We start from the raw sequence: 57,237 nt of genomic DNA, 5'->3' as shown, positions 1-57,237 counted from the left end.
CCCAGGGACCGGCAGCGAGCCCGGCCTCAAGCTGAGCTATGGCTATGGCACTGACCGTGGGCTTCGCCGCGAGCTCAACGAGGACTCCTACATTGCCTCGGATCCTGTGTTCGCCGTCGCGGACGGCATGGGCGGCCATGAAGCCGGCGAGGTGGCCAGCGGCATGTGCGTGCGGGCGCTGGCACAGCTGCCGCAGCTGGCCACGGGGGAGCGGACGGCCACCGCGGGGGTTGTGCAGCAGTACCTCGCCAGCGCCGACGAATCGATCCGTTCCGCCACCGGCTCGCGGGCAGGGACCACGCTCAGCGGCGTGGTGGTGGTGGAACAGATGGGTGTTCCCTACTGGCTGGTCATGAACATCGGGGATTCCCGGACGTACCGGCTGAGCCAGGGCCGGCTCAGCCAGGTCAGCGTGGACCACTCCGAGGTCCAGGAGCTCGTCGAGAGCGGCGAGATCACGGCCGAGGAGGCTGCGGTGCATCCCCGCCGGCACGTGGTGACACGCGCGCTGGGCGCGGGCGACGAGACCGAGGCCGACTACTGGCTCCTGCCCATAGAGGAAGGCGACCGGGTGATGGTGTGCTCGGACGGGCTCAACGGGGAACTGACGGACGGACAGATCCTGGACGTCCTCAGCACTGTCGAGGACCCGCAGGAGGCGGTGGACGCCCTGATCCAGGCCGCATTGCGGCGCGGAGGCCGGGACAACATCACAGTGATCGTGGTCGATGCCAGGAACGTGCTCAATGAGGCCGGTGTGGCCACGACCGCACCGCGGACGGCCGCCGACGCGGAACAGGAGGACACGCTGCCGCGTGCCGGAAGCGAGGATGCTGTCAATGGCCGCAGCTAGCTATGTCCCCGGCGGATGGCTAGGCCTCATCCGCTCGGGAACTGCGGTGATCCTCGACCCCGCCACCCCGGCGCCGCTGGTCAGCACAGTGTGGGAATTGCTGGAGAAAAGCCCCGACGCTGCCGAGGTCTTGCACGCCGTGACGGGAGGATTCGGTGCACCGCTGTCCGCCAGCCCGTGGTTCGGGATCATCGCGTTCAGCGACTCACTGCGGGTATTCCTGCGCGGCGACATCGACCTGACGGTCGAGCTTCCGTCGGGTCCCGTTAACCTCGACGGCAGGAACGTCACCACCTGGACCGAGCGGTGGCTGGACGCCCCCGAGTGGTTCAGCGTTTCGGCGCCGGCCGGGTCGGCTTCTCTACTGTCAGAGCTGCCCGTGGTGGAAGGGGCCGTCCTCTTGCAGTCACTGCGGGTCAGTGTTGCCGGATCGTGCGGTGCTCTGCCGGCCGTTGCCGAGCCGGCTGGCGCCCTGCCTGCCGGCACCCATACTGCCGCCGAGCTTCCCGCCGCTCCGAAGGCTGAGGCCGCCTACTCCGAAGTGTCGGCTGAGACCATGGTGGGACTCACCGAGGACGCTTCCGTCGAGGCAGAGGAACCGGAGGAACCGGAGGCTGCTGTGCCTGCGATCGAGGCACCGGCGGCCCAGGCGGATGAGCACGAGCCCGCCGCCGAACTCACCGGTTCAGCCACCGAATTCACCAGTTCGTACGACCATCTTTGGGACAAAACCGTGGTGCGCAGCATCGAGGACGCCGCCGTTCGGACCGGCGAGGACGACGACGGCGGTACGCCGGCCACTGCGGAGACCGCGGTTCCGGAGGTGGCAGTTCCGGAGACCGCGGTTCCGGAGATGGCAGTTCCGGGGACCGCGGGCCAGGAACCAGCAAACGAGGAAACCGGGACTCAGGAGGTGCCAGCCCCGGTGCCCCCGTCGGCCCCTTCGCAGGCAGGACTGATCGACTCGGTGCCGTGGGCAACCGGAGGCGACCGTGCCACGGGACCGGAGGTCCCGACGCAGTTCGCAGCTCCGGAGGTCCCAACGCGGTTCCGAGCACCGGATGTCTCGACGCCGTTCATCGTACGCCCGGTGCCGCCCTCATTCTCAGCGCCTGACGCCCCGGCGTCGTCCGCAGGGCCCCAGGTCCCGCCGTCGTTCACCTCCATGCCCGCATCCGAGCCGCACGGGGTGGCGGAGGGGGACCACGACGGTCAGACCATCCTCAAGAGCGAGCTCCCCGCCTCCGGAGCGCAGCAGGCGGGACAGGAAGGCGGCCGGGGCGCAGAACCCGGAAAGAGCGCAGTGGCAGGCAACGGGCCGCTCGTGCTGGCCCGGGTGTGCCCCGCCGGCCATGCCAACCCTCCCACCAGCAGCCAATGCTTCACCTGCGGGATGCAGCTACCGGACGTGGCCGTCCAGGTGCCGCGCCCCAGGCTCGGCCGGCTGCGGCTGTCCACGGGAGAACTGATCGACCTGGACGAGTCGATTGTGATCGGGCGGCAGCCGTCCGTGTCGCGGGTCCAGGGCGGCACCATGCCCCGGCTGGTCCAGGTGGCCAGCCCCGGCGGCGACATTTCGAGGTCGCACGTGGAGGTCCGGCTGGAGGGCTGGCACGTGATGCTGTGCGACCTGAAGGCTACCAACGGCACCGTGCTGGTCCGCGAAGGCCAGCCGCCGCGGCGCCTTGCCCAGAATGAAATGGCCATTGTCCTGGACGGCGACATCGCAGAGCTCGGCGATGACGTTTCCTTGCGCTTTGAGGAGATCCTGTGAGTTCCAAGCGGCCGGCGGCCCCACCGCCCCGCATCCCCGGTTTCAGCTATGTAAGCCTGCTCGGCTCGGGCGGCTTCTCTGACGTCTACCTCTACGAGCAGGACCGGCCGCGCCGCAAGGTGGCGGTTAAAGTGCTGCTGTCCGGCCTCAAGACGGAGGGCGCCCGGCGCCGGTTCGAGTCCGAGGCCAACCTGATGGCCCAGCTGTCCTCGCACCCCTTCATCGTCACCATTTTCGAGGCCGAGGTGACCGAGGACGGGCATTCGTACCTGGCCATGGAGTACTGCTCACGGCCCAGCCTGGACGTCCGGTACCGCCGGCAGCGGTTCAGCGTCGATGAGGTCCTGGCCGTCGGCATCCAGGTGGCGTCCGCCGTCGAGACGGCGCACCGGGCCGGCATTGCCCACCGGGACATCAAACCCGCCAACATCCTGGTCACGGACTACAACCGCCCGGCACTCACCGACTTCGGCATCTCCGGCACGCTGGCCGGCGATGTTGATGAGGACGCGGGGATGTCCATCCCGTGGTCCCCGCCCGAACAGTTCCGCGACGGCAACGTCGACGGCGTGATGGTGGACGTGTGGGCCCTCGGCGCCACGCTGTACACACTGCTCGCCGGACGGTCACCCTTCGTGCTGCCAGGGGCCGACAACTCCCAGCGCGAGCTCATTTCGCGCATCACCAGCATGCCCGTCCCGCGCCTGGGCCGCGCCGACGTGCCGGAATCCCTTGAACTGGCCCTGGCCACGGCAATGGCCAAGTCGCCCTCCTCACGCTATTCGTCGGCCCACGCTTTCGCCCTTGCGTTGCAGCGGATCCAGGCCGAGCTCAACCTGTCCGTGACGCCATTCGAGGTGCTCGAGGAACGCCAGGAGGACGTGGACCTGGACGACGGCGTCGAGGAAACGCGCGTCCGCAACGTCGCCTCCATCGACCCGGACCGGACCGGAAGCGCCCCGACGTTCCCGGCCCGCACCAAGCCGCTGGACGGCGGAGGAGCTGCCGCGGGCACCCTCCCGGGGCGGGCCCCGGGGACCGCTGCACCGACGCCGGGGCCGGGCCGCCTGGCGCCCCAGGCCACCTTTTCGGCGGCGGGTACCGCGCCGGCCAGGGAGCCTGCGCCGTTTACTTCACCTGCCGCGGACGATTGGGCAGGCGCCACGGTCCTGCGCAGCAACCGGCCCAAGGCCGCGGAGGACGATGTACAGGGTCAGGCGGCGGACCAGCCGGCCGATCACGGGAAACGCAACCTGTGGCTCGCCATCTCCGGCGGAACGCTCCTGGTGCTGGCCGTCATCGTGGGCATCGTGGTGGCATCAGCTGCGCCGCAGCCGCAGGCCCGGCCCACCGAGACGGTCAGCAAGCCGCCCGCCGACGCCGTCGACGACGGGTCCGTGCCCGACGTCGCCAAACTGGCCGGCAGCGCAGGCGCCCAGGGGAAGGTCCGCTTCACCTGGACCAACCCGCAGCCGAAGCCGGGGGACATGTACAAATGGCGGATCAAAACGGTCAAAGGCGGCGGAAGCTATCTGTCGACGTCGGCAACCCGGGTGGACGTCACCGCGAATCCGGCGGAACCAACCTGCGTCCAAGTCATCCTGGTCCGCAGCGACGGAACCGCATCACCGGCGGGCGAGGATTCCATCGCCTGCCTGTAGCCCGCCAGCCTTAACACCCCGGCAGCTTTAATACCGGCGCGGCAAGACGCGGAAGGCGTCAACAGCTGCCCGCCATCAAACAGCATCAACGACAAGACAGGGAAACATGGGAGACCTGGCCATAGACTTCTGCGGCGAGTGGTACGAGCCCACCGACGAGGACATCTTCAACATCGGCCGCGAGGGCGACCTGGAAGTCGACGACAACCCTTACCTGCACCGACGCTTCCTACAGATCGCCAGGTATGACGGCATCTGGTGGCTCAGCAACGTGGGCAGCCGCCTCTCCGCCACGGTGGCCGACGGATCCGGCGGCATGCAGGCCTGGCTCTCGCCCGGAGCCCGGCTGCCGCTCGTCTTCAGCCACACCAACATCATCTTCACGGCCGGACCCACCACCTATGAATTCGCCGTCCACCTCAAAACGCCGTCTTTCCGGCAGGAGGTGAGCAGCGAAACCAGCGGCGGTGACACCACCATCGGCCCGGTGGTCTTCACGGACTCGCAGAAAGCCCTCATCGTGTCGCTTGCTGAACCCATGCTCCGGCGCGAAGGCACCGGATTCACCGCGATTCCCTCCTCCGCAGAGGCGGCCCGGACCCTGGGCTGGGCCCTCACCCGGTTCAACCGGAAGCTCGACAACGTGTGCGACAAACTGGACCGTGCCGGAGTGGCAGGCCTCCGGGGAGGCGGCGGCAAGCTGGCCACCAACCGCCGGGCACGGCTCGTCGAGCACGCTGTCACCTCACACCTGGTCACAGCCAGCGACCTGCACCTCCTGGAAAAGATGCGCGGAGACAGCGAAGCATGAGAATCCGACTTACCCTGCGCCGGGATCCCGCCGAGGCTAAGGACCTGGCAGTCACCGTGGACGGCCGCGCTACCGTCGCGGACATCGCCACCGAGCTGTGGACGGCGGACCCCGCGCGGCGGCAGCAGCCTGCTCCGCCGAACCTCTCGCTCCGGATCGACGAGGCATTCGTTGCCGGCGGCATGCGCGGCATCGTCCTGGACCGGACGGACAACCTGCTCGAGTCGGGACTGCGGCCCGGGTCGGTCGTTTCGCTCACCCAGGTCAGCGACCAGTTCGGGAACCCCAACGACGCCGGCCCGGCCGCAGACCGCGGCCCCGCCGCGGCGACGCTGCGCATAGTCTCGGGGCCCGACGTCGGACGGGAATTTTCCCTGCCCTCCGGCACCAGCTACATCGGACGGGACCGGGACGTGGACGTCCGGCTTTCAGACCCCCTGACGTCGAAGCGGCACGCCCGCATCACCGTGGGGGAGAGCATCGAAATCGTCGACACGAACTCCGCCAACGGCCTCCAGATGGACGGCCTGCCGGTCACCCGTGCCACGCTGAACTCCTCGGACACCGTCACGCTGGGAGACACCGAGCTCACCGTGGTGCCGCTGGCGCGCAGCGGCGCGGCAGCTCCGACGTCGCCCCTGGTGGACTTCAACCGCTCCCCGCGCGTGATCCCCCGGTTCGCCCCGGCCAAGCGCGTGCCCCCGGCCGGACCCAAGCGGCAGGAGCACCACCCCTTCCCATACATCATGCTGATCGCCCCGCTGATGATGGGCGCGGTGCTGTTCACGGTGACCCAGAGCATGACGTCAGTACTGTTCATGCTGATGATGCCGCTCTTCCTTGTGGGCCACTACGTGGACCAGAGGCTGCGAAGCCAGCGCGAGCGCAAGGAACAGCTGAAGCAGTTCCGGGCGGCCATGGCAGCCTTCCGGCAGGACACCACCGAGCTGCAGCGCGTTGAGCGGGCGGTTCGGCTCCAGGAAGCGCCGTCCGTCAGTGACACTGTCGACTCCATCTACAAACTGGGTCCGCTGCTCTGGACCCACAGACCGGAGCACTCCGGGTTCCTGGCGCTCCGGTTCGGGCTCGGCACAGTGCCGTCCCGGATTCCGTTCGAGGAGCCGAATACCTCGGAAACCGAGACAGAGTACCGGCGCGAGATCGAGGGCTGCCTGGACCAGTTCCGGCAGATCGAGGGCGTGCCGGTGGTTTCACAGCTGCGATCCGCCGGCTCGTTCGGCCTCGCCGGGCCGCGCGGACTCGTCGATGACGTGGCGAGGGGAGTGGTGCTCCAGCTCGTGGGCCTGCATTCACCGGCGGAAGTAGCTGTTGCCGCCATCACCTCGGCCCGGTCCCGGGAACGCTGGAACTGGCTGCAGTGGCTGCCGCACGTCGGCTCGAGCCACAGCCCGGTCAGCGGCGACCACCTGGCTGCCGGCTCGGCAGGCGGCACCAGCCTGCTGTCCCGGCTCGAGGACCTCGTGGAACTCCGGGAAACTGCTATGCGTTCGCACGGCCCAGCGCAGGGTCCCGCGCACCGCCCGGGCATCCCCCAAGAAACCGCGGATGTTCCGGCGCCGGTGCTGCCGTCGGTCCTAGTCATCGTCGAGGACGACGCGCCGGTGGACCGCGGCCGGCTGACCCGGCTCGTGGAGCGCGGACCCGATACCGGGGTCCACGTCCTCTGGGTGGCCGCCGGCGTCGAATCCCTTCCGGCCGCCTGCCGTGACTTTCTTGCGGTGGACGGCGAGCACGGGAACACCACCGGCCAGGTCCGGCTGGGACGCCACACCTACCCCGTGAGCTGTGAAAGCCTCGACGCCGAACTGGCAGGCCAGCTGGCCCGCATGCTCTCGCCCGTGGTCGACGCCGGTAAACCGTTGGAGGACGACTCGAACCTGCCCCGCGCCGTCTCTTACGCGACTCTCATCGGCAAGGACTTCCTGGAAAATCCGCAGGCCGTGGCGGAACGCTGGCAGGAGAACAACTCCGTCCGCTCCACCGCCGTCGCCAACCGCAAGGACAACGGCTCGCTGCGTGCCCTGGTGGGTTCCAAGGGTGTGGAACCTCTCCACCTGGACCTCAAGAACGAGGGGCCGCACGCGCTGGTGGGCGGCACCACCGGCGCCGGCAAGTCCGAGTTCCTGCAGTCGTGGGTGATGGGCATGGCTACCGCGTACAGCCCGGACCGCGTCAGCTTCCTGTTTGTGGACTACAAGGGCGGCGCCGCTTTTGCCGACTGCGTCCACCTGCCGCACACCGTGGGCCTGGTCACCGACCTCTCGCCGCACCTGGTGCGCCGCGCACTGACGTCCCTGCGGGCTGAGCTCCACTACCGGGAACACCTGCTCAACAGGAAAAAAGCCAAGGACCTGCTCTCGCTCCAGCGCGAGGCGGATCCCGAGGCCCCGCCCTACCTGGTGATCGTGGTGGACGAATTCGCTGCTCTGGCCACCGAGGTGCCCGAGTTCGTGGACGGAGTCGTCGACATCGCCGCCCGCGGCCGGTCCCTCGGGCTGCACCTGATCCTCGCCACCCAGCGCCCCGCCGGCGTCATCAAGGAAAGCCTGCGCGCCAACACGAACCTTCGGGTGGCGCTGCGAATGGCCGACGAGGACGACGCGACGGACATCTTGGGCGTGCCGGACGCCGCCTACTTCGACCCCTCCATCCCGGGCCGCGGCGCGGCGAAGACCGGTCCGGGCCGCATCCAGGGTTTTCAGACCGGCTACGCCGGCGGCTGGACCACCGAACGCCCGCAGCGTCCGCAGATCGACATCGTGGAAATGGCCTTCGGGTCCGGTCCTGCCTGGGAAACACCGGCCGCCGACACTGCAGTGCAGGACGAACCGGCCGGGCCCAACGACATCGCCAGGATGACCGCCAACGTCATCGCCGCGGCGGACCTGCTGGCCATCGAACCGCCGCGGAAGCCGTGGCTGAACGAACTGGCCACCACCTACGACTTCTCGCTGCTGCCGAACCCGCGCACCGACGAACGGCTCCTGCTGGGCGTGGCGGACGACCCCGCCCGCCAGGACCAGCCCACCGTCTTCTACGAACCGGACAAAGACGGCAACATGGCCATCTACGGCACGGGCGGTTCAGGCAAGTCCGCGGCCCTGCGGGGCATCGCCATCGCCGCTGCCGTCACGCCCCGCGGCGGCCCCGTCCACGTTTACGGAATTGACTGCGGCTCCGCCGGGCTCAAAATGCTCGAAGAACTCCCGCACGTGGGCGGGATCATTGACGGCGACGACGTCGAACGCGTGGGCAGGCTGCTGCGCTGGCTCAGCGACCTCGCCGAGGACCGGGCGAACCGTTTCGCTGAGGTCCGGGCCTCCACCATCGGGGAGTACCGCACGCTTGCCGGCCTGCCGGACGAAAAGCGCATCTTCGTGCTGGTCGACGGCATGTCGGCCTTCCGCGAGGCCTATGAGTACAGCAAGCTCTCCGGTCTCTGGGACCTCTTCCTGCAGTTGGCCACCGACGGCCGTCCCCTGGGCATCCACCTCGTTGTTACCGGTGACCGCCCCAACTCCGTCCCGGCGTCGTTGCTTGCCTCCATCCAGCGGAGGCTGGTACTCCGGCTGTCCGCCGAGGACGACTACCTCACCATGGACGTGCCTAAGGACGTCCTGGGCAAGGCTTCGCCTCCCGGGCGCGGGCTGCTGGGCGGTCACGAGGTGCAGCTCGCCGTCCTGGGCGGCAACTCCAACCTGGCCCTGCAGGCGCGCGAAGTCCACAAACTAAGCGAGGCCATGCTCCGCCAGGGCGTGGAGAGGGCCCCGCGGATTGAACGGCTGCCCGAGCAGATCGACCTGGACATCCTGCCTGCCGGCCTGCCGGACCTTCCGGTGGTCGGCGTGGACGACGAAACGCTGCAGCCCGCCACACTCATGGCCAAGGGCCCGTTGCTGCTGTCCGGCCCGCCCGGCGCCGGCCGGACCGTTGCCCTGGTGACCCTGGCCTACGCGCTGCGCCGGTCCAACCCCGGCACCGAACTGGTGTACCTTGCCGCCAGGAAGTCCGCCGTGGCGTCCCTGCCCGTGTGGGACCGCTCGCTGGTGGGGGCCGACGACGTCGAGGAGGCGGTGGCAGCGCTCACGGACCACGCATCGGCCAACCCGGGCAAGGTTGCCATCTTCATCGAGGGTCTCACGGAGTTCACGGGAACCCTGGCCGAGTCAGGCATCGAAAGGCTCGTCGCGGCGTCCATCAAAGCCGACCAGTGGGTCGTGGGGGAATCCGAAACATCCACCTGGTCCTCAGCTTGGTCGCTGGCGCAGCCGTTCAAGTCGGGCAGGAGGGGACTGCTGATTAACCCCGGCGACATCGACGGCGACAGCCTCCTCAACACGTCACTCGGACGCGTCGGCGGCGGCTTCATTCCGGGCCGCGGCTACATCATCGGCAGGGGCAAGGTGCGCAAGCTCCAGATCGCGCTGCCGCCGGAAAACCGGCAGTAGTTGAGTATTGGTTAATTTGGTGCGCCGCGGGGGACTGTAGGAAGATACCCGGGACAAAACTCGGCGGGGGAGGGTCCCGCGCGGCTGCAAAGGTTACCCCATGATCCGTCTTCCTCTTCTGCGCGGCGCGCTAGTGCCCGGAACTGCCGCTGCCATGCTGGCTTTCACGGTGATGACCGGGGCCGCCGGAGCTGCCCAGGCAGCCTGTTTGCCGGAGGGACCGTGCCAGGAGTCGCCCGCGCCTGTGACTCCGCCGTCGTCCGGTTCCCCGGCGCCGACGACGGCGGCGCCCGTTCCGACGAATGCCCCTGCGCCGCCGCCGGCCCAGAAGGCGCCGGTCGCACCGGCTCCGGCGCCCGCGCAGCCGGTGCGACCGGCTGCGCCTGCGGCGCCGGTGCAGCCCGTGGCGCCCGCGATGCGCATGGCTCCTGGACCCGTCACACCCGTGCCTGCTCCCGCCGCCGTCCCGGCAGCGAATGCCGGGGTTGTGGCCGCGGTGCCCGCTGCAACACGGCCCGTGACCACCCCCTCTGCCAGCCCGGGCCCGTCGTCGTCCGAGTCTTCTGCGCCGTCTGTGTCTTCTGCAGAGTCCAGCTGGACCAAACCGATCGCCACCCCCGCCGCCAGCCAGGCCGCCGCCGTCGTAGTCGCGGACAAGGGGTCCGGCCTCGGCATCTTCGGCCTGTTCGCCGTCATGGGCGGCGTGCTACTGGTGGGCCTGGGCGGACTGGCCTTCGCCCTGTGGAGCCGGAACCGCCCCGGTCACTGGTAAAGGCTTTCGCCGGCGCCGGTTTAGATTGGCACCCGGCATACCCGGCATACCCGGCATACCCGGCATACGCGTCATACCCGGCATCCCCGTCACGGGAGGCCCGGCATACCCGGCATCCCCGTCACGGGAGGCCCGCGGCCGCGGCAAAATGTCGGGGCTGTAAGGCAAGATAGGTCTGTGAGCACACCATCAGGCCCCACAGAGCAGATATCCAGCACAGAGCAGACCTCCAGCACAGACAGCGCAGCCACCGCAACTGACCAGCTTGAGCCGGGAGCCACTCCCTCTGAGTCGGTACGGGATGAGTACCAGAACCTGGCGGACCTCGTCCGGAAGTACCGGTTCGCGTACTACCAGGAGGACGAGCCGCTCGTTTCGGATGCCGAGTTCGATGCTCTCTTTCGCCGGCTGGAGGAACTCGAGGCGCTGCATCCGGAGCTCGTTTCCAATGATTCGCCCACCCAGGAGGTTGGCGGGGAAGTGTCCGCGGCGTTTGCCGCCGTCGAACACCTCCAGCGCATGTACAGCCTCGAGGACGTGTTCTCCCTTGAGGAACTCCAGGCCTGGATCGCCAAGGCGGAGGCCGGGGTGGCCAAGTCCGGGAATCCGGAGGCTGCCTGGCTGACCGAGCTGAAAATAGACGGCCTCGCCGTGAACCTGCTCTACCGGGACGGCAAGCTGGTCCGCGCGGCCACCCGCGGCGACGGCACCACCGGCGAGGACATCACGCACAACGTGCTCACCATCAAGGAGATCCCGCAGCAGCTCAGCGGCAGCGGTTTTCCCGCCGAAATGGAAATCCGCGGCGAGGTGTTCATCCCGTCCAAGGCGTTCGCCGAATTTAATGAGGCACTGATTGAAGCGGGCAAGGCGCCGCTGGCCAACCCGCGGAATGCCGCGGCCGGTTCGCTCCGCCAGAAAGACCCGGCAGAAACCGCCAAGCGCCCGCTCCAGATGTTCGTCCACGGCATCGGCGCGCGCGAGGGCCTCCAGGCCGCCAGCCAGTCTGAGACCTACCGGCTACTGGCGGAGTGGGGGCTGCCGGTCAGTCCGTACTTCGAGGTTCTCGGGAGCCCGGCAGAGGTGCTGAAGTTCATCGAGAACTATGGGGACAAACGGCACAGCCTGCTCCACGAGATCGATGGCATCGTGGTAAAGATCGACGACTTCGCCACCCAGCGCGCCCTGGGCTACACCACGCGGGTTCCGCGCTGGGCCGTCGCCTACAAGTACCCGCCCGAGGAAGTGCACACCAAGCTCCTGGACATTGCCGTGAACGTCGGGCGCACCGGCCGGGTTACGCCGTTCGGAATCATGGAACCGGTCAAGGTGGCGGGCTCCACCGTGGGAATGGCCACCCTGCACAACCAGGACGTGGTCAAGGCCAAGGGCGTCAAGATCGGCGACATTGTGGTGCTCCGCAAAGCCGGCGACGTCATTCCGGAGATCGTCGGCCCGGTGCTGGCGCTGCGGGACCAGCAGGACCCGCCGGTGCGTGACTTCGTCATGCCCACGGAATGCCCGTCCTGCGGCACGCCGCTGGCGCCCGGGAAGGAAGGCGACGTGGACATCCGCTGCCCCAACGCCAAGTCCTGCCCGTCGCAGCTGCGTGAGCGCGTGTTCCACGTTGCCAGCCGGGGAGCATTCGACATCGAAGCGCTCGGCTGGGAGGCGGCGATCGCGCTGACCCAGCCGACGGAGCCTGAGGTCCCGCCGCTGGTCAGCGAGGCGGCCCTTTTTGACCTGACGCCGGAGGACCTTGAACCGGTGAAGATCCGGCGCGAGAAGCGGTCCAAGGGCGTTCCCACCGGAGAGTTCGAGCTGGTGCCGTACTTCTACAGCAAGGGCACGGCCAAGACGCCGTCCAAGCCGACAGCCACCACCGGGAAGCTCTTCACGGAACTCGAAAAGGCCAAGACCCAGCCTTTGTGGCGCGTTCTGGTGGCGCTGTCCATCCGGCACGTCGGCCCCCGCGCATCGCGCGCGCTGGCCAACCATTTCGGCACCATGGACGCCATCCAGCAGGCCTCCGAGGAAGAGCTCGCGGGTGTGGATGGGGTCGGCCCCACCATCGCCGCGGCCCTCAAGGAATGGTTCGCCGAGGACTGGCACATTGAAATCATCGACCGCTGGGCGGCAGCCGGGGTCCGGATGAAGGATGAACGTGACGAGTCCACGCCGCGCACCCTCGAGGGGCTGACCGTGGTGGTCACCGGGACCCTGGAAGGCTTCAGTCGCGACGAGGCCAAGGAGGCCATCCTGGTCCGCGGCGGCAAGGCAGCAGGGTCGGTGTCGAAGAAGACCAGCTATCTGGTGGCCGGCGACAACGCCGGCACCAAGCGGGACAAGGCCGAGCAGTTGGGTGTGCCCGTCCTGGACGAGGACGGTTTCCGGGAACTGCTGGCCAACGGGCCCGCCATGACTGACGGGGATGGCGCTGCTGCTGAAGCCGAAGCCGAAGATCCTGAGGCAACCCCTGCCCCGAGCGAAGAGGATTCCGAATGACGCTCGATACCGCAAGCCCGTTGGACGTACCCGGGCTCCTCGCCGTGGCCAAGGCCGCCGCGGCTGCCGGTGCCATGGTGCTTGGCGAACGAAGCAACGGCGCCCTGGACTCGGGGACGGTGGCCAACAAGGGCGAGGCCGGCGACTGGGTCACCGCCTTCGATGTTGCTGCCGAGGAAGCGGTGCGCACGGCAATCCGCAGCGCGCGCCCGGGCGACGCGATCACCGGCGAGGAGCACGGGACAACACGCCCCGAGCAGCCGACCGGGCTGCGGTGGTCCATCGATCCGCTCGACGGCACCACCAACTTCATCCGCAACATCGTCTACTACGCCACCTCAGTGGCGGTTGCCGATTCCGACGGCGTGTGGCTCGCCGGCGTCGTGCATGCCCCCGCGCTGGGCCGCGTGTACTACGCATCCAGGGGCCAGGGCGCCTGGCTGGAGCAGGACGGGAAGCGGGTCCAGCTCACTGGCCCGGTTCCCGGCCGCACCGGCCAGATCCTGTCCACAGGCTTCAGCTATGACCCAGAGGTGCGCGCGGAGCAGTTCGCGGCGCTCGGCAGCGTCGTGGACGGCTTCGCCGATGTCCGGCGGCTCGGCTCCGCCGCGTTGGATCTCTGCATGGTCGCGGACGGAACGGTCGATGCCTTCGGCGAGCGGGGCCTGAACGAGCACGACTTTGCCGCAGGCGCGCTGGTGGCCGAGGAAGCCGGCTGCTGGGTGCGGCGCCCCCGGCTCACCAGCCCGCTTGAAGGCGGGCCCTCCGCCGAGGAACGGCTGTCCGCCTGGACGTGCGCGGGGACCCTCGAGATGTCCGGCAGGTTCCCGCTGTAGGTCGCATCCGCCGCTGCCCGGGCCGAATGCAGCCCGGGGGTTCACATCCGCGGCGGGGTCAGGTTGTAGCGCGCAATGATGTCCGGCAGCCAGGGCGCTTCGGCGAAGCGGAGGCCGAAGTGGGCCGCGAGTTTCTCGACCGTCTCGGGGTCCGGCAGTCCGGCCTCGATGTGGTTGGCAACGCCCCAGAAGAAGTGCTCAAATCCTGCCGGGCTGATCACCTCAATCATGCGGGCGGGCACCTTTCCGGCGTTCCACATGGTGTGAAGTTCATTCCGTGGCTTCGTGATGTACCCGCCCGCGCCCAGGACTGCCTCGCGGTCTCCGGACCGGAACCCTATCTCGCCCTCGATGACGATCGAGTATTCGTCTTCGCGGGTGTGGATGTGCGGGGGCACCAGGGCGCCGACTGGGAACGGGTGCTCCACAATGGACAGTTGCTGGTTGGTGTCCTCGCCAAAGAGCTTGAACACTATGCCGATGCCGCCGAGCGTTGCCTCTCTGCCTTGTCCGGGCTGCACGACGGTAAGTCGCGGAGCCTCATCCTCGTTCATGGCCCTTCCCTTCATTCCGATGCGCCTTGAATGGTGCTGAACATGTGGTGCAGGAAGTATGGTCCTGCCGGCACTGCGGGTCTACACCCAAAAACAAAGCACTGGCCATCCTGCGTGCGTCTACGCGGGCCTGATAGATCAGTCACGGAAACAGCTGTTTCGCAGGGAGCATCGGCTGGACGGCACTACCATTGACGGGTGCAGCCGCAGATCACCGTCCGTCCCGCCGTCCCCGCCGACTTTGCGGCCATCGCCCGCATCACCAGGGACGCTTACCTGGCGGCCGGCTACTTCGACGACGCGGATCACCCGTACATGAAGCAGATCCAGGACGTGGCCGCCCGAGCGGAGAAAGCCACCATCTGGGTGGCGGAGCGCGCCGGCACGATCGTTGGTTCGGTAACGCTGGCGCTGGCCGGTGAGAAGTATGCCGATATCGCGCTGGACGACGAGCTTGAGTTTCGCATGCTGGTGGTGGATCCGGCCGTGCAGCGCAGCGGCGCCGGCTTAGCTATGGTCGAAGCGATTATTGCGCACGCCAGATCGCTGGACGGGATCCGTGCCGTGGCACTGACCACCGGCGGGGACTGGGAAAGCGCCCACGGGCTGTACCGGAAGACAGGCTTCCGCCGGGTGTCCGAGCGCGACTGGTATGTGCCCGGCACCGACATAAAGCTGCTGGTTTTCAGGCTGGACGTCCAGCCCGCCTAGAGTGGAGCCGACTTAAAACCCCTAGTGAAAGGCGCAGCAGCATGCGCAAGACGTTCGGCACCGGCTCGGTCTGGGAACAGAAGCTCGGCTACTCCCGCGCGGTCCAGGTGGACAACACGCTCTACATCTCTGCCACCTCTGCCAGCGGCGAGAACGGCATCGTCGGCAGCGACTTCTACGAGCAGACCCGGTTCATCCTGCAGAAGCTGGAAACCGTTCTGGCCGACGCCGGATTCGCGCTCGCCGACGTGGTGCAGTCCAAGCTGTACCTGACGGATATCAGCAAGTGGGAGGATGCCGGCCGTGCGCACGGCGAGGTCTTCGGCGAGATCCGTCCCACGCTGTCTTTGGTCCACGTGCTGCCGTTCCTGGACTCGGAAATGCTCGTGGAGATCGAGCTCGTCGCGCAGAAGAGCGCCAGCTAGAACTTCCCCGCCTGCAGCGCGAACTGGGAGCAGATGCCCTCAAATCCCGGTTTTGAGGGCGTTACCTGCCAGTTCGCGCTGTTTCGAGGGTTACTGCGGGGGGAGGCCGTAACGGTGTTCGGGCCGCCCGGTGGTGCCGTAGCGGAGCTGGATCTCGACGGCGCCATCATCCGCGAGCGAGGACAGGTACCGCTGCGCGGTGGCCCGGGACACGCCAACCCGCCGGGCGACGTCGGCCGCCGAGTACTGCTCGCCGGGCACCAGTGATTCCAGCACAGCAGCCTCCGTCGCGGATCTCGGCTTGGCGGACGGCGAGACGTCACCGGGAATGAGCGCCCGCTTCGCCCGCTCCACGGTGTCCTGGTCCAGGGAACCGGGCTGGCCGAGGATCCGCCGGTACCGGGCATACGAGCGCAGTTGCTGCGACAGGGATTCGGCCGTGAAGGGCTTGAGCAGGTACCCGAGTGCGCCGCGCCGGAACGCAGTCCGCAGCGACGCCGCATCCGACGCCGCACTGAGAATCATCGTGTCCACGTCCAACTGATGCAGGAGGTCAAGGCCCGAGGCGTCCGGCAGGTACACGTCCAGCAGCACGAGGTCCGGGCGCAGGCTGTGGATGGACTGCAGCGCCAGCGACGCCGAACCCGCCGGGGGCAGCGCCAGGAACCCGGCCACGGAGTCCACATAGGCGGCGTGGAGCTTGGCGACGTGGAAGTCGTCATCCACGATCAGCACCCTGAAATCCTCAGACATCCTCGTCCTTCCGTCCGGTATTCATCGTCCTTGCACGCCCATCAGTCTTTGCGCGCCGTGGTGGTGCCCGGCAGCGTGGCCATGAACACCGCACCGGGTCCACCACGGTTCCCGGGTTCGAGCACTGTAACGTCGCCACCGCGCCGCCGCGCCAGTTGCCGCGCCAACGCCAAGCCCAGGCCTTGGCCGCCGGCGCGGACCTGTCCCTGGAGGGCACTGCCGCCCGCCGTCGTGAACCCTTCGGCGAACACCGCCTCCGGGTCGCCGCCGTCTGGCAGCCCGTCGCCGGAATCGGCGACGACGACGTGCAGGGTGCCCCCGCCGTCGCCCTCCGCATCCAGCAGCTCAAGCTCTACCCAGCGATCGGCGGCCGTACCGGCCACCGCCGCGTTGACCGCGTTGTCGATCAGGTTTCCGAGGACTGTGGTGACGTCCTGCGGCTCCGTCACCTGGCCCCGGACCAGGGTTTCGGGCCCGATCCGCAACGATACCCCCCGCTCATCGGCTTCCACGCCCTTGGCCCCGATGAAGGCCTGCAAGTAGGGGTCCTGCAGCAGTTCGGCCTGGTCCACGGGGAACTTCAGCGGGCCTGTAGCGGCGAGCCTTTCGAGGTAATCGCGCGCCTGCTGATGCTGGCCGATGCTCATGAACCCGGCGATCGTGTGCAGCTGGTTGGCGAACTCGTGCCGCTGCGCCCGCAGTGCGGTGGACATGGTCCCCACGGCGTCGAGCTGCCGGGTCAGGTGCTGCAGCTCGGTGCGGTCGCGGAGCATGACCACCCAGCCCAGGTCTTCGCGGCGGTGCAGCGCCTTCCGGGCGCTGGCCACCAGAACCTGCTCCCCGGCCACCAGTTCCACGGCCTCGCCCTCACGGGCGTCGGGCAGGGTGAGGGCCTTGAGCCGGGCCGGTACCGGGGCGTCCTGCCAGAGCTGGCCGGAAAGGTCGGGCTGGCCAAGGAGGCGCTGGGCCGCGGCGTTGAACACGCTGATCCGGCCGTCAGCGGAGATGCCCACCACCCCCTCGTCCACGCCTTCCAGGACCGCCACCTGGTCGTGCACCAACGCCCCGATCTCCTCCGGCTCCAGGCCGAGCGTGAGCCGCTGCAGCCGGCGCCGGAGCAGGAAGGACGCCAGGACACCGGCGGCTAGCGAGCCGGCCGCTGTCAGCACGATCGGCACGATGTCCCGGGCGAGGCTCTGGCCGATGGACTCGGTGGAGTAGCCGACGCTGACCTCGCCCACCACGGAACCGGAACCGGGACCCGGTGCGAACACGGGGACCTTCGCCCCGGCCGACGGGCCCAGCGTGCCGGTGTTGCGGGTGGTCACCTCGCGGCCGGCAAGCGCTTCGGACGGGTCCGTACTTACGCGCTCGCCCAGCCGGTCGGCGTCGGGATGGGCCAGCCGCAGCCCTGTTTCGTCGGTGATCACCACGAACAGGGCTCCGGTGCTGGCCCGGGCGCCCTCGGCTACCGCCATGAGCGGCCCGGCCTTCAGTTCCGCGGGCGGGGGAGTGCCGGGCTGCCGACTGATGGCCTGCACGTTGGCACGGACGGTAGGGTCCGAGGCCACGGTCCGGGCCAGCGTCAGCGCTTGGTTTTCCGCCTCGCGGCCCAGCCGTTCGAACGTCAGCCACGCATGCACAGCGCCGCTAAGGAGCACGACGAGGAGCACCACGCCCAGCTGCAGGAGCAGCGTCTGGGTGGAGAACCTGAGCGGAAGCCTGCCGGCGGGCCTCGTCATGGCACTCCTTAATGGATCGGGCGGGCTGCAGGGCGGCTTGGGCCGGCAGCGGGGCGTGTGAGCAGAATGAGCAAAATGCTCCCAATAAGCAGTATGCCAATCAATTGAGCCAAAGGCACTGCCGTGATCGGGGCCACTCTAGTCTCTGTAGTACGCATCACACCGGGGTGGTGCTGTTCACTTAGAAGGAGCCGGCTGTGCTGGTATTACTTGGATTCGCCATGATCGCGGTTTTCATGGTGCTGATCATGACGAAGAAGTTGACGCCAGTGCTGGCGCTGATTATTGTCCCCACCGTTTTCGGTCTGTTCGCAGGCGCCGGCCTCGGCATCGGCGACATGGTTATGGACTCGATGAAGTCCATGACCTCCACCGCCGCGCTGCTGATGTTCGCCATCATCTACTTCGGCCTGATGATCGACGTCGGACTGTTCGATCCGCTGGTCCGGTTCATCCTGCGCAAGCTCGGCAATGACCCCGCCAAGGTGGTCCTGGGCACCGCGCTCCTGGCTGCTGCCGTGTCGCTCGATGGCGACGGCTCCACCACCTTCATCCTCACCACCGCGGCCATGCTGCCGATCTACCTTCGCCTGAAGATGAGCCCTGTGGTGCTCACCTGTGTGGCCGGCCTGGCCAACGGCACCATGAACATCGTGCCGTGGGGCGGCCCCACGGCCCGCGCCGCCAGTGCCCTGAAGATCGACGTCAACGAAGTCTTCGTCCCCATGATCCCGTCGCTGGTCGCCGGCCTCGCCGTCGTCCTGGTCTTCGCCTGGGTGCTTGGCCTGCAGGAGCGCAACCGCCTCCGCACCACGCAGCCGGAAATCTGGGGAACGCCGAACACGGCTGAGCAGTTCACCGCTGAAGGGTTCGACGGCGGAGCTCCCGCCGGCGGCGGCCGCACCGGTTCCGGCCACGGTGGTTCGGGCCGCGGCACCGCACCTGTTCCCGCTACGGGCGGCCCCGCCGGCGGTTCGTCGGTGGCTGTCCTGGAACGCACCGAGACCCTGGTGGACGACAGCGACACGGCCATGGCGGACACCGCGCTGGACCCCAACCGCAAGACCCTGCGCCCCAAGCTGCAGTGGTTCAACCTGGCCCTCACGGTCGCCGTCATGGGCATGCTCATCGCCGACCTCGTGCCGCTGCCGTACGTCTTCATGGTCGGCTCGGCCATCGCCCTGCTGGTGAACTTCCCGCACGTCAAGGATCAGGCCGCGCAGATCGTGGCCCACGCACCGTCGATCGTCGCCGTTGTGAGCATGGTCATGGCCGCCGCAGTCCTCACCGGCGTCCTGACCGGCACCGGCATGGTTGAAGCAATGTCCGCCTGGCTGGTCCAGATCATCCCGTCCAGCATGGGTCCGCTCATGGCAGTCATCACCGGCGTGCTCAGCATCCCCATGACGTTCTTCATGAGCAACGACGCCTTCTACTTCGGCGTACTGCCCGTCCTGAGCGAGACCGCCGCCCACTACGGCATCAGCGCCGCCGAGATGGCCCGTGCCTCCATCACCGGCCAGCCGTTCCACATGCAGAGCCCGCTGGTTCCCGCCATCCTGCTCCTGGTCTCCCTGGCCAAGGTAGACCTGGGCGACCACCACAAGAAGGTCCTCTGGAGGAGCGCAGTAGTAGCCCTGGTAATGCTCGGAGTAGGAATCCTGACAGGAGCAATCGGCATCCACTAAGGCTCGTCCTCCCGCCCGGTCCGGAGGCCGAGATGGCAGTTCGCGGCAGTGTTTGTGCAAAACACCGCCGTGAACTGCCATTTGGCGTTGAATAGCCGGAAAGCGGCAGGGCAACGTGACAGTAGACTAGTCCGGAAACCCATTCCGAACTTGCAGGGAGATCCATGGCTGCGATCAACCGTGACGACGTCGCGCACCTAGCGCGGCTTGCGCACATTGAGATGAGTGCTGAAGAGCTGGACAGGATGGCCGGCGAACTTGCCGTCATCGTAGACGCGGTGAAATCCGTGAGTGAGGCCGCAGGTGACGGTGTTCCCGCAACGTCGCACCCGATTCCGCTGAGCAACGTGTTCCGCGAGGACGAGGTGGGCCACACCTTCACCGCCGAGCAGGCACTCTCCGGCGCTCCGGACTCAGACGCAGACCGCTTCAAGGTCCCGGCAATCCTGGATGAGGACTAGACCATGACTGAAACCAACAGCACGGAACTCATCCGTCTCTCCGCAGCCCAGCTGGCCGCGAAGCTCGCCGCCCGCGAGGTCACCGCCGTCGAGGTCACCCAGGCGCACCTGGACCGGATCGCCGCCGTTGACGGGGGAGAACGCGGCGTCAACGCGTTCCTGCACGTCAACACCGAGGAGGCACTCGCCGTCGCCGCCGAGGTGGACGCCATCCGTGCCGCAGGCGGGCAGGCCGCCGAGGAGCTGCACGAACTCGCCGGCGTTCCGATCGCCGTCAAGGACCTCATTGTCACCATCGGCCAGCCCACCACGGCCGGTTCCAAGATCCTCGAAGGCTGGCACAGCCCGTACGACGCGACCGTCGTCAAGAAGCTGCGCGCCGCGAAGATGCCGATCCTGGGCAAGACCAACCTGGACGAGTTCGCCATGGGTTCCTCCACCGAGCACTCTGCCTTCGGCCCCACCCGCAACCCGTGGGACCTGGACCGCATCCCCGGCGGTTCGGGCGGCGGGTCGGCAGCCGCCGTCGCAGCCTTCGAAGCACCGCTGGCCCTCGGCACGGACACGGGCGGATCCATCCGCCAGCCTGGCGCCGTCACCGGCACCGTTGGCGTCAAGCCCACCTACGGCGGCGTGTCCCGCTACGGCGCCATCGCCATGGCGTCCTCGCTGGACCAGATCGGCCCCGTCTCCCGCACCGTCCTGGACTCGGCGCTGCTGCAGCAGGTCATCGGCGGCCACGACCCGCACGACTCCACCTCCCTGCCGGACCCGCTGGGCGACCTTGTGGCCGCTGCGCGCCTCGGCAACGTGGACGGCATGAAGATCGGCATCATCAAGGAGCTCCACGGCGAGGGTTACCAGGCCGGCGTCGAGAACCGCTTCAACGAATCCCTGGAGCTGCTGAAAGAAGCGGGTGCGGAGATCGTTGAGGTGTCCTGCCCCAACTTCCAGTACGCGCTGGGCGCCTACTACCTGATCATGCCGTCGGAGGCCTCCTCCAACCTGGCCAAGTTCGACGGCGTCCGCTACGGCCTGCGCGTGCTCCCCGAGGAGCCGCCGCTCACCATCGAGCGTGTCATGGGCGCCACCCGCGCCGCAGGATTCGGCGATGAGGTCAAGCGCCGCATCATCCTCGGCACGTACGCGCTGTCCGCCGGCTACTACGACGCCTACTACGGCTCCGCCCAGAAGGTGCGCACGCTCATCCAGCGCGACTTCGAGGCTGCCTTCGCCAAGGCCGACGTCCTGATTTCCCCCACGGCGCCCACCACGGCGTTCAAGCTGGGCGAGAAGCTGGATGACCCGCTGGCGATGTACCTCAACGACGTCGCCACCATTCCCGCCAACATGGCCGGCGTCCCCGGCCTGTCCCTGCCCGGCGGCCTGGCCGACGAGGACGGACTGCCCGTCGGCATCCAGCTGCTGGCACCGGCCCGCGAGGACGCCCGCCTCTACCGGGTGGGCGCTGTCCTGGAATCCCTGCTGGAAGCGAAATGGGGCGGCCCGCTGCTGGACAAGGCTCCGTCGTTGGCTGAGCTTGCCGAAACCCAGGAGGCAAAATAATGACCACCGATGCAACCCTCAGCTTCGAAGAAGCGATGGAGAAGTACGATCCCGTCCTCGGGTTCGAGGTCCACGTTGAACTCAACACGAAGACCAAGATGTTCTCCTCCGCGCCCAACGTGTTCGGTGACGAGCCCAACACCAACGTCAACGAGGTGGACCTGGGCATGCCCGGCGTCCTGCCGGTGGTGAACAAGACCGCGGTGGAGTCCTCCATCAAGATCGGCCTGGCGCTGAACTGCAAGATCGCCGAGTCCTGCCGCTTCGCCCGGAAGAACTACTTCTACCCGGACACCCCCAAGAACTTCCAGACGTCCCAGTACGACGAGCCGATCGCGTATGACGGCTACCTGGACATCGAGCTCGAGGACGGCACCGTGTTCCGCGTCGAGATCGAACGCGCCCACATGGAGGAGGACGCCGGGAAGCTGACACACCTCGGCGGCTCGGCCGGACGCATCCAGGGCGCCGAATACTCGCTGGTGGACTACAACCGTGCAGGCGTTCCGCTCGTCGAGATCGTCACCAAGCCGATCGAGGGAGCCGGTTCCCGCGCCCCCGAGCTCGCCAAGGCTTACGTTGCCGCCGTGCGGGAAATCGTCAAGAACCTCGGCGTCTCGGATGCCAAGATGGAACGCGGCAACGTCCGCTGCGACGCCAACGTCTCGCTGCGCCCGCACGGCCGCGAGCGCTTCGGCATCCGCTCCGAGACGAAGAACGTGAACTCGCTGCGCGCCGTCGAACACGCCGTCCGCTATGAGATCCAGCGCCACGCCGCCGTCCTGGACTCCGGCGAGCCGGTGATCCAGGAAACGCGCCACTGGCACGAGGACACGCGCACGACGACGTCGGGCCGGGAAAAGTCCGACGCCGACGACTACCGCTACTTCCCGGAGCCGGACCTGGTTCCCGTCGTTCCCTCCCGGGAGTGGGTGGAGGAGATCCGCGCGACCCTGCCTGAGCCGCCGGCCGAGCGCCGCAAGCGGCTGAAGCAGGACTGGGGCTACTCGGACCTGGAGTTCCGTGACGTCGTCAACGCCGGCGTGCTGGACGAGATCGAGGAAACCATTACCGCCGGCGCCACGGCTTCCGTGGCCCGCAAGTGGTGGATGGGCGAGATCGTGGGCCGCGCCAAGAACGCCGACGTCGACCCCGGCCAGCTGGGAATCACGCCGGCCACCATCGTGGAACTCAGCAAGATGGTGGAAGCGGGCAAGATCAACAACAAGATGGCCTCCGCGGTGCTGGATGGCGTGCTCGCCGGCGAAGGTACCCCGGCCGAGGTGGTCGAGAAGCGCGGCCTCGCCGTGGTGTCCGACGACGGCCCGCTCCTGGAAGCCATCGACGCAGCCCTGGCCGCTCAGCCCGACGTTGCGGAGAAGATCCGCGGCGGCAAGGTGCAGGCCATCGGCGCCATCGTCGGCGGCGTCATGAAGGCCACCCGCGGCCAGGCCGACGCCGGCCGCGTGCGCGAGCTGATCCTGGAGAAGCTCGGCGTCACCGCCTGAGTACTCCACCCAACTGGGTCGCAGTTAACGTCGTTTTGAGTGCTCAAAACGACAACAACTGCGACCCAGTTGGGTTTAAACCAGTTGGGTTTAAGCGTGGCTGAGCCGGGCCATGATGTCCTGCAGCGCTTCGCACACCACCCGCACCGACGCGCGCTTGAGGTTTTCCGGGCGGGCCAGGATATCAATCCGGCGCCGGGTGCTGATTCCGTGCAGCGGCCGCAGCACAATGTCCGGGTTCAGTACGGGCCGCGCCGTATACCGCGGCAGCAGGCCGATCACGCTTCCCGAGGCCACCAGCGCCGCCACTGTGGAGTAGTCATTGATGCGGTGCACGATGTTCAGCTCCCGGCTGGACACCGCGGCGACGGCGGACAGCACGTCCGCGGGGGAGTAGCCGGCGCGGCTGGTCACCCAGGGTTCCCCGACGACGTCGGACGCCGTCAGCGTCGCCTGCCCGGCCAGGCGGTGGCCGGCCGGCAGCGCCACGTCCAGCGGCTCATGCGCCAGCGGTATCACCGCCACCCGTTCCTCCGGCCACTTGGGGCTGTGGTCCATCCGGTGCGCCAGCACGAGGTCGTACCTCGCCGTCAGCGCGGGAAAATCCTGCTGGGCCACGTCCTCGTCGGAGAGCAGCACCTTCGGCTTGTCGGGGCCGTCCAGGAGCCGGGCCAGCGGCGCAAACAGCGCCTGCCCCGCGCTGTGGAACCCGCTCACCGTCACCGGCGCCACCGTGGAGCCGTGGTACGCGCCGATAGCCATCCGCGCGTCGGCCATGGCGCTGACGACCGCGGCACCCGCATCAGCGAGCACTTGGCCTGCCTCCGTGAGGACCAGGTTCCGGCCCTCCTTGCGGGTCAGCGGCACGTCAACGCTTTTCTGCAGCTGGGCAAGCTGCTGGGACACGGCGGAGGGCGTAACGAGCAGGGTGTCGGCTACGGCCTTGACGCTTCCGAGCGCGCCAAGCTCGCGCAGCATTTCGAGCTGGTGGATCTCCATGCGCTCATCCTATTCCTTAGCGATTCCTTAATCGTCAATTGAGAAAATTGCCCTTGTGCTAACGGGTCGAAGGTCGCTCTAATGAAGGGAGAATTCCCCGCATGCCACGCATGCCGAACGTAAGGAAGCCAATGAAGGCCCTCTATAAGGCCGGCGCCCACGCCGGATTTGAACTGACAGACCGCCCGGAACCCGAGGCGGGACCCGGCGAGGTCAAGATCCGTGTGCATACAACCGGCATCTGCGGCACGGACCTGCATATCCAGTCCTGGGACGCCTGGGCGCAGGGCATCATCGAGGCCCCGCTGATCGCCGGCCACGAGTTCTACGGCGAGGTGGTGGCCACAGGCGAGGACGTGCGCTACGTCAAAGTGGGCGACCGGGTGTCCGGGGAAGGCCACATCGTCTGCGGCATTTGCCGCAACTGCCGCGCCGGCCGCCGGCAGATGTGCATCCACACGGTCAGCGTGGGCGTGCAGCGGGACGGCGCGTTCGCGGAATACGTTGTCATCCCGGAGACGAACGTCTGGGTGCACCAGGACCCGTCCGTCACGCCGGAACTTGGTGCCATCTTCGACCCCTTCGGCAACGCCGTGCACACCGCCCTGAGTTTCCCGCTGGTGGGGGAGGACGTGCTGATCACCGGAGCCGGGCCGATCGGCCTCATGGCCATCGCCGTGGCCCGCCACGCCGGCGCCCGCAAGATCGCCATCACCGATGTCTCGGCCCCGCGCCTGGAGCTGGCCCGGCAGCTCGGCGTGGATCTGGCCATTGACGTCTCCAAGACACGGGTCCGGGAAGCGCAGCGGGAGCTGGGCATGCGCGAGGGCTTCGACGTCGGACTGGAGATGTCCGGCCACCCCACGGCGCTGCCGGAGATGATTGACAACATGAACCACGGCGGACGCATCGCCATGCTGGGCCTTCCGAGCCAGTCCATCGACATCGACTGGGGCAAGGTTGTAACGCACATGCTCACCCTGAAGGGCATCTACGGCCGCGAGATGTTCGAGACCTGGTACGCCATGAGCGCCATGCTGTCCTCCAGCCCCGCCGTGCACGCCAGCATCTCCGCCGTCGTCACGGACGTCCTGCCGGCCACCCAGTGGGAGAAGGGCTTCGAAATCGCGAAGGCTGGCGTCGGCGGCAAAGTGGTGCTCGACTGGTCGGAAATCTGACCTGAAATCCGGGCCCCAAAATTGGGTCCCCGCCCTTCCACACCCGTTTTTGACAGTTTCCCAGCCGAGGAGAACCCGCCATGTACTCAGCCATCAAAAACCAGCTCCGCGCAGAGCTTGACGACATCCGCACCGCAGGCCTTTACAAGACGGAGCGCCACATCGACTCCGCCCAGGCCAGCCACATCACCGCCGGGCAGATCGGTGAATCAGGTTCGCCGGTCCTGAACTTCTGCGCCAACAACTACCTGGGCCTGGCCGACCACCCCGAAATCGTCGCGGCGGCCAAGTCCGCCATGGATGAGCGCGGCTTCGGCATGGCCAGCGTCCGGTTCATCTGCGGCACCCAGGACCTCCACCTCGAACTCGAAGCCAGGGTCTCAAAGTTCCTGGGCACGGAGGACACCATCCTGTTCTCCAGCTGCTTCGACGCGAACGGCGGCGTTTTCGAATCCCTCTTCGGGCCCGAGGACGCCATCATCTCCGACGCCCTGAACCACGCGTCCATCATCGACGGCATCCGGCTGTGCAAGGCGCAGCGGTTCCGCTACGCCAACCAGGACATGGCCGACCTGGAGGCGAAACTCGTGGAAGCGAAGGATGCCCGGCGGAAGATCATCGTCACCGACGGCGTCTTCTCCATGGACGGCTACCTCGCCCCGCTGGAGGCCATCTGCGACCTCGCTGAAAAGCACGACGCCCTGGTGATGGTGGACGACTCCCACGCCGTGGGCTTCATGGGACCCACCGGGGCCGGGACGCCCGAGCATGCCGGCGTCTCCCACCGCGTGGACATCTTCACGGGCACCTTCGGGAAGGCGCTGGGCGGCGCCTCGGGCGGCTACGTGTCCGGCCGCGCCGAAGTGGTGGCCATGCTCCGGCAGAAGGCCCGCCCGTACCTCTTCTCGAACTCCCTCGCGCCCGCCATCGTGGCGGCCACCATCAAAGCCCTGAAACTCGTGCAGACCTCCGGCGAGCTGCGGGCCACGCTGTTCCGGAACGCGGAGCTGTTCCGCCGCCGGATGACGGAGGAAGGCTTCGAACTGCTGGACGGCGAGCACGCCATCGTGCCGGTCATGTTCGGCGACGCCGTCCTGGCAGCGCAGGTGGCCGACCAGATGCTCCAGCACGGGGTCTACGTGACCGCCTTCAGCTTTCCCGTGGTGCCGCGCGGTGCCGCCCGGATCCGCGTCCAGCTGTCCGCCGCGCACAGCGCAGACGACGTCGAAACCTGCGTCCAGGCGTTCATCAAGAGCAGGGACGCGGTGGCTGCGTAGGTCCCGGTCACCTGTAAAGTCAGGCCATCTGTAAGGATTGTGCCCATGGCATCAACGTATGACGTAGTCATTGTGGGCGGCGGGATTGCCGGACTGTCCCTTGCCTCCGCGCTGGCCGGCAAATGCACCGTGGCCCTCGTGGAGGCGGAGCAGCAGCTGGCGTACCACACGTCCTCGCGTTCGGCCCGGCAGCTGATACCCAGTTACGGCCCGCCGGTGGTGCAGGAACTGACCGTCCGCACCCTGGAACTGATCGCGGCGGACGACGCCGGACAGTCCCGGCCCGTGCTGTCGCCGCGGAGCTTTCTGCTCATCGGAGACGACGAAACGGTGCGCGCCGAGGCCAGCGGCGAGATGCGCCTGATCAGCCATGACGAAGCGCTCGGGTTGTGCCCGGCTTTGAAGCCCGAATCCTTCTCCGCCGCCGGCCTGGACACCGGGTCCTTCGGGTGCGACGCCCCGGTGCTGCTGGAAAGGCACCGGGCGCGTGCCGAGGCGGCCGGCGTGGACATCATCACCGGCGCCCGCGTCCACTCGGCCCAGCGGCTGGGATCGGGCTGGGAGATCGGCGCCGGGCAGGAAGGCTTCTCCGCCGGCGTGCTGGTCAACGCGGCCGGCGCCTGGGCCGACGAGCTTGCGGTGCTGAGCGGCGTCGAGAAGATCGGCCTGCAGCCCTACCGGCGCACGGCAGCGATTGTCGGCGTCGGCCGTCCGCTGCCGGAAGGCAGCCCCATGGTGGCCGCCGCAGACGACTCCTTCTACTTCCGCAAGGAAGGCGGCGACGTGCTGATCTCGCCGTCGGAACACGTGGCCAGCCCGGCGGAGGACGCACGTCCCCGTCCCGGGGACGTGGAGCGGCTCATCTCCCGGCTCAACACCCTGACGACGCTGGGGATCGGAACCGTCCGGACGGCCTGGACCGGCCTGCGCACCGAGGCGGCCGACGGCGTGCCTGTCGTGGGGTTCGACGCCGAGGCCCGCGGGTTCTTCTGGCTCGCCGGCCAGGGCGGCTACGGTTTCCAGACCTCGTCCGGAATCGCGGAACTGGCCGCGGCCCAGATTCTGGCGGGCCCGAACGGCCGTGACGGACAGAGTGCCGGACACGCGGGGCAGGACACTGGCAGCCGTCCGGTATCCCGGACGGCGGATGCGCTTGCTGCGACGCGCTGGTCCATCCGGCGCTGAAGAATGGATCCATGAGCACGCTGATCACCAACATCGCCGAACTGATGACCCAGGACGCGGAGCACCGTGTCCTCAAGAATGCGGCAGTGGTGATCGAGGGTGAACGGATCTCGTGGATCGGCCAGGCCTCCGCCGCCCCCGCGGCCGACGAAGCCGTCGACGCGGGCGGCCGGGCCGTGCTCCCCGGCTGGGTGGACTCCCACACGCACCTCATTTTCGCGGGCGACCGGACGGCGGAGTTCGAGGCCCGGATGGCAGGGGAGGAGTACAGCGCCGGCGGCATCGCCGTCACCACTGAAGCCACCCGGAACACCGGCGACTACGACCTTACGCGGCTGGCGCAGGGCCGGGTCGCCGAAGCAGTGTCGCAGGGCACGACGTACCTCGAGACGAAAACCGGCTACGGCCTCGATGTCGAGCAGGAAGCCCGGAGCGCGCGGATCGCCTCGACGGTGGCGGACGAGGTCACCTATTTGGGCGCCCACCTGGTGCCGGCCGGGGCGGATGCGGATGACTACACCAAGCTCGTCTGCGGCCCGATGCTGGATGCGGTCCGCCCTTACGTCCGCTGGGCCGACGTGTTCTGCGAACGGGGCGCCTTCTCGGAGGAACAGTCACGTGCCGTGCTGCAGGCCTGCCGCGACGCCGGCCTGGGGCTGCGGGTGCACGGCAACCAGCTGGGCTACGGCGCCGGCGTCGGCCTCGCGGTGGAGTTCGGCGCGGCAAGCGTGGACCACGTCAACTATCTTTCGGAGCAGGACATCGCAGACCTCGCCGCCGGCTGGTCGGGCTGGGATGCCGCCGCGGGAACGGGCGGGCGGGGAACGGTGGCCACCTGCCTGCCGGCCTGCGACCTCTCCACCCGCCAGCCGCTGGCTCCCGGCCGCCAGCTCCTGGACGCCGGCGTGCCCGTGGCGCTCGCGTCCAACTGCAACCCGGGCACGTCCTACACGAGCTCCATGGCGTTCTGCGTCACCACCGCCGTCCTCCAGATGGGACTGAGTGTCCATGAGGCCGTCCGGGCGGCGACGTACGGCGGCGCCTTGGCGCTGCAGCGCGAGTCCGGTAACGACGTCGACGGCGGACGCGCCGTGGGCTCACTCGCCGTCGGACACCGGGCGGACCTGCACGTCCTTAACGCCCCGTCCGCCACCCACCTCGCCTACCGCCCCGGCATGCCGCTGACCCACGCGGTGTGGCGTGCAGGGGTGCGGGCACGGTAGTGTCAGGCGGTGCCATTCCCCCCGGGAGTGACGCAAGATGATCGCTCAGGGTCTGATACAATCACAAAGCGTCATTTCCTTGTGGCGTTTTTGGATCTTGAAAGGCCCTGCATGACACGCACCGACCGACTGACGGCCATCCTTGATCTCCTTGCCGAGGCCGGCCAGGTGGAAGTCGAGGAAATCGTCACCCGGCTCGGCGTGTCACCGGCCACCGCCCGGCGGGACCTGGACAGCCTGGCCAAGCGGCGGCTGCTGACCCGGACCCGCGGCGGCGCCACCACCGGCGCCCTCGCCTACGACCTTCCCGGCAGGTACAACCGGGACGACCACGCCGTGGCCAAGCAGGAGATCGCCCTGGCCGCCTCGGCGCTCATCAGCCCGGGAATGGTCATCGGCCTATGCGGCGGCACCACGAGCACCGCCCTCGCGCAGATCCTGGCCACCCGGGAGGACCTTAACTCGCCGTCGAACCAGCCCACCCTGACCGTGGTCACCAATGCGATCAATATCGCCTCCCAGCTTGCCGTCCGGCCCAACATCAAGGTGATGGTGACCGGCGGCATCCTCAATCCGCGGTCCTATGAACTCGTGGGCCCGTACACGGACATCATCATGCAGAAGGTGGTGCTGGACATCGCCTTCATCGGGGTCAACGGCGTCGACCCGGAGGTGGGGCCCACCAACACCGGCGAGGCCGAGGCTACGGTCAACGCCCTGCTGGCCAGCCGCGCCAGCGAGTCCTACGTGATCGCAGACTCCTCGAAGGTGGGCCGCCGGGCGTTTGCCACCATGGACGGCTACAACTTCACCCGGCTCATCACCGACTCCGGCATTTCCGCGGCCGACAAGGCCGCCTTCGAAGCCCGCGGCACCGAAGTGCTCGTGGCCGGCGCCTAGAAAAGAAGACGGCTCAGAAAATCACCGGCGGGGCGTCCAGCACGGTTTCGTCCACCCTCCGGTCCACCCACTGTGTGAACGGTGTGTCGAGTTCGTACTTGCCCAGGCTGTTGCGCACCAGCATGCGGACCTCGGCGTTTTCGGGGTTGTTCAGCGACTCGAAATACTCCACGGACCAGTGGAACCAGCGCATGCAGAACAGGCGCATGGTCAGCCCGTGCGTGACCAGCAGGGCGTTCGGGGAGTAGTCGGGCTTGGACCAGTGCCGGTACAGGGTCTCCATGAACGAGGAGATCCGGTCGTAGACGTCGGAGCCGGACTCGCCCTCCCGGAAGCGATAAAAGAAGTGGCCATAGGCGTTGCGGAGTTCCTTCTGGTCCTCGATGTCGCCGGAAATCTGGAAGTTGGCCCAGTCCTGTTCGCGCAGCCGCGGTTCCTCGATCACCCGCTCCGTCAGCGGGCCCAGATCCAGTGCCTCAAGGGTCTGGTAGGCGCGCAGGTACGGTGAGACGTAGACGCTCACCTGCCGGCCGTCCAGCTCGCGCCGGATGCGTTCCCCGGCGGCTTTCGCCTGCTCCAGGCCAAGCTCTGTCAGCGGAATCCGGTAGTCGGGCACCCTGTTGTAAATGGAGGTATCCGCGTTGGCCGCCGACTGGCCGTGCCGGATCATGATGATTTTCCCGGGAGCGCTCATAGTTCCCCAGCATAGGGTCAGCCCGCGGCCGGACAGGAACCGACTGGCTGACAGGAAAGTACCAGCCGGTGCAGGCAAGATAGGAACATGTTGGTTCCCTCCCGCCGTCGGCTGCGGTTCGAAGTCTGGATCGTCCTTGGGCTGTCGCTCGGCCAGTCCGCCGTCTACTCCGTGGTGCAGCTGCTGGACAAAATGACCCGGGCACCGCTGGCGCAGGGGACGTCCACGCTGAACAGGTCGCAAAGCACGCGCGAGTACTTCGACCTCACCTACCAGCTGCTGGACATCATCTTCGCCCTGGTGCCGGTCCTGCTGGTGATCTACTTTTTGACAGACCAGCGCCAAGCGAAGGCCGGAGGCGGGCACGACGCCGGCTCGGCGTTCCGGAAGCTGGGATTCAACTTTGCCCGGCCGGGCAGGGACCTGCTGCAGGGGCTGGGGCTGGCCGCCCTGATCGGGATCCCGTCGCTGGGCCTTTACGCCGCGGGGCGGGCCCTGGGCGTTACGACGGCGATCATCCCCAGCGGTCTGGACGCCTACTGGTGGACGGTGCCCGTGCTGATACTGTCCGCACTGCGCCACGCGGTCGTGGAGGAGGTCATTGTGGTGGGCTACCTGCTGGACCGGTTCGGCAAGTTCGGCTGGTCCGTGCCGCTGGCGATCTTTGTGTCCGCAATGCTCCGCGGCAGCTACCACCTGTACCAGGGGTTCGGACCATTCATTGGAAACGCCATCATGGGCGTGGTCTTCGCCTGGATCTACACCAGGACCCGGAGGGTGATGCCGCTCGTCATCGCGCACGCCATGCTGGACATCGTCGCGTTCGTCGGGTTCAGCCTGTTCGGCAAAGCGGTCGGCCTGGGCTAGGAAGCGCCCGGCCCTTAAAAGTGATTCGGCCGCCATCGGCGGGTGACGTCATTGGCACCCGCTGATGGCGGCCGAAGTGAAGGGCGGAGAGTGCGTCAGATGGTGACGGCGCCCGCTGCGGTTTCGAACGTGACCGAGAGAATGCCCGGCGTTCCGTGCGGGGCGACCCAGTTCACGGCGACATCCTCCAGCGGCCTTTCGACGGGCTCGCCGAGCCACTCGGTCACGCGCTCGGCAGAGCCCGCGATCGTGAGGCTGGACATCTTCACATTGCTGTCATAGGCGTTGGACGGGTGCAGCTCCGCATCGCCCTCCCACTTCAGCATGTAGGGGACCTGCGGGTCCGCGATCAGGCCCAGGATGCCGATCTGCTTCCAGACAAGCTCCCGGCCGTCGGGGAACTTGCGGTTGCCGTTGACCGCGGAGCGGCCCAGGCGTTCCTCGAATGGGGCGAGGTCGTCAACTTCGACGCACCAGCCCATCCAGCCGCCGCCCGCCGCGGACCGGGCCCGGACGGCCTGGCCGAACGGTGCCTTGTCCGACGCCGGGTGGTCCAGTACCTCAACAACCTCGAGGTACTTGTGGCCGGCCAGGGGAATGATCATGTTCCGGGTCCCAAACCGGGGGTGCACCCCGCCCTTTACGGCTTCGACGCCGAGGGCAGAGGAGATACGTTCGGTGGTGGCCGCCAGGCCATCGTGTTCACAGGCGTAAGAGACGTGATCCATGCGCATGACCTCATCTTGGCACTTTGTGAGGTGGCTCTCAGCTTAGGTCCACCTAACCTCGCGAAAAGTCCATACTTTGACGAAGTTCTTCACAAAGCTGTGCGCGTAACAGTCCCATTCCTACACTGATCGCAGGTCATGAGTGCCAGCGAAGAGAGCCCCGGCTCGCTGGCCGGCAACCCTCCAACCGCGGCGGGGTGCCCCGGGTGAAGACCTGGCTGCGTGGCGCCCGCCGTGTGGCAAGCGCGGGCCTGTGCCGGGACCAGCACACGCCCAACAGCTGAGGAGCCTCATGTCCAACGCATGGTCATTCGAAACCCGCCAGATCCATGCCGGCCAGGCGCCGGACGGCGCCACCGGCGCCCGGGCACTGCCGATCTACCAGACGACGTCGTTCGTCTTCCCCAGCGCCGAAAGTGCAGCGGACCGCTTTGCGCTGGCCGAGATCGCACCTATCTACACCCGGATCGGCAACCCTACCCAGGATGCCGTTGAACAGCGCATCGCCAGTCTGGAAGGAGGGCTTGCGGCACTGCTCCTGAGCTCCGGCCAGGCCGCCGAAACGTACGCCATCCTTAACATCGCCGAGGCCGGTGACCACATTGTTGCCAGCCCCAGCCTCTACGGCGGCACCTACAACCTGCTGGCACACACCCTGAAGAAGTTCGGAGTCTCCGTCACCTTCGTGGCAGACCCGGACAACCTGGAGCAGTGGCGCGACGCCGTGCGGCCGAACACCAAGCTCTTCTTTGCCGAGGTGGTGTCGAACCCCCGGCAGGACGTGCTGGACATCGAAGGCGTTGCCCGGACAGCGCACGAGGCCGGCGTGCCGCTGATCGTGGACAACACCCTGTCCACGCCCTACCTCATCCGCCCGCTCGAGTGGGGTGCGGACATCGTGGTGCACTCGGCCACCAAATACCTCGGCGGTCACGGTGCCGCCATTGCCGGCGTCATCGTGGATTCAGGCAACTTCGACTTCGGCAAGGACCAGGTGCGTTTCCCCGGCTTCAATACGCCGGACCCCACCTACAACGGGCTGGTTTATGCCCGGGACCTTGGCGCAGGCGGCGCCCTGGGAGCCAACCTGTCCTACATCCTCAAGGCCCGCGTCCAGCTGCTCCGCGACCTGGGCTCCGCGGTGTCCCCGTTCAATGCCTTCCTCATCGCGCAGAGCCTGGAAACCCTGAGCCTTCGGGTGGAGCGCCACGTGGCCAACGCGGCAGCCGTGGCCGGCTGGCTGGAAGCCCGGGACGACGTGGAGTCCGTGGCCTACGCCGGGCTGCCGTCCAGCCCCTGGTACGAGCGCGGCCTGAAGTACGGGCCCAAGGGCACCGGCGCGGTGGTGGCCTTTACGCTGGCCGGCGGCGCCGAGGCCGGAAAGCGCTTCGTGGATGCCCTGGAACTGCACTCCCATGTGGCAAACATTGGTGACGTCCGCTCCCTCGTCATCCACCCGGCGTCGACCACGCACAGCCAGCTCACGCCGGAGCAGCAGGCCGTGGCGGGGGTTGCCCCCGGCCTGGTCCGGCTGTCGGTGGGCCTGGAGCACATCGATGACATCCTGGCCGACCTCGACGCCGGATTCCGCGCGGCAAAGGGCGCCTGACTTCGCGTGCTACCGGTGTGGCTTCCGGCCCGTGAGGGGCCGGGAGTCACACAGCCGTCACATTCTTAGCGCAGATGTCCGCCTGTTTCGTAAACTGGGCAACAGGTCATGAGTGCCAGCGACAGCCCCGGCTTGCTGGCCGGCAACCCTCCTTCCGCGGTGGGGTGCCCCGGGTGAAGACCTGGCCTGCCGGACAGCTGCCGGCGGGCAAGCGCGTAGAAGAGGTTTACCTATGACGATTTCTGTCAGCACTGATGTACCCGCCGCCGTAGTACCGAACGGCAAGGCTCCGCAAGGCACGGCTGGGAGCAGCACTGTTCCGAATGGCACCGTCCCCAATGGCACTGTTCCCAACTGCACCGTCCCCAACGGCACTGTCCAATACGTCAACGTCGGCAGCCTGGAACTCGAGGCCGGGGGATTCCTGCCGGACGTGACCCTGGCCTACGAAACCTGGGGAACGCTCAACGAGGACGGCTCCAACGCCATCCTCGTTCAGCATGCCCTCACCGGGGACACGCACGTGACCCGGGGCGGCGCGGGAACTGAAGAGGGCTGGTGGGAACAGCTCGCCGGGCCCGGTGCGCCGGCGGACACCGACAGGTTCTTCGTCATTTCCATTAACATCCTCGGTGGCTGTTACGGGTCCACCGGGCCGTCGTCGACAGCTCCGGACGGCAAGCCCTGGGGTTCACGCTTTCCGCTGGTGACGCTGAGGGATTCCACGGCGGCCGAGGCGCGGCTGGCTGACCGGCTCGGCATCAGCAGCTGGCATGCTGTGGTGGGCGGCTCCATGGGCGGGGCGCGCGCCCTCGAATGGGCAGTAACTTTCCCGGGACGGGTGCGGCGCTGCGGTGTCATCTCCGTCGGTGCCAGGAGCACGGCCGAACAGATCGCGTTCGCGCAGGCACAGACGCTTGCCATTCGGCAGGACCGCCACTTCAACGGCGGCGACTACTACGGCGGACCGGAACCCGCGGATGGCCTGGCGCTCGCTCGGCGGATTGCCCACATCACATACCGGTCTGCCTACGAACTCGATTTCCGGTTCGGCAGGAACGCCCAGGCCGCTGAACAGCCGCTGCAGGCCGATGCCCTGGCGGGCCGCGGCCGTTACCAGGTGGAGAGCTACCTCGACCACCAGGGCAACAAACTGGTCCGGCGCTTCGACGCCAACAGCTACATCGCCCTGACGGAAGCGCTCATGAGCCACGACGTCACCCGCGGGCGGGGAACGCTCAAGGAGACCCTCGCCCGGACCACCGCCGACTTCTTCGTGGCCGCCGTGGAGTCGGACCGTCTGTACTTTCCCGCCCAGTCGCAGGAACTGGCCGAGTCCCTGCCTGGAACAGTGGATGTCCATATGATCGATTCCCCGATCGGCCACGACGGCTTCCTCACGGAGATCGGCCAGCTGAACGCCCAGCTCAGGGCGCACCTCCTCAACTGACCTCAGGCCCGCTCCACGCGGCCGGGGCCGGCCGTGCCGTGACAACGCCAACGCAGCTTGTGTGCATAAATGCAGATGGGCCCTGCACTATTTGGCGTTGAGCTTGCTTCATCGGCAGACCATACTCGTTGAATCCGGCGTTCGTGGTGTGCATCACACACCCGTCGCCATCGACCGGTCCCCGTGGCGTCGAGGAAGACGCCGAAGGAGTTTGCAATGAGTACGGAAAGCTCCGCCGCAAGGCGTGTAGAGGAAACCGACGTCAAGGCCTCAGGCCTCAAGAAAGTTGTCACGGCATCCATGGCCGGCACCGTCGTGGAGTGGTATGAGTTCTTCCTCTACGCTTCGGCTGCCACCCTGGTCTTCGGCAAGACCTTCTTCCCCAACGCCGGCACCGAGCTGGACGGCATCATCGCCGCCTTCCTCACGTACGCCGTCGGATTCGTTGCCCGCCCGATCGGCGGCATCGTCTTCGGCCACTTCGGGGACAAGTTCGGCCGCAAGCAGCTGCTGCAGCTGAGCATCATCCTGGTGGGCGTCTCCACCTTCCTGATGGGCTGCCTGCCGACGTTCCAGCAGATCGGTTACTGGGCGCCCGCACTCCTGGTGTTCCTGCGGTTCGCGCAGGGCTTCGCCGTCGGCGGCGAATGGGGCGGCGCGGTTCTCCTCGTCGCCGAGCACAGCCCCAGCAAGTCCCGCGGCTTCTGGGCCAGCTGGCCGCAGTCGGCCGTACCCATGGGCAACCTGCTCGCCACGGCGGTGCTGTTCATCCTGTCCTCGACGCTGACCCAGGAAGCCTTCCTTGGCTGGGGCTGGCGCGTAGCGTTCTGGCTCTCCGCGGTGATCGTCCTGATCGGCTACTACATCCGCACCAAGGTCAATGACGCCCCGATCTTCCTCGAAGCCCGCAAAGAGGTCGAGGCCGGGCACAAGGGCTACGGCGTTGCCGAGGTCTTCAAGCGCTACCCGCGTGGCGTCTTCACCGCCATGGGCCTGCGCTTTGCGGAAAACATCCTCTACTACCTCGTGGTGACGTTCTCCATCACCTACCTCAAGACCGTGGTCCAGGCCGACACGACGCGGATCCTGCTGCTGCTGCTGGTGGCCCACGCCGTGCACTTCGTTGCCGTTCCGCTGGTGGGCAAGCTGTCGGACCGCTTCGGCCGCAAGCCCGTCTACATGGCCGGCGCAATCCTGGGCGCCACCTGGGGCTTCTTCGCCTTCCCGATGATGGACACCGGGAACGACATGATTATCCTGGCGTCCATCATGATCGGCCTGCTGTTCCACGCGCTCATGTACGCCGGCCAGCCGGCGATCATGGCCGAAATGTTCCCCACCCGGATGCGTTACTCCGGCGTCTCCCTGGGCTACCAGGTGACCTCCATCGTCGCCGGTTCGCTGGCCCCGATCATCGCCGCATCGCTCCTTTCCACCTACAAGTCCTCCGTTCCGGTGGCCATCTACCTGCTCATCGCCTGCGCCATCACCGCCGTCGCCGTGTTCTTCCTGAAGGAGACCCGTGGCGTCTCGCTCCACGACGTGGACGCGGCCGACGCCCAGGGCACTGCCGACCTGCTCGCGGCGAGCAAGAAGTAGACCGGTTCCCCACCCAGTAACCAGCAGCTGCCCGGACCCCCATGCGGGGCCGGGCAGCTGCCCGTTCACCGACACCAAGGATTTCCATGAAAGCAGCAGTCCTCTACTCAACCGTCGCCAAGGCCGATACTGCACCGCAGCAGCCCAGCTACACGGACGCCCGGCCCCTGGTGGTGCAGGAGCTGGATCGGCCGGAACCGCGCGCCGGTGAGCTGGGCGTTGCCATCACCTACTCAAGCCTGTGCCATTCCGACCTTTCCGTGGTGGACGGTTCGCGGGTCCGGCCCCTTCCCATGGCGCTGGGCCACGAGGCGGTGGGGCGCGTCGTGTCCGTCGGCGCCGGAGTCTCTGACGTGTCGGCCGGAGACCACGTGGTGCTGGTCTTCGTCCCGAGCTGCGGGGACTGCCGTGCGTGCCGCGCCGGCCGACCTGCGCTCTGCCACCGGGCGGCGGAGGTCAACAACTCCGGCGATCTGCTGCACGGCGATGCCCTGCTGCGGACGCCGTCGGGGGAGCGGATCAACCACCACCTGGGCGTCTCGGCCTTCGCCGACTACGCCGTGGTGGCCCGGGAATCGGTGGTGGTGATTGACGACGACGTCCCGGACACCGTCGCGGCGATGTTCGGTTGCGCTGTGCTCACCGGCATGGGGGCGGTGCTGAATACGGCCGCTGTCACGGCCGGCCAATCGGTGGCCGTCTTTGGGCTCGGGGCGGTAGGCCTTTCCGCTGTCATGGCCGCCTCCCTCGCCGGGGCCGGCAGCGTGATCTCCATCGATCCCAACCCGGGCAAGCACCAGCTCGCCCTCGACTGCGGCGCCACGGCGGTGGGGACGCCCGACGACGCGGCCGGGCTCATCAAGGAGGCCGCCGGCGACGGCGTCGACGTCGCCATCGAAGCGGTTGGCTCGGCCGGCGTGATCGCCGCCTGCCTCGGGCACGTGACGCGGGGCGGAGCTGTGGTTTCGGTCGGCCTGCCCCATCCTTCGGCTGAGCTGACGGTGCCGGCGCTGCAGTTCGCGGGAGCCGGCAAACGGCTCCTCGGATCCTACATGGGCGACGCCGTTCCCGGACGGGACATCCCGCTCTACCTGGGTTACTGGCGCGAGGGCAGGCTGCCGGTGGAGCTGCTGCACACCGACACCAGGCCGCTCACCGAGATCAATGAGGGGCTGGACGCACTGGCATCAGGGCAGGTGGTACGGCGCCTGTTCCAGGCCTGACGGGGCTCCTGAACTGCGCCGAGGCCTGACGGCAGGGGTGCCGGCGCCCGCGTCAGCCCGCCAGCACTCCTGCCCGTGCCTTCACTTCCTCCTTGAGTGACGCAACGACCGCCTGCACCGCGGCCGAGCGGAGGGATTCCGGCCGTGCCACCGCCCAGATGGGGAGCTGGCGCTCGAAGTCATCGGCGAGCACCGGAACGAAGCCCGGCTGCCCCGCCACCATGAAGTTCGGCAGCAGCCCGATGCCTGCGCCCTGCCGCACTGCCTCCATCTGGGCGAACACACTCGTGGCCTGGAAGCTCGAAGAGGGCATGGGCAGCTGTGAGGACCAGCGGTGCCCCAGCTCCGCCACCTGGAGCGCAGACTCAACGTAAGAGACAAAGCCGTGCTGCCCGACGTCGTCGAGCGTTTCCGGCAGACCGTGCTCCGCGGCGTAGCCGGGGCTGGCGTAGAGGCGCAGGTAATAGTTGCTCAGGAAGATGGTCTGGGCGTTGCTGACGTCGGTCCGGCCCACCACGATCTCCAGGTCCACGCCGGATCTGTTCTGGCTGACCTTCCGCGTGGCGCTCAGCATCTCGATGTTCAGCTGCGGGTTCTGCTGCTGCAGCCGCACCAGCGCGGGCGTGACCAACACGGCTCCGACGCCGTCCGTCGTCGCCACGCGCACCAGCCCTGACAGGGCGCTTTGGTCCTGGCTGATCAGGCCGGAGAGCGATCCGAGCGTGCTCTCGATGGCCTCCGCCGCCTCCACTGCCGACGCGCCGAGCTGGGTCAGTTCCCAGCCGTGGGGGCTACGTTCGAGAGTTCGCCCGCCCAGCTGCCTGTCCAGGGCGAGGATCCGGCGGGAGATCGTGGTGTGGGTGGTGCCCAGCGTTTCCGCCACCGCGTTGAACCTGCCCAGGCGCGCCACTGTCAGCAGGATCAGCAGGTCGTCCGGGCTGGGAAGCCGCCTCTGGTCCACGGCAAGCCTTTCATCAGTGTGCATCGGTGTGCATCGGTGCACATACCGTCTGTAATTTTTCCCCTTGATTGCACTCTAGCAGGGTGTGATGGTGGACACAGACCTTCCGGCCCGCACGGCCGGATCCAAAGCAAAGGAGCTTGCAAAATGGCAGTAATCGGTTGGATCGGCCTCGGAAACATGGGCGGTTTCATGTCCGCTAACCTGGCGAAGGCCGGGCACGATGTCCGCGGCTTCGACCTCAACCCCGCGGCGCTCGCCGCGGCCGAGGAAGCCGGCGTGAAGCCGGCCGGCAGCATTGCCGAGGCCGTAGCCGGCGCCGACGTGGTGTTCACCATGCTGCCCAAGGGTGAGCACGCCCGCGCGGTCTACCTGGGCGAGGACGGCGTCCTCGGCCATGCTGACACCCGCACGCTGCTGGTGGACTCCTCCACCATCGATATCGCGTCGGCCCAGGAACTGCACGACGCCGCTGCTGCCGCCGGCTTCCGCTTTGTGGACGCCCCGGTGTCCGGCGGCATGAGCGGGGCCAAGGCAGGGACGCTGACCTTCATGGTGGGCGGGGAGGAGGGTGCCGTCGCAGACGCAACGGGCTACATCCGCCCGATGGCAGCCAACATCATCCCCACCGGCGGCGCCACCACCGGGCAAGCGGCCAAAATCTGCAACAACCTGATGCTCTTCATCAACCTGGCGTCCACCGCCGAAGGTGCCGTCCTGGCTGACAGGCTGGGCCTGGACAAGCAGGTCTTCTGGGACATCGCGTCCGTTTCCTCGGGCGACTCCTGGGCCCTGCGGACCTGGTACCCCGTGCCGGGGGTGGTCCCCACCGCCGCCTCCAACAACGACTTTGCGCCCACCTTCACCACTGAACTGGCGAACAAGGACATCGGCCTTGCCATCAGCGCCGCCGAGGACACCGGCACACCGCTCGAGATCGGCAAGCACGTCCAGCAGCTGTTCCAGCAGCTCATCGACGCCGGCGAAGCGGGCAAGGACTGCTCCATGATCATCAAGCTCGCCGACGGCTCGCTGGACTCCGCCAAGTAGCCTGCCACCAACTCTTCCCCCCTCTGAAACACGAAAAGAGACGTCCCTTGGAAACGATTCCGCATTTCATCAACGGCAACCGCGTCAGCGACGCCGAACGCTTCGGTCCCGTCTTCAACCCCGCCACCGGCGAGCAGGAGAAGCAGGTTGCCCTCGCATCGGCGGCGCGGACCGAGGAGGCCATCGCGGCCGCCCGTGCCGCGCTGCCGGCGTGGCGGGCCACCAGCCTGGCCAAGCGCACCAACATTTTCTTCCGGGTCCGCGAGATCCTGAACCAGCGCAAGCCTGAGCTCGCGGCGATTCTTACCAGCGAGCACGGCAAGGTCCTCTCCGACGCCGCGGGTGAAATTTCCCGCGGCCTGGAAAACATCGAGTTCGCCACCGGCCTGTCCCACATGCTCAAAGGTGAGCGCTCCGAGCAGGTCTCCAGCGGCGTCGACGTCCACTCCGTGCGCCAGCCGGTGGGCGTCGTGGCCTGCATTACCCCGTTCAACTTCCCGGCCATGGTGCCGCTCTGGATGATCGGCAGCGCGCTGGCCTGCGGCAACACCGTACTGCTGAAGCCCAGCGAGAAGGATCCATCGGCCGCCATCTTCATTGCCGAGGCCTTTGCCGAAGCGGGACTGCCTGCCGGTGTGCTGAACGTGGTGCAGGGGGACAAGGAAGCCGTTGACGTCCTGCTCGAGCACCCCGACGTGAAAGCTGTGAGCTTCGTGGGCTCGACGCCCATCGCGCAGTCGATCTACAAGCGGGCGGCCGACCACGGCAAGCGGGTCCAGGCCCTGGGCGGCGCGAAGAACCACATGGTGGTGCTGCCCGACGCCGACCTGGACATGGCGGCAGACGCTGCCGTTTCCGCGGCCTACGGTTCGGCGGGTGAACGCTGCATGGCCGTCAGCGTCCTGGTGGCGGTGGGCAACATCGCCGACGACCTGGTGCAGGCGATCTCCAGCCGGATGGCGGGCCTGAAGATCGGCCCGGGAACCGATCCGGCCTCCCAGATGGGTCCGCTGATTACCGGGGAGCACCGGGACCGTGTGGCCTCCTACGTTGCGGGAGCGGAAAACGAAGGTGCCACCGTGGTCGTTGACGGGCGCTCGCAGGAGTTCGATTCGAACGGCTTCTTCATCGGCGTCAGCCTGGTGGACCATGTGAAGCCGGGCATGAAGGTGTACGACGACGAGATCTTCGGCCCGGTCCTGTCAGTCGTCCGCGTCGACACGTACAGCGACGCCGTCCGGCTGGTCAACGAGAACGAGTTCGGTAACGGCACGGCCATCTTCACCCGCGACGGCGGTGCCGCACGGCAGTTCGAGTTCGACGTCGACGCCGGCATGGTGGGCGTCAACGTGCCCATTCCGGTCCCGGTGGGCACCTTCTCGTTCGGCGGCTGGAAGAACTCCCTGTTCGGCGACACCCACATGTACGGCCCGGACAGCATCCGGTTCTACACCCGTGGAAAGGTGGTCACCACGCGCTGGCCTGACCCGTCCACCTCGGTCATTGACCTCGGCTTCCCGCAGATCGACTAGACTCGATTCTCGGTTTACATCAAAACTTGAATTCGGGCCGGTCAAGACCGCCCCGGGCCTCAGCCCGCGTCCCGCAGCCACAAGCAGCGGGCCGCGGGCTGTACCTTTTCCAGCGCGAACGGTAGCTTGAGAGCCCAAAACGAGCACCGCCGTCGTACTCCCTGCCCCTAATAACTGGAGTTTTTGTCCAGATAATGGCCTCAGGCGGGGCGTTAGCGGCCATTATCTGGACAAAAACTCCGGCTCAGCGGGAGCTATCCCTCGGCCTACCCGTTCATGATGTCGTTGCGCCGGGCCATGTACTCCTCCATGGAGAGCTGGCCTTCGCTGTACTGCTGGTCCAGTTCCGCCAGTTTCCGTGCACGGAACCCCTGGGGAGCCGACGGCGGCGGGGGAGTCGAGGGTGCAGGTCCGGTGGCAGGAGACGGATTTTGCTGTGGCTGGGGCGGGTTGGCATGGTATTCCGGGCTGTCCTCATAGGGAACCTGTCCCTGCTGCCAGGACGGCGCGCCGGTGCCGCCAGGGCCGGGCTGGTTGGGATACGGCTGGTTGGGATACGGCTGGTTCGGGTACTGCGGGTTCTGCTGATCCGGGTAAGGCTGGTTCAGGGGCGGAAGTTCGTCCCTGCCACCGCGCTGGGGGAATCCCAAGCCGCCGCCGAAGTAGTCCTGCTGCGTGTAGCCGTCCCGCGGCCGGTTGTCCGGACGGCCCTGGAACGGGCCTCCGAACGGGCTGCCCGGCTGGTTGCCGAACTGGTCGGGTCCCTGACCGGGAAACTGGCCCGGGTACTGTCCGGGCAGGCCGGGCCCCTGGTTGCGCTGTTGGACTGACCGCCGGTACATCCGCATGCCCATGGGAATCAGGACGGCCAGAATGATGATCCAGAAAAACAAGTCGAACACGGTGAAGCCTCCCGGTGAGTGTCCATTCCAGCTTAGTCCTGTCAGGAAACCCGCCAGGATTCCGGGACCGCCCGGCTGTACCGGAAGGCCGCGCTGGAGCTCAGGAACCCGCCGGAACCCGGACAGTCGGCACTTCGAGGAAGTCCGCGTACCGGGCTACAGCAGTCTCCACGGCCTGCTCGGCAGCGTCTCCCAGCGGCCGGGAGAGGCGGATGTCGAGTTCGCAGCCCTGCGCGGCGGACCCGCGCCGGACCAGCGAGTGCCGCCAGGAGCCGGCCAGCATGCCGTCCGCCAGGACTACATGCATGGGAGTGTCGCCAAAGGGATAGGCGGGCGCGGTTCCGCCGAAGTAATGCCGTGAGACTGAGTAGCCCATGATGTATTCGTCGTAGCACTGGACCAGATCGATCTGCGGCCGCCCATTCCCGGCCCCCTCCGGTTCCGAGCCCCGCCCCGGTCCGCCACCGTGCAATGTCTCCCCTGCGGAATCCGGCGGCCGAAGGTAGAAGTCCGCCCCGTCGAAGCTGGCCGCAACGATGGCGCCCGGAGCGATCTCCTCCGCCAGCGCCAGCCCCTTGCGCACATCAGTCATCGTGAGTCCGGACCAGTCCGCGCAGTCCCGCACTGTGGCGGGCCCGCGGCTCCCGAAATACCTCAGCGCCAGGGCCGCCAACGACTCCTCCCGGGAGGGCATGGCAGCCGGTGCGGCCCCGGCGACGCGCTCGTCGTACGCCGCATACGTCTGCCGCAGCGCGCCGCCGGGACTTCTCACGGGCGCGCCGCTCGCCAGCACCCCGCTGATTTCGGCATGCATGATCAGGTACGCGAGGAGGAGTCCCCTCGCGGCGAAGCCGGCACCCTGAAGCCTGGCGGCCAGTTGCTCACGCGTGAGATGCACCCCGCCGGCCACCGCTTCCGCGAGCACGTCGGCGCTCCTGGACGCCGCCTCATTGTCGATCCCGGTGCTGCGGTAGGTGCCGCCATTCGCCTGGTGCAGCCGGGGTGCGGACAGGGCCCGCAGCCAGGGCAGGTCATCGCGGTGCACAAAATGCCAGGTGGGCCGGAGGATGTGGGTCCGGAGAATGCGGCCGTCGGCAAGTGCCTGCTCCACATCGGCGGCCGTCGCTCCACCGGTCCGCTGGGCCAGGGACCATCGCGCATAGGGGAACTCCTGCGCCTGGACGGCCAGCAGGTTCTTCACGGCTTCCTCCGCCGTGGCCGCCCGCGGCTCCCTCAGCTGTTGGCCGGCCAGCCGCGTCCGCAGCACCTCATGGGGTTCCATGCCGGACGCCGCTCCTCACCGTTGTCAGTTCGGTCACCTTCGGAGTTCCATCCTGTACCGCCAGCGCCCGGCCACGCCACCGTAGGTTGCTACCAGTGGGTAGCTGTAAGAATGGAGCCATGACTTTAGCCGACTCCTTTCCTGCCCCCGTTGTTCTGTGGTCCAAGCCTGAGGAAGCCAGGGCCGGCAAGCCACTGCTCGTCCTGCTGCACGGCTACGGCGCGAACGAGCAGGACCTCCTCAGCCTGGCTGACATGCTCCCGGACGATTTCGCGGTTGCATCGGTCCGCGCCCCCATCGCCATGGGCCCGGGTTTTTCCTGGTTCCCGCTGACCGGCTCGATCGAATACTCCGTCGACGCCGTCAAGGACGCGTCGGCGTACGTGCTGGACTGGCTGGACACGGTCAAGGCCAACCACCCGTCCGTAACCCTTCTCGGCTTTTCGATGGGCATGGCCATGGCCACCACGCTGCTCCGGCAGCGGCCCGCTGACTTTGCCGCCGTCGTCGGACTTTCAGGTTTTGTGGTTAACGCGGAGTCCGACGGCGAGTTCCGCGACGCCGAGCTGGACGGAACAGTGCCGCTGTTCTGGGGCCGGGACCAGCAGGATCCGGTCATCACGCCGGACAAGATCGACTACACGATGGGCTGGGTGCGCAAGCACGTGAAGCTGACCAAGGTCCTCTACACCGGCATGTGGCACGGCATCAACGCCCAGGAGATCGGGCACGTGTCCGAGTTCCTCACCCACGAGGTGCTGAACAAGTAAGCCCCTTTTAGCGAAGCAAGCTTTACGTCTGGGGGGCGCTGACCCGGACAGTCTGACCGTTCACGGTCACGGTGTCGCCGTTGTGAAGCTGCCGGCCGCGACGGTCGTCGATCTCGCCGTTGACCTTGACCAGGCCGTTCTTGATCAGCTCCGTTGCCTCCACGCCGTCCTCCACGAGGTTGGCGAGCTTCAGGAGCTGGCCCAGGCGGATCATGGTGTCGCGGATGGTGATCTCTTCGATTTCCGGGTTGCTCATACCAGTAATGATGCCTGACGTAAGGTGAAACGAATGACCCATGCACCCCGGCTGCCGCTTGCCGTCGGCCTCCCGATGGCCGTGGCCTCCGGCCTTGCCATTCCCGTCCAGGGACGGATCAACGGGGCACTTGGTGCACGCCTCGGTGACGGCATTGCCGCCGCCGTCGTCAGTTTCAGCACCGGGCTGATCGTGATGGTCGTCGTGTCCCTGCTGGCTCCCCGCGGGCGGGCCGGCCTCGCCCGGATCCTGCCGTCGCTGCGGGAACGCCGCTTCCCGCCGTACTACGCGCTCGCAGGCGGCATTGGTGCATTCTTTGTCTTCGCGCAGTCCTTCACCGTGGGGCTGCTGGGCATCGCCCTCTTCACCGTGGCAACCGTCACCGGACAGACACTCAGCGGACTCCTTGTGGACCGCCTGGGCATCGGTCCGGCGGGCAAGAAGTCGGTGACCGGCATCCGGGTCATCGGCTGCATCCTCACCATCGCCGCCGTCGCCTGGGCGGTGTCACCCCGCTTCGCCGGAGGCGCGGCGGCCGACCCCGCAGCGCTGCTGCTTCCGATCATCCTGCCGGTCCTTGCCGGTTTCCTCATGAGCTTCCAGCAGGCCATGAATGGCACCGCCACCGTGCACTACGGCACCCCGATCGCGGCCACGCTGGTGAACTTCATCGCGGGCACCTGCGTGCTGTGGGTGGCCTGGTCCGTCAAGGTGGCCGTCGCCGGGCCGGCCAATCCGCTGCCGGCGGAATGGTGGTACTACCTCGGCGGGCCCATGGGGTGCGTGTTCATCGGCCTCGGCGCGCTGCTGGTGCGCAGCCTCGGGGTGCTGGTGACGGGCCTCGGCATGATCGCCGGCCAGCTGCTGGGGTCGCTCGGCCTGGACCTGCTGGCGCCGACGCCGGGTACCGTGGTGGAGGCTGCCACGATCCTGGGGACCCTGTTGACCCTCGCTTCCATCGTCGTGGCCACCCTGCCCTGGCCCCGGGGCGCGTTCCGAAGGTGACGGGGTGCGTTCCGAAGGTGACGGGGCGCCTGTCGGAAGTGATCCGGCGCTTTCCGCAGATGAGGGCGCCTTCCGGAGGCAGCTCCCGGTAGGCTAGGTCTCGCAGCTTCCTGCACTGTTTTCCCTTTCCCACGCCCCCGCCCGGCATCCAGCCGCGGTCCAGGGCCACAGACACCGCGGACCGCACCCAGCGGCCCTGTAGAAATTGGAGTTCCCATGGCAGCAAAATCCGTCCTCGACCAGGTCATTTCCCTTTCCAAGCGGAGAGGCTTCGTTTTCCAGGCCGGCGAGATCTACGGAGGCTCGCGTTCCGCATGGGACTACGGACCCCTCGGTGCCGAGCTGAAGGAAAACATCAAGCGCCAGTGGTGGCAGTCCGTGGTGCGGGGCCGCGAGGACGTGGTGGGCCTGGACTCCTCCGTGATCCTGCCCCGCCAGGTCTGGGAAGCCTCGGGCCACGTGGACGTCTTCTCCGACCCGCTCGTTGAGTGCCTCTCCTGCCACAAGCGCTACCGTGCCGACCACCTCGAAGAGGAATACGAGGAGAAGAAGGGCCGCCCGGCCGAGAACGGCCTCAAGGACATCGCCTGCGCCAACTGCGGAACCCGCGGTGAATGGACCGAGCCGCAGGAATTCTCCGGCCTCCTGAAGACCTTCCTGGGCCCGGTGGCCAGCGAGGAAGGCCTGCACTACCTGCGCCCCGAAACCGCGCAGGGCATCTTCGTGAACTTCAACAACGTGCTCACCACCTCCCGGAAGAAGCCGCCGTTCGGCATCGGCCAGATCGGCAAGTCCTTCCGCAACGAGATCACGCCCGGAAACTTCATCTTCCGCACCCGTGAGTTCGAGCAGATGGAAATGGAATTCTTCGTGGAGCCGGGCACGGACGAAGAGTGGCACCAGTACTGGATGAAGGAGCGCATGTCCTGGTACACCGGCCTGGGCATCCGCGAGGAGAACCTGCGCTTCTTCGAGCACCCGCTGGAAAAGCTCAGCCACTACTCCAAGGGCACCACGGACATCGAGTACCGCTTCGGCTTCCAGGGCTCCGAGTGGGGCGAGCTGGAAGGCATCGCCAACCGCACCGACTTCGACCTCTCCACGCACGCCAAGGCCTCCGGGACGGACCTCAGCTACTTCAACCAGGCCACCAACGAGCGGTTCACCCCGTACGTGATCGAGCCGGCCGCCGGCCTGACCAGGTCCTTCATGGCGTTCCTCATCGACGCCTACACCGAGGACGAGGCACCCAACGCCAAGGGCGGCGTGGACGTCCGCACCGTGCTCAAGCTTGACCCGCGGCTCGCCCCGGTCAAGGCTGCTGTGCTGCCGCTCAGCCGCAACGAGGACCTCTCCCCGAAGGCCAAGGACCTGGGCACCCAGCTGCGCAAGAACTGGAACATCGACTTCGACGACGCCGGAGCCATCGGCCGCCGCTACCGCCGCCAGGACGAGATCGGCACCCCGTTCTGCATCACCGTGGACTTCGACACGCTCGAGGACCAGGCGGTCACCATCCGCGAACGCGACACCATGAGCCAGGAACGCGTGTCCCTGGACAAGGTGGAGGGCTACCTGGCCGCACGGCTGATCGGCGCCTAGCCGTGGCGATCCAATACCGTGAATGGCGCGAGGGCGACGACCTCGCGCTGCTGGAGGTCTGGGGCGACCCCGAAACCGATCAGGCGGGCCAGTTCCGCGGCACCCTCGCGCCCTCGGGCAACGCGCCGTGGCGGCGCTGCATCGTGGCCGAGGACGTTGTCGACGGCGTGGCCATCCCGGTCGCCGCCGGCGTGGTCCACGAGGCCAGCCTGCACCCGGAGCGGCTGTGGGTGTACGTCGAAGTGGCCCGGGACCACCGCCGGTCGGGCATCGGTTCCACGCTGCTCATGATGCTGCGCCGCGAGGCGGAAGGGTCGCCGTCGGGCGTCACCCGGCTGCGCTGCAAGGTGGAGCCGGGCACCACCGGTGCCGCCTTCGCGGAAGCTGCGGGGCTCACGCCGATCCAGCACACCCGACTCGTCGTGGTGGAGCCGGCGGCCCTGAAGCTGCCGGTCTTCGGCGACGGTTCCGAGGAAGCGGCGTCGGAGCGCATCCAGGACCTGGCCACCGGTTCGGTGGAGCTGTCCGACGTCGTGGGACGGTACTACTCGTCCGTCCACAGCTGGGACAGCCCGGGGGAACTGGGCATCGGCACGGTGCAGCGACTGTTCCTGGACGAGCTCAGCGGTGCGCATGGCGCGATCGTGCTGCGCGCCCCGAAAGCCAGCGCCTTCGGGTCAGGCGTGCCGGCAACCCCCAAGGGCAAGATCCAGGCCTTCGCGATCAGCTATGCACAGGGGAGTTCCGACCACCCCTCCGACGTGTTCGTCGGCCATGAGCCGGAGCTGGACGCCGACGAGGCCCAGGCCGCGGTCCGCGACCTGCTGGCACTCATCGCGTACCAATACCCGGTGCTCATGGAAGTGGACGATTCGATGACAGCGCTTCGCGCCGTCGTCGAGCCCCTGATGGAAGCGGGCAAGGCCCGGCGCCAGGGCTCGGAGACGTTCGTCGTCTCCGACTGACCCAACTGTGTAGCACCCCAAAGTAGGTAGCAGATCAGGGCGTTCCCAGCCTTGGGAACGCCCTGATCTGCTACTCAGTCGGGGGATTTACCTCAGGGGCCGCTGTTGTTCGGGAAGAACGACGGCGGTCCCTCGCCAGGTCTGCGGCATCGAGCCTTTGGCGTTCCGCCTCTGAGATGGCGCCGCCGCCGAGGTCCGCCGGCATCCACCAGTCGCCGGGCTGCGCCGCCACGGGAAAGCTGGCGATGGCGGCGTCGATTCCCGCCTGGAGCGTCCTGCGGAGCCGCGCCGTTTCAGCCTCCGCGTCGATGCCCGCAGCCAAATGCACCGGCTCGCCGATATGCACCCGTACCGGAGCACGCCCGACGCGGTGCAACGGAAGGCCGTTGCCGCGGGTCAGGATCCGGTGGGCACCCCAGACGGAGACCGGAATGAGCGGCACGCCTGCCTCCGCCGCCATCCGCACGGCGCCCGTCTTGCATTCGCGGACCTTGAAGCTGCGGCTGACGCCGGCCTCGGGAAGGACGGCCAGGTAGTCGCCGGCACGGAGCCTGGCCACGGCGTCGTCGTACGCAGCAGTTCCCGAACCGTAGGGCACCACCACCTGGCCCGTTGCGCTGATGAAGGGACCCGCGAGCCAGTGGTCCGCGGCTCCCTGATGGATCATGAACCGCAGTTGCCCGCGGTTGTGCGCCCAAAACACAAGTTCGGCGGCGGCGAAGTCCAGATAGCCGAAGTGGGTGATGGCGACGACGGCGCCGGCTTTTCCCTCCGGCAGGTTTTCCTGTCCCGTGACCATCAGGCGGATCCCGAACAGCCACCGCAGGAATAGCACTGCCCCTACGAGGAGGCGGTAGAAGCGGTTGCTGCCGGCCGGGGTCCAGGGCATGCGGTGCTGCCGGATCTCAGTGCCGCCGGGGCGGCCAGGGAATGAAGCCGCTGGTGGACTGCACATAGTCACGGTAGCCGGGGCGGCCGGACATGGCCTTCTCCGTGAGCGGCTTCCCGGTCTTGGCGGTCAGCGTCCAGATCATCAGGGCAGGGGAGAGGATGGTCAGGAAGCCGGGCCAGGACTCCGCCGCAATGAGGAACAGCCCGGCCCAGACGGCGGCGTCGCCAAAGTAGTTGGGGTGCCTTGTGTAGCGCCACAGCCCGGTGTTCAGGACGGTTCCCCTGCGGGCGGGGTCGTTCTTGAACTGCTCCAGCTGCCGGTCGCCCACCGACTCGAAGATGAATCCGGTCAGCCATACTGCCGAACCTGCCACAGCGAGAGGCCCGAGCGGACCGGCGGCGAACATGCCCACTTGGATGGTCAGCGAGACGAAGAACATCACCAGGCCCTGTGGCAGGTAGACACGGCGGAGGGCGTAGGCGTTCCGGGACCCGCGTGCTCCTTTGAGCAACGCCACGTAGCGGGGGTCCTCATGGCCGCCGCGCGCCCGGCGGCCGATGTGGGTGCCGAGCCGGATGCCCCAGATGCCCGTCAGAACCAGCAGGAGTACCCGCCTGCCGCTGTCGCCCTCCTCGGCCGAGAGGACAAAGGAGATCAACGCGATGACGACAAAGCCCGGGCCCCACGCCACGTCCATCACCGAATGCCGTGCTTGGCCAGCGGCCACAGTACCGTCGGCCACAGTACCGTCAGCCCCGGCCCCGATGGCAACAGCGTAGGTGACAGCGAGCACCAGCACCACGCCCAGGGCTGCCCACGGCAGGCTGGCCACGAACGCCTCCAGCGCAAACGGGCTCATGAAAGATGCTTCACAGAACGGGTCGCCTCACAGCACCAGGGGCAGTGCCTCGCCGGACGGGGGCAGCACCCTGTCCAGGGCCGCGGCGGACGCGGAGGACCCTGCCTCGGGAACTCCGGTCCGTTCCAAGAAGGCCTTCATCAGGAACCCGGTGGCCAGCCTGTGCCATAGCCGGACCCTCCGGAACATGAAGTGCCCGGCCCCGCGGAGCGAGACGTACCTCAACTCCGCCGCTCCCGCCGCCGCTCGCCGCGCGAACCGCAGTGATGCCGCCGGGCTGGTCCACCGGTCCTCGTCCCCGTGCACGATCAGCACTTTACGTCCCGTGACCACGGCGGCGGGAGTGGCACCGTCGAGCCACGGGGCCAGCGCCACCACAGCGTCCACGTCCGGTTCGTCCGCCGCGCAGATGGCGGTGAGGCCGCCCATCGAATGCCCCAGCAGGTAGATGGGCACGCCGGGATGCGCCGCACGGATTTTGGCCAGCGCCCAGCGTGCATCCTTCAGTGGCGTCATGTCCTCGCCGTTCCAGCCGCGCACGCTGTTCCGCAGGATCCACACCTCCAGGCCGTGCTTTTTGCCGGCACCGTGCAGATGGCGGGCGAACGGCACCATCCGCGCCGGGCTCAGGTGCCTGGCCTGGACGGGCTCGAAGCTGCGCGACTTGCCGCCGTGCAACACCAGGGCCACGCCGCGGGTGGGACCGGACGGGGCCAGAACCGTCAGCACCGCTTCGTTGTCAGTTCGGCGTTGGCTCACTGCTGCATCCTCCGACGTTTCGTCGTTCATTTATCAACCCTATGGCGGCCGCCGTAGAGTTCAAGCATGAGGTTTAGCTGCTGATGGGTGCAGGTCACTCCCACGGTCATACAGGGCATTCGGAGCCAACCGCTGAAGCGATGGCCGCCCGCACGAAAGCAAACAGGATTCTGGCTGCGGTACTGATCCCGCTGACCCTGCTGACCCTTGCGGCCATGGCCGCTCTTTGGCCCTCGGGCAGCAAGGAAGGCCTGACCCTGGCCAACCCGTATGCCGCAGCCCCGGGAGTCACTTTCGACACCGGGCGGATCCAGCGCGTCGTCACCGAGAGCTGCACTCAGGCGACAGCCGGAGAGAACACAGCTGGAGACGCGGCAGCCCAAAACGGTACAGCCCAGGGCAGCACAGACGGCGGCTCGCAATGCACCTTCGCGTTCACCGAGCCGGACAAGGGCGGCAACCCGGTCAAGGTGGTGATCAACCCGGACATCGCCAAGTCGCACGGCGTCAAGGTGGGCGACAACATCCGCTACCTGAACCTGTCCCACGCCCAGGCGGCTGCCACCGGCGCCGATGCCCCGGCGGCCCAGGGGTCGCCGTCGTACATCTTTGTGGACTTTGTCCGCACCATGCCGATCATCCTGCTGGCCATCCTCTACGCCGTCGTGGTGGTAGCCGTGGCGCGCTGGCGAGGGCTGCGCGCCCTGATCGGCCTCGTCGGCGCCTACTTTGTGCTGGGCAGCTTCATGCTCCCGGGCCTCGTGGAGGGCAAACCGCCGCTCCTGCTGGCCCTGGTGGGCTCGACGGTGATCATGATCGGCGTGCTGTACTTCGCGCACGGCTTCTCGGCGCGGACTTCGACGGCGCTGCTGGGCACCATTTTCGGGCTCGGCATCACCGCCCTGCTCGCGGCCTGGGCCACCGACGCCGCGAACCTCGCCGGCGTGGGAAGCCACGACGCCGCCACGCTCGTGAACATCTCGGACAGCATCTCCATCTCCGGCATCATCCTGTGCGGACTCATCATCTCCGGGCTCGGCGTGCTGAACGACGTCACCATCACGCAATCGTCCGCGGTGTGGGAACTGTACGAACTCGCTCCCAACACGAGTGCCCGGAAGCTGTTCTCCTCGGCGATGCGGATCGGCCGCGACCACATCGCCTCCACCGTGTACACCATTGCGTTCGCCTATGCGGGCGCCGCCCTGCCCATCCTCATCATCGTGATGCTCTACAACCGTCCGCTGGGGGAGGCGCTGACCAGCGCCGAGTTGTCCGAGGAGGTCATCCGCACTTTGGTCGGCTCCATCGGCCTGGTCCTGGCGATTCCGGTCACCACGCTGATCGCCGTGCTGGTGGTCAAGGCCACGGGCGTCCGGTCGGGCGGCCATGCCGCCATAACGGCCGACGACGTCGACGACGCCGGCGCGCTCGCGGCCGCCGCGGCGGTGGCTGGCCGGGAACGTGCTGAAGCTGACGCGCCGCCGGCGACCCGGCGGGGACGGCGCGCCGCGCCGCGTGACCAAACCCAGCGGGACTGAGTACACCGGGACTGAGCGCCGCCGTTGGCGTCCCGCCCGGGATTCTGCCCGATTTGCCCGCCTTTGAGACAATGGACGGGTGACTGTTGTAGCAACGCCTCCCGCCCCCCGGCTGGAACTTCCGCCGCTGAAACTCGGCCCCATCACCGTGGACACCCCGGTGGTGCTCGCCCCCATGGCCGGAATCACCAACACCGCCTTCCGCAGGCTCTGCCGTGAATACGGCGGCGGGCTGTACGTGGCTGAGATGGTCACCTCCCGTGCCCTGGTGGAGCGCACCCCGGAATCGCTGCGCATCATCTCGCACGACGACGACGAGAAAGTCCGGTCCGTCCAGCTCTACGGCGTGGACCCGGTCACCGTGGGTGCGGCCGTCCGCATGCTGGTGGAGGAGGACCGGGCAGACCACATCGACCTCAACTTCGGCTGCCCCGTGCCCAAGGTCACCCGGCGCGGCGGCGGATCGGCCCTGCCGTGGAAAATCGACCTCTTCACGGCTATCGTCCAGACCGCCGTCCGGGAGGCGTCCAAGGGCGGCATCCCGCTGACCATCAAGATGCGCAAGGGCATCGACGATGACCACCTGACGTACCTCGACGCCGGTCGGATCGCGCGCGATTCCGGTGTTGCCGCCGTCGCCCTGCACGGCCGCACGGCGGCGCAGTTCTACTCCGGCCAGGCGGACTGGTCCGCCATCGCCCGCTTGCGCGAGGCCCTTCCGGACATTCCGGTGCTGGGCAACGGTGACATCTGGTCCGCCGAGGACGCCGTCCGGATGGTCCGCGAAACCGGCGTCGACGGCGTCGTCATCGGCCGCGGCTGCCAGGGCCGGCCCTGGCTGTTCGGCGACCTGCAGGCAGCGTTCGAGGGCAGCGACCAGCGGCACCGTCCCAGCCTGCGCGAGGTGGCCGAGGGCGTCTACCGGCACGCTGAACTCATGGTCGAAACCTTCGGAAATGACGAATACAAGGCGCTGCGGGAGATCCGCAAGCACATGGCCTGGTACTTCAAGGGTTATGTGGTGGGCAGCGACCTGAGGACGAAACTGGCCACCGTGCCCACCCTCGAAGTGCTTCGCGAACTGCTGGACCAGCTGAACATGGACCTGCCGTATCCCGGCGTCGACTCCGAAGGGCCCCGCGGGCGCGCCGGTTCACCCAAGAAGCCGGCCCTGCCCAAGGACTGGCTGCTCAGCCGCCAGCTGAACGAGGACCAGTCGCGGGACATCGCCGCGGCGGAACTGGATGTGTCCGGTGGCTGAAAGCCGGCTGGCGGAAGCCCGCACCACCCCGCAGGCACTGCCGGGCTACGAAACCCGTGACACCGCCCGCTGGGTGGAGGAGCCGCCCAAGAGCACGTACCGCTCCGACTTCGAGCGCGACCGCGCCCGTGTGCTGCACTCCTCGGCGCTGCGCAGGCTCGGCGCGAAGACGCAGGTGGTTGCCCCGGACACGGACGACTTCGTCCGCACCCGGCTGACGCACAGCCTTGAGGTGGCGCAGGTGGGCCGGGAACTGGGCCGTGCCCTGGGCTGCGACCCGGATGTGGTGGACACCGCGTGCCTCAGCCATGACCTCGGCCACCCGCCGTTCGGGCACAACGGCGAATCGGCGCTCAATGAGATGGCCCACGCGATCGGCGGGTTCGAGGGCAACGCCCAGACCCTGCGGCTGCTCACCCGGCTGGAACCGAAGGTGCTCGATCCGGAAGGCAGGCCGGCAGGCCTGAACCTCACCCGGGCCAGCCTTGACGCGGCCGCGAAGTACCCCTGGTCCGCCCTGGACGCCCCCGTGATCCACGGCCAGCGCACGAGCAAGTTCGGCGCCTACGAGGACGACCTGCCCATCTTCAACTGGATCAGGGAAGGCGCCCCGGAACGCCGGTCCTGTCTCGAAGCGCAGGTCATGGACCTGGCGGACGACATCTCGTACTCCGTGCATGACGTCGAGGACGCGATCGTGGCCGGGCACTTCCAGCTGCGGTGGATGGACAACCCGGACCACCGGGCCCGCGTCGTGGGGTACGCCAAGCAGTGGTACCTGCCGCACAACGATCCTGCCGCCATCGACGCCGCCCTGGCCCGGCTGGAGGCCACCGATGTCTGGGTGCGTGAGGCGGACGGCAGCCGCAAGTCCATGGCGGCGCTTAAGGACATGACCAGCCAGCTCATCGGCAGGTTCTGCCAGAGCGCGCTGGAAACCACCCGCACCGTCTACGGCCCGGCGAACCTGACCCGCTACAACGCCGAACTCATGGTCCCGGACGAGACCGTCCTGGAGATCGCGGTGATGAAGGGCCTGGCCACCACGTTCGTGATGACCACCGACCACCGGCAGCCCATCTACGAGCGCCAGCGCGAGGTGCTCCACGCCCTGGTGACGGCGCTGAACGCTTCCGGGGACCGGCACCTCGAGCCGATGTTCGCCGCTGACTGGCGCGAAGCGGCCGACGACGCCGCCCGGCTCCGCGTGGTCATCGACCAGGTGGCATCGCTGACGGACGGCTCGGCACTGGCCATGTACGAACGGCTCGTGGGCAGCCTGCCGTCCCTGTGGTGACGTTGGACTCAGCAGTCCACATATGCCCCGGAAGCGCTGCTCATGACAGTGGGCCAGAGACTAGGATTGCTTCGTGGCTGGGCTGATTAAGCGGGAAGACATCGATGAAGTCCGCCAGCGCACGGACATCAAGGAAGTCGTCGACGGCTACGTCACGCTCAAGGGCGCCGGCCTCGGCTCCTACAAAGGCCTGTGCCCCTTCCACGACGAGCGCTCGCCGTCGTTCACCGTCCGCCCCCAGGTGGGCCGCTACCACTGCTTCGGCTGCGGCGAGGACGGCGACGTCATCTCCTTCGTGCAGAAGCTGGACCACACCTCCTTCCATGAGGCCGTGGAGAAGCTGGCCGCGCGGATCGGGTACGAGCTGCGCTACGAGGACGGCGGCACGGGTCCCAGCCGCGAGGAGGTCGGCAAGCGCCAGCGGCTCCTCGATGCCCACAAGATCGCCGACGAGTTCTTCCGCGCCCAGCTGCTGACAGCCGGCGCCGCCGAGGGCCGGAAGTTCCTGCAGCAGCGGGGCTTCGACCGGGCAGCGGCCGACCACTTCGGCGTCGGCTACGCACCCCAGGGCTGGGATGCGCTGCTCAAGCATCTGCGGGGCCGGGGCTTTACTGATCCCGAGCTGAAGCTCACGGGCATGTTCTCCGAAGGCAACCGGGGCATCTACGACCGCTTCCGGGGCCGCCTGATCTGGCCCATCCGGGATATCGCCGGCGACACCATCGGCTTCGGCGCCCGAAAGCTCTACGAGGACGACCAAGGCCCCAAGTACCTCAACACGCCGGAAACCACGCTCTACAAGAAGTCACAGGTGCTCTACGGGATCGACCTTGCCAAACGGAACATCGCCAAGGACCGGCAGCTGGTGGTGGTGGAGGGCTACACCGACGTCATGGCCTGCCACCTTGCCGGAATTCCGACGGCGGTGGCCACCTGCGGTACGGCGTTCGCCGCAGACCACATCAAGATTGCCCGCCGCCTGCTGTCCGACGACGGCACCGGGGGAGAGGTCATCTTCACCTTCGACGGCGATGCGGCCGGCCAGAAGGCGGCCCTGCGGGCCTTCGAGGAGGACCAGCGCTTCGTGGCCCAGACATACGTGGCCGTCGAACCCACCGGGGCCGACCCCTGCGACCTGCGCCAGACGAGGGGTGACGCCGCCGTCCGCGACCTGATCGCGTCCCGGCGGCCGCTTTTCGAATTCGCCATCCGAGCCACCCTGCGGAAGCACAACCTGGACACTGTGGAGGGGCGGGTCGCCGCGCTGCGTGAGTCCGCCCCCGTGGTGGCCCAGATCCGCGACGCCGGGCTCCGGCCTGGCTATGCCCGGGAACTGGCCGGGTGGCTGGGAATGCCCATCGAGGACGTCTCCAGGGCAGTGGTGGCCGCCGCTAAGCGCGGCAGTGATCCGAGCGGCCAGAAGGTGCCCGGCGTAGCTGCGCTCCCGCCGTCGGGCGTCCTTCCGTCCTTCCACCGTCCCGATCCCCGGGACCCGGTGGCGTCCATGGAGCGGCAGGCCCTCGAGGTGGCGCTGCAGGAGCCGGCGATGCTGGGGGGTGCGGCCTGGGAGCGGTTCGCGACCGCCCGGTTCGCCACGCCCGCCTACCAGGCCATCCACGACGCCATCCGCGCCACGGCTCCAGGCTTCTCCGGCGATGCCGTGCAGTGGGTGGAAGCGCTGCGGCAGGAGGTTCCCGAGCCGCTGCAGCCGCTGGTTTCGGAGCTCGCCGTGGTGCCGCTGCCGGCCAACACTGCCGAAGCGGTGCAGAAGTACTGCCGGGACATCCTCGCCAGGCTGTTCGAGCTGCAGATCACCCGCATCAAGGCGGACAAACTGGGGCAGTTGCAGCGGCTCGATGCCACTGCCCACCCTGAGGAGTTCCAGCAGCTGAACCGCGAGCTTATGATGCTCGAAATGGAGCGCCGGTCGCTGCGCTCCGATGCCTAGGGTGGACAGCCAAAGACGCCGATTTCGTTTCCGGGCAGGGTGTTGCTAGGCTAGTACCCGCTTCATTCCTCCTTAGCTCAATTGGCAGAGCATTCGACTGTTAATCGAAGGGTTGCTGGTTCAAGTCCAGCAGGAGGAGCGCGCAGTCCCCGTTCCGGCTTCCGGAACGGGGACTTTTTTATACCCAGGAGGGGTATTCGAGCCCACTGCTGGCGCCGATTTCACATTGCGGCAGAACGTTTGCTAATGTCATACCTGCTTCATTCCTCCTTAGCTCAATTGGCAGAGCATTCGACTGTTAATCGAAGGGTTGCTGGTTCAAGTCCAGCAGGAG

General features: G+C 67.6%; 48 protein-coding genes, 2 tRNA genes and 2 riboswitches (1 of these 52 running past the window's edge). Of the genes, 36 read left to right on the top strand and 14 right to left on the bottom strand.

The genetic code is table 11. The features are described 5' to 3' along the window. From ACTHQX_RS03205 to ACTHQX_RS03185, 5 genes are all read left to right on the top strand, one after another. Positions 1-853 carry the 3' portion of a PP2C family protein-serine/threonine phosphatase gene (locus tag ACTHQX_RS03205; RefSeq protein ID WP_440155590.1) on the top strand. Its footprint begins 26 nt before the window's first position, so only the last 853 of its 879 coding nucleotides appear in the window; the start codon falls outside the window, past its left edge; its stop codon occupies positions 851-853. Then, on the top strand, positions 840-2,627 hold the full coding sequence (locus ACTHQX_RS03200; protein WP_440155588.1) for a hypothetical protein: 1,788 nt from the start codon (positions 840-842) through the stop codon (positions 2,625-2,627). Before ACTHQX_RS03205 ends, ACTHQX_RS03200 begins: the two co-directional genes overlap by 14 nt. Continuing rightward, complete coding sequence (locus ACTHQX_RS03195; protein WP_236807770.1) at positions 2,624-4,288, top strand: serine/threonine-protein kinase; 1,665 nt, start codon at positions 2,624-2,626, stop codon at positions 4,286-4,288. The genes ACTHQX_RS03200 and ACTHQX_RS03195 overlap by 4 nt, the downstream gene beginning before the upstream one ends. A gap of 106 nt (positions 4,289-4,394) precedes the next feature. Further along, a complete protein-coding gene (locus tag ACTHQX_RS03190; protein WP_236807771.1) occupies positions 4,395-5,099 on the top strand; it encodes a hypothetical protein in 705 nt (234 codons plus the stop codon). Continuing rightward, complete coding sequence (locus tag ACTHQX_RS03185; RefSeq protein WP_440155586.1) at positions 5,096-9,568, top strand: FtsK/SpoIIIE domain-containing protein; 4,473 nt, start codon at positions 5,096-5,098, stop codon at positions 9,566-9,568. Before ACTHQX_RS03190 ends, ACTHQX_RS03185 begins: the two co-directional genes overlap by 4 nt. Before the next feature lie 93 nt (positions 9,569-9,661). On the opposite strand, the gene ACTHQX_RS03180 is transcribed toward ACTHQX_RS03185, so the two are convergent. After that, positions 9,662-9,991, bottom strand: coding sequence for a hypothetical protein (locus tag ACTHQX_RS03180; protein WP_440155585.1), 330 nt, complete (start codon positions 9,989-9,991; stop codon positions 9,662-9,664). Between the two features lie 94 nt (positions 9,992-10,085). On the opposite strand from ACTHQX_RS03180, the gene ACTHQX_RS03175 reads away from it, so the two are divergent. From ACTHQX_RS03175 to ACTHQX_RS03165, 3 genes are all read left to right on the top strand, one after another. After that, positions 10,086-10,340, top strand: coding sequence for a hypothetical protein (locus ACTHQX_RS03175; protein ID WP_440174532.1), 255 nt, complete (start codon positions 10,086-10,088; stop codon positions 10,338-10,340). A gap of 177 nt (positions 10,341-10,517) precedes the next feature. Beyond that, a complete protein-coding gene (gene ligA / locus ACTHQX_RS03170; protein ID WP_440155582.1) occupies positions 10,518-12,845 on the top strand; it encodes an NAD-dependent DNA ligase LigA in 2,328 nt (775 codons plus the stop codon). Continuing rightward, on the top strand, positions 12,842-13,681 hold the full coding sequence (locus ACTHQX_RS03165; protein WP_236807776.1) for an inositol monophosphatase family protein: 840 nt from the start codon (positions 12,842-12,844) through the stop codon (positions 13,679-13,681). Before ligA ends, ACTHQX_RS03165 begins: the two co-directional genes overlap by 4 nt. A gap of 41 nt (positions 13,682-13,722) precedes the next feature. Here the strand turns inward: ACTHQX_RS03165 and ACTHQX_RS03160 are convergent, their stop codons facing one another. Further along, positions 13,723-14,235, bottom strand: coding sequence for a cupin domain-containing protein (locus ACTHQX_RS03160; protein ID WP_440155581.1), 513 nt, complete (start codon positions 14,233-14,235; stop codon positions 13,723-13,725). Between the two features lie 198 nt (positions 14,236-14,433). Between ACTHQX_RS03160 and ACTHQX_RS03155 the strand changes: the two genes are divergently transcribed. Further along, positions 14,434-14,946, top strand: a complete 513-nt coding sequence (locus ACTHQX_RS03155) for a GNAT family N-acetyltransferase (RefSeq protein WP_236807778.1) — start codon at positions 14,434-14,436, stop codon at positions 14,944-14,946. Between the two features lie 41 nt (positions 14,947-14,987). Further along, the gene (locus ACTHQX_RS03150) at positions 14,988-15,371 is read left to right on the top strand and encodes a RidA family protein (protein ID WP_236807779.1); all 384 of its coding nucleotides are present in this window, start codon (positions 14,988-14,990) and stop codon (positions 15,369-15,371) included. Positions 15,372-15,461: 90 nt separating this feature from the next. Here ACTHQX_RS03150 and ACTHQX_RS03145 read toward each other — a convergent pair whose 3' ends face one another. Further along, entirely contained in the window at positions 15,462-16,124 is a 663-nt protein-coding gene (locus ACTHQX_RS03145; protein ID WP_102970760.1) for a response regulator, read from the bottom strand. Between the two features lie 41 nt (positions 16,125-16,165). Continuing rightward, positions 16,166-17,866 (bottom strand): ATP-binding protein, encoded by a 1,701-nt coding sequence (locus ACTHQX_RS03140; protein WP_440155579.1) that lies wholly within the window; start codon positions 17,864-17,866, stop codon positions 16,166-16,168. A gap of 197 nt (positions 17,867-18,063) precedes the next feature. Here ACTHQX_RS03140 and ACTHQX_RS03135 point away from each other — a divergent pair, with 197 nt between their 5' ends. The 4 genes from ACTHQX_RS03135 to gatB all read left to right on the top strand — a co-directional run bounded on the left by ACTHQX_RS03135 (position 18,064) and on the right by gatB (position 23,089). Further along, on the top strand, positions 18,064-19,554 hold the full coding sequence (locus ACTHQX_RS03135) for a CitMHS family transporter (protein WP_440155578.1): 1,491 nt from the start codon (positions 18,064-18,066) through the stop codon (positions 19,552-19,554). A 164-nt stretch (positions 19,555-19,718) separates the two neighbouring features. Beyond that, positions 19,719-20,015 carry an Asp-tRNA(Asn)/Glu-tRNA(Gln) amidotransferase subunit GatC gene (gene gatC / locus ACTHQX_RS03130; protein ID WP_003802035.1) on the top strand — a complete coding sequence of 99 codons (297 nt, stop codon included), beginning with the start codon at positions 19,719-19,721 and terminating at the stop codon, positions 20,013-20,015. A gap of 3 nt (positions 20,016-20,018) precedes the next feature. After that, positions 20,019-21,581, top strand: a complete 1,563-nt coding sequence (gene gatA, locus ACTHQX_RS03125; RefSeq protein ID WP_236807783.1) for an Asp-tRNA(Asn)/Glu-tRNA(Gln) amidotransferase subunit GatA — start codon at positions 20,019-20,021, stop codon at positions 21,579-21,581. After that, positions 21,581-23,089, top strand: coding sequence for an Asp-tRNA(Asn)/Glu-tRNA(Gln) amidotransferase subunit GatB (gene gatB, locus ACTHQX_RS03120; RefSeq protein ID WP_236807784.1), 1,509 nt, complete (start codon positions 21,581-21,583; stop codon positions 23,087-23,089). The genes gatA and gatB overlap by 1 nt, the downstream gene beginning before the upstream one ends. A gap of 90 nt (positions 23,090-23,179) precedes the next feature. Here gatB and ACTHQX_RS03115 read toward each other — a convergent pair whose 3' ends face one another. Continuing rightward, a complete protein-coding gene (locus ACTHQX_RS03115) occupies positions 23,180-24,088 on the bottom strand; it encodes a LysR family transcriptional regulator (RefSeq protein ID WP_236807785.1) in 909 nt (302 codons plus the stop codon). A 131-nt stretch (positions 24,089-24,219) separates the two neighbouring features. Between ACTHQX_RS03115 and tdh the strand changes: the two genes are divergently transcribed. From tdh to ACTHQX_RS03090, 5 genes are all read left to right on the top strand, one after another. After that, on the top strand, positions 24,220-25,266 hold the full coding sequence (gene tdh, locus ACTHQX_RS03110) for an L-threonine 3-dehydrogenase (RefSeq protein WP_236807786.1): 1,047 nt from the start codon (positions 24,220-24,222) through the stop codon (positions 25,264-25,266). An 80-nt stretch (positions 25,267-25,346) separates the two neighbouring features. Then, positions 25,347-26,543 carry a glycine C-acetyltransferase gene (locus tag ACTHQX_RS03105; RefSeq protein ID WP_440155576.1) on the top strand — a complete coding sequence of 399 codons (1,197 nt, stop codon included), beginning with the start codon at positions 25,347-25,349 and terminating at the stop codon, positions 26,541-26,543. A gap of 45 nt (positions 26,544-26,588) precedes the next feature. Next, complete coding sequence (locus tag ACTHQX_RS03100; protein ID WP_440155575.1) at positions 26,589-27,728, top strand: NAD(P)/FAD-dependent oxidoreductase; 1,140 nt, start codon at positions 26,589-26,591, stop codon at positions 27,726-27,728. A gap of 11 nt (positions 27,729-27,739) precedes the next feature. Beyond that, entirely contained in the window at positions 27,740-28,951 is a 1,212-nt protein-coding gene (gene hutI / locus ACTHQX_RS03095; protein ID WP_440155573.1) for an imidazolonepropionase, read from the top strand. Between the two features lie 111 nt (positions 28,952-29,062). Next, positions 29,063-29,851: a DeoR/GlpR family DNA-binding transcription regulator gene (locus ACTHQX_RS03090; protein ID WP_236807790.1), complete on the top strand. Its 789-nt coding sequence runs from the start codon at positions 29,063-29,065 to the stop codon at positions 29,849-29,851. A 13-nt stretch (positions 29,852-29,864) separates the two neighbouring features. Here the strand turns inward: ACTHQX_RS03090 and ACTHQX_RS03085 are convergent, their stop codons facing one another. Further along, positions 29,865-30,545 carry a histidine phosphatase family protein gene (locus tag ACTHQX_RS03085; RefSeq protein WP_440155571.1) on the bottom strand — a complete coding sequence of 227 codons (681 nt, stop codon included), beginning with the start codon at positions 30,543-30,545 and terminating at the stop codon, positions 29,865-29,867. Between the two features lie 87 nt (positions 30,546-30,632). Between ACTHQX_RS03085 and ACTHQX_RS03080 the strand changes: the two genes are divergently transcribed. After that, positions 30,633-31,412, top strand: coding sequence for a CPBP family intramembrane glutamic endopeptidase (locus ACTHQX_RS03080; protein WP_440155570.1), 780 nt, complete (start codon positions 30,633-30,635; stop codon positions 31,410-31,412). Between the two features lie 95 nt (positions 31,413-31,507). On the opposite strand, the gene ACTHQX_RS03075 is transcribed toward ACTHQX_RS03080, so the two are convergent. Beyond that, on the bottom strand, positions 31,508-32,146 hold the full coding sequence (locus ACTHQX_RS03075) for a VOC family protein (RefSeq protein WP_102970773.1): 639 nt from the start codon (positions 32,144-32,146) through the stop codon (positions 31,508-31,510). Positions 32,147-32,274: 128 nt separating this feature from the next. After that, positions 32,275-32,392, top strand: a riboswitch (SAM riboswitch). Positions 32,393-32,432: 40 nt separating this feature from the next. Between ACTHQX_RS03075 and ACTHQX_RS03070 the strand changes: the two genes are divergently transcribed. The 4 genes from ACTHQX_RS03070 (at position 32,433) to ACTHQX_RS03055 (ending at position 38,021) form a co-directional block, all read left to right on the top strand. Further along, entirely contained in the window at positions 32,433-33,749 is a 1,317-nt protein-coding gene (locus ACTHQX_RS03070; protein WP_440155568.1) for a bifunctional o-acetylhomoserine/o-acetylserine sulfhydrylase, read from the top strand. Between the two features lie 104 nt (positions 33,750-33,853). Then, positions 33,854-33,969: riboswitch (SAM riboswitch) on the top strand. 12 nt (positions 33,970-33,981) lie between these two features. Further along, positions 33,982-35,199: a homoserine O-acetyltransferase MetX gene (gene metX / locus ACTHQX_RS03065; protein ID WP_440155567.1), complete on the top strand. Its 1,218-nt coding sequence runs from the start codon at positions 33,982-33,984 to the stop codon at positions 35,197-35,199. 216 nt (positions 35,200-35,415) lie between these two features. Next, positions 35,416-36,798, top strand: coding sequence for an MFS transporter (locus ACTHQX_RS03060; RefSeq protein WP_440155566.1), 1,383 nt, complete (start codon positions 35,416-35,418; stop codon positions 36,796-36,798). Between the two features lie 86 nt (positions 36,799-36,884). Then, entirely contained in the window at positions 36,885-38,021 is a 1,137-nt protein-coding gene (locus tag ACTHQX_RS03055) for an alcohol dehydrogenase catalytic domain-containing protein (protein ID WP_440155565.1), read from the top strand. A 52-nt stretch (positions 38,022-38,073) separates the two neighbouring features. Here the strand turns inward: ACTHQX_RS03055 and ACTHQX_RS03050 are convergent, their stop codons facing one another. Next, entirely contained in the window at positions 38,074-39,006 is a 933-nt protein-coding gene (locus ACTHQX_RS03050; RefSeq protein ID WP_440155564.1) for a LysR family transcriptional regulator, read from the bottom strand. Between the two features lie 123 nt (positions 39,007-39,129). Here ACTHQX_RS03050 and mmsB point away from each other — a divergent pair, with 123 nt between their 5' ends. Further along, the gene (gene mmsB / locus ACTHQX_RS03045) at positions 39,130-40,032 is read left to right on the top strand and encodes a 3-hydroxyisobutyrate dehydrogenase (RefSeq protein ID WP_236807798.1); all 903 of its coding nucleotides are present in this window, start codon (positions 39,130-39,132) and stop codon (positions 40,030-40,032) included. Positions 40,033-40,079: 47 nt separating this feature from the next. Continuing rightward, positions 40,080-41,564: a CoA-acylating methylmalonate-semialdehyde dehydrogenase gene (locus ACTHQX_RS03040; protein ID WP_440155563.1), complete on the top strand. Its 1,485-nt coding sequence runs from the start codon at positions 40,080-40,082 to the stop codon at positions 41,562-41,564. A gap of 266 nt (positions 41,565-41,830) precedes the next feature. Here the strand turns inward: ACTHQX_RS03040 and ACTHQX_RS03035 are convergent, their stop codons facing one another. Both ACTHQX_RS03035 and ACTHQX_RS03030 read right to left on the bottom strand, forming a co-directional pair. After that, on the bottom strand, positions 41,831-42,466 hold the full coding sequence (locus tag ACTHQX_RS03035; RefSeq protein WP_440155561.1) for a hypothetical protein: 636 nt from the start codon (positions 42,464-42,466) through the stop codon (positions 41,831-41,833). Positions 42,467-42,566: 100 nt separating this feature from the next. Continuing rightward, on the bottom strand, positions 42,567-43,748 hold the full coding sequence (locus tag ACTHQX_RS03030; RefSeq protein WP_440155559.1) for a winged helix DNA-binding domain-containing protein: 1,182 nt from the start codon (positions 43,746-43,748) through the stop codon (positions 42,567-42,569). A 119-nt stretch (positions 43,749-43,867) separates the two neighbouring features. On the opposite strand from ACTHQX_RS03030, the gene ACTHQX_RS03025 reads away from it, so the two are divergent. Then, a complete protein-coding gene (locus ACTHQX_RS03025; RefSeq protein WP_440155558.1) occupies positions 43,868-44,518 on the top strand; it encodes an alpha/beta hydrolase in 651 nt (216 codons plus the stop codon). Between the two features lie 22 nt (positions 44,519-44,540). On the opposite strand, the gene ACTHQX_RS03020 is transcribed toward ACTHQX_RS03025, so the two are convergent. After that, the gene (locus ACTHQX_RS03020) at positions 44,541-44,774 is read right to left on the bottom strand and encodes an RNA-binding S4 domain-containing protein (protein WP_440155557.1); all 234 of its coding nucleotides are present in this window, start codon (positions 44,772-44,774) and stop codon (positions 44,541-44,543) included. A gap of 33 nt (positions 44,775-44,807) precedes the next feature. Between ACTHQX_RS03020 and ACTHQX_RS03015 the strand changes: the two genes are divergently transcribed. The 3 genes from ACTHQX_RS03015 (at position 44,808) to ACTHQX_RS03005 (ending at position 48,346) form a co-directional block, all read left to right on the top strand. Next, positions 44,808-45,779, top strand: coding sequence for a DMT family transporter (locus ACTHQX_RS03015; protein ID WP_440155556.1), 972 nt, complete (start codon positions 44,808-44,810; stop codon positions 45,777-45,779). 216 nt (positions 45,780-45,995) lie between these two features. After that, on the top strand, positions 45,996-47,381 hold the full coding sequence (locus ACTHQX_RS03010) for a glycine--tRNA ligase (protein WP_102970794.1): 1,386 nt from the start codon (positions 45,996-45,998) through the stop codon (positions 47,379-47,381). Between the two features lie 2 nt (positions 47,382-47,383). Next, positions 47,384-48,346, top strand: a complete 963-nt coding sequence (locus ACTHQX_RS03005) for a GNAT family N-acetyltransferase (protein WP_440155555.1) — start codon at positions 47,384-47,386, stop codon at positions 48,344-48,346. Between the two features lie 70 nt (positions 48,347-48,416). On the opposite strand, the gene ACTHQX_RS03000 is transcribed toward ACTHQX_RS03005, so the two are convergent. From ACTHQX_RS03000 to ACTHQX_RS02990, 3 genes are read right to left on the bottom strand one after another with little or no spacing between them, the layout of a single operon-like run. Beyond that, positions 48,417-49,235: a lysophospholipid acyltransferase family protein gene (locus ACTHQX_RS03000; protein ID WP_440155554.1), complete on the bottom strand. Its 819-nt coding sequence runs from the start codon at positions 49,233-49,235 to the stop codon at positions 48,417-48,419. A gap of 16 nt (positions 49,236-49,251) precedes the next feature. Further along, entirely contained in the window at positions 49,252-50,097 is an 846-nt protein-coding gene (locus ACTHQX_RS02995; protein ID WP_440155552.1) for a DUF1295 domain-containing protein, read from the bottom strand. 27 nt (positions 50,098-50,124) lie between these two features. Next, a complete protein-coding gene (locus ACTHQX_RS02990) occupies positions 50,125-50,886 on the bottom strand; it encodes an alpha/beta hydrolase (RefSeq protein ID WP_440155551.1) in 762 nt (253 codons plus the stop codon). A 110-nt stretch (positions 50,887-50,996) separates the two neighbouring features. Between ACTHQX_RS02990 and ACTHQX_RS02985 the strand changes: the two genes are divergently transcribed. The 6 genes from ACTHQX_RS02985 to ACTHQX_RS02960 all read left to right on the top strand — a co-directional run bounded on the left by ACTHQX_RS02985 (position 50,997) and on the right by ACTHQX_RS02960 (position 57,237). Next, positions 50,997-52,397, top strand: coding sequence for a YibE/F family protein (locus ACTHQX_RS02985; protein ID WP_440155549.1), 1,401 nt, complete (start codon positions 50,997-50,999; stop codon positions 52,395-52,397). A 79-nt stretch (positions 52,398-52,476) separates the two neighbouring features. After that, positions 52,477-53,658: a tRNA dihydrouridine synthase DusB gene (gene dusB / locus ACTHQX_RS02980; protein WP_236807809.1), complete on the top strand. Its 1,182-nt coding sequence runs from the start codon at positions 52,477-52,479 to the stop codon at positions 53,656-53,658. Next, positions 53,642-54,955: a deoxyguanosinetriphosphate triphosphohydrolase gene (locus ACTHQX_RS02975; RefSeq protein WP_440155548.1), complete on the top strand. Its 1,314-nt coding sequence runs from the start codon at positions 53,642-53,644 to the stop codon at positions 54,953-54,955. Before dusB ends, ACTHQX_RS02975 begins: the two co-directional genes overlap by 17 nt. A 73-nt stretch (positions 54,956-55,028) precedes the next feature. Continuing rightward, on the top strand, positions 55,029-56,903 hold the full coding sequence (gene dnaG, locus ACTHQX_RS02970; RefSeq protein ID WP_440155546.1) for a DNA primase: 1,875 nt from the start codon (positions 55,029-55,031) through the stop codon (positions 56,901-56,903). 66 nt (positions 56,904-56,969) lie between these two features. Then, positions 56,970-57,042 (top strand) — tRNA-Asn (locus ACTHQX_RS02965). A gap of 127 nt (positions 57,043-57,169) precedes the next feature. Further along, a tRNA-Asn gene (locus ACTHQX_RS02960) sits at positions 57,170-57,237 on the top strand.

The sequence above is a fragment of the Arthrobacter sp. SAFR-023 genome (genome assembly GCF_051965295.1).
Taxonomy (GTDB): domain Bacteria; phylum Actinomycetota; class Actinomycetes; order Actinomycetales; family Micrococcaceae; genus Arthrobacter.
This window is presented reverse-complemented; position numbering and strand designations above follow the sequence as displayed.

Coding starts and splice junctions, on each gene's coding strand:
- ACTHQX_RS03200 (WP_440155588.1), top strand. CDS start 840: ATGGCCGCAGCTAGCTATGTCCCCGGCGGATGGCTAGGCCTCATCCGC.
- ACTHQX_RS03190 (WP_236807771.1), top strand. CDS start 4,395: ATGGGAGACCTGGCCATAGACTTCTGCGGCGAGTGGTACGAGCCCACC.
- ACTHQX_RS03185 (WP_440155586.1), top strand. CDS start 5,096: ATGAGAATCCGACTTACCCTGCGCCGGGATCCCGCCGAGGCTAAGGAC.
- ACTHQX_RS03180 (WP_440155585.1), bottom strand. CDS start 9,991: ATGCGCATCGCGGGCGCCACGGGCTGCACCGGCGCCGCAGGCGCAGCC.
- ACTHQX_RS03165 (WP_236807776.1), top strand. CDS start 12,842: ATGACGCTCGATACCGCAAGCCCGTTGGACGTACCCGGGCTCCTCGCC.
- ACTHQX_RS03160 (WP_440155581.1), bottom strand. CDS start 14,235: ATGAACGAGGATGAGGCTCCGCGACTTACCGTCGTGCAGCCCGGACAA.
- ACTHQX_RS03150 (WP_236807779.1), top strand. CDS start 14,988: ATGCGCAAGACGTTCGGCACCGGCTCGGTCTGGGAACAGAAGCTCGGC.
- ACTHQX_RS03145 (WP_102970760.1), bottom strand. CDS start 16,124: ATGTCTGAGGATTTCAGGGTGCTGATCGTGGATGACGACTTCCACGTC.
- ACTHQX_RS03140 (WP_440155579.1), bottom strand. CDS start 17,866: ATGACGAGGCCCGCCGGCAGGCTTCCGCTCAGGTTCTCCACCCAGACG.
- gatC (WP_003802035.1), top strand. CDS start 19,719: ATGGCTGCGATCAACCGTGACGACGTCGCGCACCTAGCGCGGCTTGCG.
- gatA (WP_236807783.1), top strand. CDS start 20,019: ATGACTGAAACCAACAGCACGGAACTCATCCGTCTCTCCGCAGCCCAG.
- gatB (WP_236807784.1), top strand. CDS start 21,581: ATGACCACCGATGCAACCCTCAGCTTCGAAGAAGCGATGGAGAAGTAC.
- ACTHQX_RS03115 (WP_236807785.1), bottom strand. CDS start 24,088: ATGGAGATCCACCAGCTCGAAATGCTGCGCGAGCTTGGCGCGCTCGGA.
- tdh (WP_236807786.1), top strand. CDS start 24,220: ATGAAGGCCCTCTATAAGGCCGGCGCCCACGCCGGATTTGAACTGACA.
- ACTHQX_RS03105 (WP_440155576.1), top strand. CDS start 25,347: ATGTACTCAGCCATCAAAAACCAGCTCCGCGCAGAGCTTGACGACATC.
- ACTHQX_RS03100 (WP_440155575.1), top strand. CDS start 26,589: ATGGCATCAACGTATGACGTAGTCATTGTGGGCGGCGGGATTGCCGGA.
- hutI (WP_440155573.1), top strand. CDS start 27,740: ATGAGCACGCTGATCACCAACATCGCCGAACTGATGACCCAGGACGCG.
- ACTHQX_RS03090 (WP_236807790.1), top strand. CDS start 29,063: ATGACACGCACCGACCGACTGACGGCCATCCTTGATCTCCTTGCCGAG.
- ACTHQX_RS03085 (WP_440155571.1), bottom strand. CDS start 30,545: ATGAGCGCTCCCGGGAAAATCATCATGATCCGGCACGGCCAGTCGGCG.
- ACTHQX_RS03080 (WP_440155570.1), top strand. CDS start 30,633: ATGTTGGTTCCCTCCCGCCGTCGGCTGCGGTTCGAAGTCTGGATCGTC.
- ACTHQX_RS03075 (WP_102970773.1), bottom strand. CDS start 32,146: ATGCGCATGGATCACGTCTCTTACGCCTGTGAACACGATGGCCTGGCG.
- ACTHQX_RS03070 (WP_440155568.1), top strand. CDS start 32,433: ATGTCCAACGCATGGTCATTCGAAACCCGCCAGATCCATGCCGGCCAG.
- metX (WP_440155567.1), top strand. CDS start 33,982: ATGACGATTTCTGTCAGCACTGATGTACCCGCCGCCGTAGTACCGAAC.
- ACTHQX_RS03060 (WP_440155566.1), top strand. CDS start 35,416: ATGAGTACGGAAAGCTCCGCCGCAAGGCGTGTAGAGGAAACCGACGTC.
- ACTHQX_RS03055 (WP_440155565.1), top strand. CDS start 36,885: ATGAAAGCAGCAGTCCTCTACTCAACCGTCGCCAAGGCCGATACTGCA.
- ACTHQX_RS03050 (WP_440155564.1), bottom strand. CDS start 39,006: ATGCACACTGATGAAAGGCTTGCCGTGGACCAGAGGCGGCTTCCCAGC.
- mmsB (WP_236807798.1), top strand. CDS start 39,130: ATGGCAGTAATCGGTTGGATCGGCCTCGGAAACATGGGCGGTTTCATG.
- ACTHQX_RS03030 (WP_440155559.1), bottom strand. CDS start 43,748: ATGGAACCCCATGAGGTGCTGCGGACGCGGCTGGCCGGCCAACAGCTG.
- ACTHQX_RS03025 (WP_440155558.1), top strand. CDS start 43,868: ATGACTTTAGCCGACTCCTTTCCTGCCCCCGTTGTTCTGTGGTCCAAG.
- ACTHQX_RS03020 (WP_440155557.1), bottom strand. CDS start 44,774: ATGAGCAACCCGGAAATCGAAGAGATCACCATCCGCGACACCATGATC.
- ACTHQX_RS03015 (WP_440155556.1), top strand. CDS start 44,808: ATGACCCATGCACCCCGGCTGCCGCTTGCCGTCGGCCTCCCGATGGCC.
- ACTHQX_RS03010 (WP_102970794.1), top strand. CDS start 45,996: ATGGCAGCAAAATCCGTCCTCGACCAGGTCATTTCCCTTTCCAAGCGG.
- ACTHQX_RS03000 (WP_440155554.1), bottom strand. CDS start 49,235: ATGCCCTGGACCCCGGCCGGCAGCAACCGCTTCTACCGCCTCCTCGTA.
- ACTHQX_RS02995 (WP_440155552.1), bottom strand. CDS start 50,097: ATGAGCCCGTTTGCGCTGGAGGCGTTCGTGGCCAGCCTGCCGTGGGCA.
- ACTHQX_RS02990 (WP_440155551.1), bottom strand. CDS start 50,886: ATGAACGACGAAACGTCGGAGGATGCAGCAGTGAGCCAACGCCGAACT.
- ACTHQX_RS02985 (WP_440155549.1), top strand. CDS start 50,997: ATGGCCGCCCGCACGAAAGCAAACAGGATTCTGGCTGCGGTACTGATC.
- ACTHQX_RS02975 (WP_440155548.1), top strand. CDS start 53,642: ATGTGTCCGGTGGCTGAAAGCCGGCTGGCGGAAGCCCGCACCACCCCG.